This window comes from Brevibacterium gallinarum, assembly GCF_014836885.1.
Classification (GTDB): Bacteria; Actinomycetota; Actinomycetes; order Actinomycetales; family Brevibacteriaceae; genus Brevibacterium; species Brevibacterium gallinarum.
Window position 1 is genome coordinate 57,672 of the sequence record NZ_JACSPY010000002.1, and the last position, 55,809, is coordinate 113,480.

General features: G+C 68.4%; 57 protein-coding genes (2 of these 57 running past the window's edge). 30 read left to right on the plus strand and 27 right to left on the minus strand.

Annotation, left to right across the window (positions count from 1 at the left end; translation table 11 throughout):
- Positions 1-268, minus strand: the 5' portion of a protein-coding gene (locus H9634_RS02510; RefSeq protein WP_191725236.1) for a hypothetical protein. The gene continues 77 nt to the left of window position 1, outside the view; 268 of the gene's 345 nt are visible here — the first part of the coding sequence; it begins with the start codon at positions 266-268; its stop codon lies beyond the left edge, outside the window.
- Positions 269-484: 216 nt separating this feature from the next.
- Here H9634_RS02510 and H9634_RS02515 point away from each other — a divergent pair, with 216 nt between their 5' ends.
- The 3 genes from H9634_RS02515 to H9634_RS02525 all read left to right on the plus strand — a co-directional run bounded on the left by H9634_RS02515 (position 485) and on the right by H9634_RS02525 (position 4,176).
- Positions 485-1,804: a YjiH family protein gene (locus H9634_RS02515; protein WP_191725237.1), complete on the plus strand. Its 1,320-nt coding sequence runs from the start codon at positions 485-487 to the stop codon at positions 1,802-1,804.
- 22 nt (positions 1,805-1,826) lie between these two features.
- On the plus strand, positions 1,827-2,336 hold the full coding sequence (locus tag H9634_RS02520; protein ID WP_191725238.1) for a GNAT family N-acetyltransferase: 510 nt from the start codon (positions 1,827-1,829) through the stop codon (positions 2,334-2,336).
- A gap of 109 nt (positions 2,337-2,445) precedes the next feature.
- The gene (locus H9634_RS02525) at positions 2,446-4,176 is read left to right on the plus strand and encodes an ABC transporter ATP-binding protein (protein ID WP_191725239.1); all 1,731 of its coding nucleotides are present in this window, start codon (positions 2,446-2,448) and stop codon (positions 4,174-4,176) included.
- A gap of 95 nt (positions 4,177-4,271) precedes the next feature.
- Here H9634_RS02525 and H9634_RS02530 read toward each other — a convergent pair whose 3' ends face one another.
- A complete protein-coding gene (locus H9634_RS02530) occupies positions 4,272-4,997 on the minus strand; it encodes a M23 family metallopeptidase (RefSeq protein WP_191725240.1) in 726 nt (241 codons plus the stop codon).
- A gap of 285 nt (positions 4,998-5,282) precedes the next feature.
- Between H9634_RS02530 and H9634_RS02535 the strand changes: the two genes are divergently transcribed.
- Positions 5,283-6,047 carry a hypothetical protein gene (locus H9634_RS02535; RefSeq protein WP_191725501.1) on the plus strand — a complete coding sequence of 255 codons (765 nt, stop codon included), beginning with the start codon at positions 5,283-5,285 and terminating at the stop codon, positions 6,045-6,047.
- 92 nt (positions 6,048-6,139) lie between these two features.
- Entirely contained in the window at positions 6,140-7,003 is an 864-nt protein-coding gene (locus tag H9634_RS02540) for a trimeric intracellular cation channel family protein (protein WP_191725241.1), read from the plus strand.
- A gap of 1 nt (position 7,004) precedes the next feature.
- Here H9634_RS02540 and H9634_RS02545 read toward each other — a convergent pair whose 3' ends face one another.
- Both H9634_RS02545 and H9634_RS02550 read right to left on the minus strand, forming a co-directional pair.
- Complete coding sequence (locus H9634_RS02545; RefSeq protein ID WP_191725242.1) at positions 7,005-7,196, minus strand: hypothetical protein; 192 nt, start codon at positions 7,194-7,196, stop codon at positions 7,005-7,007.
- Positions 7,193-8,143 (minus strand): DMT family transporter, encoded by a 951-nt coding sequence (locus tag H9634_RS02550; RefSeq protein ID WP_225210518.1) that lies wholly within the window; start codon positions 8,141-8,143, stop codon positions 7,193-7,195. Before H9634_RS02550 ends, H9634_RS02545 begins: the two co-directional genes overlap by 4 nt.
- Positions 8,144-8,171: 28 nt before the next feature.
- Here H9634_RS02550 and H9634_RS02555 point away from each other — a divergent pair, with 28 nt between their 5' ends.
- Entirely contained in the window at positions 8,172-9,581 is a 1,410-nt protein-coding gene (locus H9634_RS02555) for an aminotransferase-like domain-containing protein (RefSeq protein WP_191725243.1), read from the plus strand.
- A gap of 34 nt (positions 9,582-9,615) precedes the next feature.
- On the opposite strand, the gene H9634_RS02560 is transcribed toward H9634_RS02555, so the two are convergent.
- Positions 9,616-10,905, minus strand: coding sequence for an aspartate aminotransferase family protein (locus tag H9634_RS02560; protein WP_225210519.1), 1,290 nt, complete (start codon positions 10,903-10,905; stop codon positions 9,616-9,618).
- 70 nt (positions 10,906-10,975) lie between these two features.
- On the opposite strand from H9634_RS02560, the gene H9634_RS02565 reads away from it, so the two are divergent.
- From H9634_RS02565 to H9634_RS02575, 3 genes are read left to right on the plus strand one after another with little or no spacing between them, the layout of a single operon-like run.
- On the plus strand, positions 10,976-12,058 hold the full coding sequence (locus H9634_RS02565) for a phosphotransferase (RefSeq protein WP_191725244.1): 1,083 nt from the start codon (positions 10,976-10,978) through the stop codon (positions 12,056-12,058).
- Entirely contained in the window at positions 12,055-12,705 is a 651-nt protein-coding gene (locus H9634_RS02570) for a DUF421 domain-containing protein (RefSeq protein ID WP_191725245.1), read from the plus strand. Before H9634_RS02565 ends, H9634_RS02570 begins: the two co-directional genes overlap by 4 nt.
- Complete coding sequence (locus tag H9634_RS02575) at positions 12,702-13,121, plus strand: QcrA and Rieske domain-containing protein (RefSeq protein WP_225210520.1); 420 nt, start codon at positions 12,702-12,704, stop codon at positions 13,119-13,121. Before H9634_RS02570 ends, H9634_RS02575 begins: the two co-directional genes overlap by 4 nt.
- 4 nt (positions 13,122-13,125) lie before the next feature.
- On the opposite strand, the gene H9634_RS02580 is transcribed toward H9634_RS02575, so the two are convergent.
- From H9634_RS02580 to H9634_RS02605, 6 genes are read right to left on the minus strand one after another with little or no spacing between them, the layout of a single operon-like run.
- Positions 13,126-13,320 (minus strand): hypothetical protein, encoded by a 195-nt coding sequence (locus H9634_RS02580; protein ID WP_191725246.1) that lies wholly within the window; start codon positions 13,318-13,320, stop codon positions 13,126-13,128.
- 16 nt (positions 13,321-13,336) lie between these two features.
- Positions 13,337-13,570 (minus strand): hypothetical protein, encoded by a 234-nt coding sequence (locus tag H9634_RS02585; protein ID WP_191725247.1) that lies wholly within the window; start codon positions 13,568-13,570, stop codon positions 13,337-13,339.
- A 35-nt stretch (positions 13,571-13,605) separates the two neighbouring features.
- Positions 13,606-14,061, minus strand: a complete 456-nt coding sequence (locus H9634_RS02590) for a hypothetical protein (protein WP_191725248.1) — start codon at positions 14,059-14,061, stop codon at positions 13,606-13,608.
- A complete protein-coding gene (locus H9634_RS02595) occupies positions 14,058-15,170 on the minus strand; it encodes a serine hydrolase domain-containing protein (protein WP_191725249.1) in 1,113 nt (370 codons plus the stop codon). Before H9634_RS02595 ends, H9634_RS02590 begins: the two co-directional genes overlap by 4 nt.
- 17 nt (positions 15,171-15,187) lie before the next feature.
- Complete coding sequence (locus H9634_RS02600) at positions 15,188-15,751, minus strand: ArsR/SmtB family transcription factor (RefSeq protein WP_102162467.1); 564 nt, start codon at positions 15,749-15,751, stop codon at positions 15,188-15,190.
- A gap of 55 nt (positions 15,752-15,806) precedes the next feature.
- Entirely contained in the window at positions 15,807-15,998 is a 192-nt protein-coding gene (locus H9634_RS02605) for a FeoB-associated Cys-rich membrane protein (protein ID WP_146004383.1), read from the minus strand.
- 100 nt (positions 15,999-16,098) lie between these two features.
- Here H9634_RS02605 and H9634_RS02610 point away from each other — a divergent pair, with 100 nt between their 5' ends.
- From H9634_RS02610 to H9634_RS14835, 5 genes are all read left to right on the plus strand, one after another.
- Positions 16,099-16,776, plus strand: coding sequence for a hypothetical protein (locus H9634_RS02610; RefSeq protein ID WP_191725250.1), 678 nt, complete (start codon positions 16,099-16,101; stop codon positions 16,774-16,776).
- A gap of 132 nt (positions 16,777-16,908) precedes the next feature.
- Complete coding sequence (locus tag H9634_RS02615) at positions 16,909-17,316, plus strand: acyl-CoA thioesterase (RefSeq protein ID WP_191725504.1); 408 nt, start codon at positions 16,909-16,911, stop codon at positions 17,314-17,316.
- Positions 17,317-17,436: 120 nt separating this feature from the next.
- Positions 17,437-20,211, plus strand: coding sequence for a trehalose-phosphatase (otsB, locus tag H9634_RS02620; protein WP_191725251.1), 2,775 nt, complete (start codon positions 17,437-17,439; stop codon positions 20,209-20,211).
- Positions 20,212-20,369: 158 nt separating this feature from the next.
- Complete coding sequence (gene erm / locus H9634_RS02625; RefSeq protein ID WP_191725252.1) at positions 20,370-21,251, plus strand: 23S ribosomal RNA methyltransferase Erm; 882 nt, start codon at positions 20,370-20,372, stop codon at positions 21,249-21,251.
- A 309-nt stretch (positions 21,252-21,560) separates the two neighbouring features.
- On the plus strand, positions 21,561-23,042 hold the full coding sequence (locus tag H9634_RS14835; protein ID WP_191725253.1) for an HNH endonuclease: 1,482 nt from the start codon (positions 21,561-21,563) through the stop codon (positions 23,040-23,042).
- Here the strand turns inward: H9634_RS14835 and H9634_RS14975 are convergent.
- The 4 genes from H9634_RS14975 to H9634_RS02650 all read right to left on the minus strand — a co-directional run bounded on the left by H9634_RS14975 (position 23,031) and on the right by H9634_RS02650 (position 26,419).
- Positions 23,031-23,594 (minus strand): GNAT family N-acetyltransferase, encoded by a 564-nt coding sequence (locus H9634_RS14975; protein WP_404801664.1) that lies wholly within the window; start codon positions 23,592-23,594, stop codon positions 23,031-23,033. The genes H9634_RS14835 and H9634_RS14975 overlap by 12 nt on opposite strands.
- Entirely contained in the window at positions 23,491-24,780 is a 1,290-nt protein-coding gene (locus tag H9634_RS02640; RefSeq protein ID WP_191725255.1) for a sensor histidine kinase, read from the minus strand. The genes H9634_RS14975 and H9634_RS02640 overlap by 104 nt, the downstream gene beginning before the upstream one ends.
- A gap of 8 nt (positions 24,781-24,788) precedes the next feature.
- Positions 24,789-25,703 carry a response regulator transcription factor gene (locus tag H9634_RS02645; protein WP_175293573.1) on the minus strand — a complete coding sequence of 305 codons (915 nt, stop codon included), beginning with the start codon at positions 25,701-25,703 and terminating at the stop codon, positions 24,789-24,791.
- Positions 25,704-25,804: 101 nt separating this feature from the next.
- Positions 25,805-26,419 carry a hypothetical protein gene (locus tag H9634_RS02650; protein WP_191725256.1) on the minus strand — a complete coding sequence of 205 codons (615 nt, stop codon included), beginning with the start codon at positions 26,417-26,419 and terminating at the stop codon, positions 25,805-25,807.
- Between the two features lie 68 nt (positions 26,420-26,487).
- On the opposite strand from H9634_RS02650, the gene H9634_RS02655 reads away from it, so the two are divergent.
- Positions 26,488-26,763, plus strand: coding sequence for a DUF3021 family protein (locus H9634_RS02655; RefSeq protein ID WP_165883975.1), 276 nt, complete (start codon positions 26,488-26,490; stop codon positions 26,761-26,763).
- A 128-nt stretch (positions 26,764-26,891) separates the two neighbouring features.
- On the opposite strand, the gene H9634_RS02660 is transcribed toward H9634_RS02655, so the two are convergent.
- The 10 genes from H9634_RS02660 to purB all read right to left on the minus strand — a co-directional run bounded on the left by H9634_RS02660 (position 26,892) and on the right by purB (position 39,211).
- Positions 26,892-27,977 (minus strand): Fic family protein, encoded by a 1,086-nt coding sequence (locus tag H9634_RS02660; RefSeq protein WP_191725257.1) that lies wholly within the window; start codon positions 27,975-27,977, stop codon positions 26,892-26,894.
- Between the two features lie 88 nt (positions 27,978-28,065).
- On the minus strand, positions 28,066-30,276 hold the full coding sequence (locus H9634_RS02665) for a heavy metal translocating P-type ATPase (protein WP_191725258.1): 2,211 nt from the start codon (positions 30,274-30,276) through the stop codon (positions 28,066-28,068).
- Complete coding sequence (locus H9634_RS02670; RefSeq protein ID WP_165883973.1) at positions 30,276-30,488, minus strand: heavy-metal-associated domain-containing protein; 213 nt, start codon at positions 30,486-30,488, stop codon at positions 30,276-30,278. The genes H9634_RS02665 and H9634_RS02670 overlap by 1 nt, the downstream gene beginning before the upstream one ends.
- Before the next feature lie 14 nt (positions 30,489-30,502).
- A complete protein-coding gene (locus H9634_RS02675; RefSeq protein ID WP_191725259.1) occupies positions 30,503-30,853 on the minus strand; it encodes a metal-sensitive transcriptional regulator in 351 nt (116 codons plus the stop codon).
- Positions 30,854-30,885: 32 nt separating this feature from the next.
- Positions 30,886-32,703 carry a CocE/NonD family hydrolase gene (locus H9634_RS02680; protein ID WP_191725260.1) on the minus strand — a complete coding sequence of 606 codons (1,818 nt, stop codon included), beginning with the start codon at positions 32,701-32,703 and terminating at the stop codon, positions 30,886-30,888.
- A 2-nt stretch (positions 32,704-32,705) separates the two neighbouring features.
- Positions 32,706-34,106, minus strand: coding sequence for a YfcC family protein (locus tag H9634_RS02685; protein WP_191725261.1), 1,401 nt, complete (start codon positions 34,104-34,106; stop codon positions 32,706-32,708).
- Positions 34,099-34,842, minus strand: a complete 744-nt coding sequence (locus H9634_RS02690) for an IclR family transcriptional regulator (RefSeq protein WP_191725262.1) — start codon at positions 34,840-34,842, stop codon at positions 34,099-34,101. Before H9634_RS02690 ends, H9634_RS02685 begins: the two co-directional genes overlap by 8 nt.
- A 130-nt stretch (positions 34,843-34,972) precedes the next feature.
- Positions 34,973-36,580, minus strand: coding sequence for a succinic semialdehyde dehydrogenase (locus tag H9634_RS02695; RefSeq protein WP_191725263.1), 1,608 nt, complete (start codon positions 36,578-36,580; stop codon positions 34,973-34,975).
- Between the two features lie 172 nt (positions 36,581-36,752).
- Positions 36,753-37,784, minus strand: a complete 1,032-nt coding sequence (locus H9634_RS02700) for a proline racemase family protein (RefSeq protein ID WP_191725264.1) — start codon at positions 37,782-37,784, stop codon at positions 36,753-36,755.
- A gap of 5 nt (positions 37,785-37,789) precedes the next feature.
- Positions 37,790-39,211, minus strand: coding sequence for an adenylosuccinate lyase (purB, locus tag H9634_RS02705; RefSeq protein WP_191725265.1), 1,422 nt, complete (start codon positions 39,209-39,211; stop codon positions 37,790-37,792).
- A 217-nt stretch (positions 39,212-39,428) separates the two neighbouring features.
- Between purB and H9634_RS02710 the strand changes: the two genes are divergently transcribed.
- From H9634_RS02710 to H9634_RS02735, 6 genes are all read left to right on the plus strand, one after another.
- Positions 39,429-39,845, plus strand: coding sequence for a hypothetical protein (locus tag H9634_RS02710; RefSeq protein ID WP_191725266.1), 417 nt, complete (start codon positions 39,429-39,431; stop codon positions 39,843-39,845).
- Positions 39,842-40,513, plus strand: coding sequence for a hypothetical protein (locus H9634_RS02715; RefSeq protein WP_191725267.1), 672 nt, complete (start codon positions 39,842-39,844; stop codon positions 40,511-40,513). The genes H9634_RS02710 and H9634_RS02715 overlap by 4 nt, the downstream gene beginning before the upstream one ends.
- Positions 40,510-42,033 carry a hypothetical protein gene (locus H9634_RS02720; protein ID WP_191725268.1) on the plus strand — a complete coding sequence of 508 codons (1,524 nt, stop codon included), beginning with the start codon at positions 40,510-40,512 and terminating at the stop codon, positions 42,031-42,033. The genes H9634_RS02715 and H9634_RS02720 overlap by 4 nt, the downstream gene beginning before the upstream one ends.
- Positions 42,034-42,435: 402 nt before the next feature.
- Positions 42,436-43,536, plus strand: a complete 1,101-nt coding sequence (pdhA, locus tag H9634_RS02725) for a pyruvate dehydrogenase (acetyl-transferring) E1 component subunit alpha (protein ID WP_191725269.1) — start codon at positions 42,436-42,438, stop codon at positions 43,534-43,536.
- Positions 43,537-44,511, plus strand: coding sequence for an alpha-ketoacid dehydrogenase subunit beta (locus H9634_RS02730; protein ID WP_175293591.1), 975 nt, complete (start codon positions 43,537-43,539; stop codon positions 44,509-44,511). It abuts the gene before it with no gap.
- A gap of 8 nt (positions 44,512-44,519) precedes the next feature.
- Positions 44,520-45,926, plus strand: a complete 1,407-nt coding sequence (locus H9634_RS02735) for a dihydrolipoamide acetyltransferase family protein (RefSeq protein WP_191725270.1) — start codon at positions 44,520-44,522, stop codon at positions 45,924-45,926.
- 177 nt (positions 45,927-46,103) lie between these two features.
- Here the strand turns inward: H9634_RS02735 and H9634_RS02740 are convergent, their stop codons facing one another.
- Positions 46,104-47,264: a hypothetical protein gene (locus H9634_RS02740; RefSeq protein ID WP_191725271.1), complete on the minus strand. Its 1,161-nt coding sequence runs from the start codon at positions 47,262-47,264 to the stop codon at positions 46,104-46,106.
- A 473-nt stretch (positions 47,265-47,737) separates the two neighbouring features.
- On the opposite strand from H9634_RS02740, the gene rpmB reads away from it, so the two are divergent.
- From rpmB to mmsB, 9 genes are all read left to right on the plus strand, one after another.
- Positions 47,738-47,974, plus strand: a complete 237-nt coding sequence (gene rpmB / locus H9634_RS02745; protein ID WP_165883958.1) for a 50S ribosomal protein L28 — start codon at positions 47,738-47,740, stop codon at positions 47,972-47,974.
- Complete coding sequence (rpmG, locus tag H9634_RS02750) at positions 47,974-48,144, plus strand: 50S ribosomal protein L33 (RefSeq protein WP_102162444.1); 171 nt, start codon at positions 47,974-47,976, stop codon at positions 48,142-48,144. The genes rpmB and rpmG overlap by 1 nt, the downstream gene beginning before the upstream one ends.
- Before the next feature lie 9 nt (positions 48,145-48,153).
- Positions 48,154-48,459 (plus strand): 30S ribosomal protein S14, encoded by a 306-nt coding sequence (rpsN, locus tag H9634_RS02755; protein ID WP_102162443.1) that lies wholly within the window; start codon positions 48,154-48,156, stop codon positions 48,457-48,459.
- 60 nt (positions 48,460-48,519) lie between these two features.
- Positions 48,520-48,810, plus strand: coding sequence for an HU family DNA-binding protein (locus tag H9634_RS02760; RefSeq protein WP_102162442.1), 291 nt, complete (start codon positions 48,520-48,522; stop codon positions 48,808-48,810).
- 119 nt (positions 48,811-48,929) lie between these two features.
- The gene (locus tag H9634_RS02765; protein WP_191725272.1) at positions 48,930-49,787 is read left to right on the plus strand and encodes a nitrilase-related carbon-nitrogen hydrolase; all 858 of its coding nucleotides are present in this window, start codon (positions 48,930-48,932) and stop codon (positions 49,785-49,787) included.
- A gap of 16 nt (positions 49,788-49,803) precedes the next feature.
- Entirely contained in the window at positions 49,804-51,903 is a 2,100-nt protein-coding gene (locus tag H9634_RS02770; RefSeq protein WP_318244978.1) for a cytochrome c oxidase assembly protein, read from the plus strand.
- 155 nt (positions 51,904-52,058) lie between these two features.
- On the plus strand, positions 52,059-53,441 hold the full coding sequence (locus tag H9634_RS02775) for an MFS transporter (RefSeq protein ID WP_102162440.1): 1,383 nt from the start codon (positions 52,059-52,061) through the stop codon (positions 53,439-53,441).
- A gap of 9 nt (positions 53,442-53,450) precedes the next feature.
- Positions 53,451-54,224: a 3-hydroxybutyrate dehydrogenase gene (locus H9634_RS02780; protein WP_102162439.1), complete on the plus strand. Its 774-nt coding sequence runs from the start codon at positions 53,451-53,453 to the stop codon at positions 54,222-54,224.
- 44 nt (positions 54,225-54,268) lie between these two features.
- Entirely contained in the window at positions 54,269-55,177 is a 909-nt protein-coding gene (gene mmsB / locus H9634_RS02785) for a 3-hydroxyisobutyrate dehydrogenase (protein WP_175293595.1), read from the plus strand.
- A gap of 79 nt (positions 55,178-55,256) precedes the next feature.
- On the opposite strand, the gene H9634_RS02790 is transcribed toward mmsB, so the two are convergent.
- Positions 55,257-55,809, minus strand: partial view of a YggS family pyridoxal phosphate-dependent enzyme gene (locus H9634_RS02790; RefSeq protein ID WP_225210521.1) — the 3' portion only. It continues 212 nt past the right edge of the window; only the last 553 of its 765 coding nucleotides appear in the window; the start codon falls outside the window, past its right edge — the gene reads right to left on this strand; its stop codon occupies positions 55,257-55,259.

Consider the following 55,809-nt stretch of genomic DNA (forward strand, 5'->3'; position numbering starts at 1 on the left):
CGCGCGTCAGATGCGCGATGTCGGAATTGAGCTTCTCCTCCAGCAGCAGCCGTTCGGCAAGGAGTTCGGCATGGGATTCGCGGGCTTCGTCAGCGGCTTCGAGGAGGGCTTCGCGTTCCTCGCCGTCGAGGTTCGGATCACCGGCCGTGATGCGCAGGCACTGCTCGCAGCGGGCGACTTCGCGCCGGGACTGCTCAGCCGCGTCGGTGAGGTCGTTGAGGATGGATTGGTTGTCGAGACAGTCTTCCCATTGGATCTGCGGCGTCATGGCTTTCACCTTTCTCGCTCCCCTGACCTAAGCATAAACAACACCGCTGACATTCGAGCTGAGAATCGCTCATTCCCGCCTGTGAGTATCGGCCCGGCACACGAGCCGGGATTCCGCTATTTCAGACAGTGAGCCATGCCCCGCCGCGCATAGGAGAGGTGACGTGCCTTACAGTGAGCGGGAGAGGCCCACCTGAACGACCGCGGAGAACCGACCATGACGACACGCACCGAACCGAGCTCCCCGACCCGGCCGCGGGGCATCTGGCGCATCTTCGTCTTCTCCGCCATCGGCATCTTCATGTTCTTCGTGCCAATCACCATCGCCGGCACCAACACGATCCCACTCGACCACATCGTCACCGGCATCAAGACCTACGCCGCACCGGTCGTGCCCTTCATCGTGCTGGCTCTCATCCTGCTCGGCACCTTGCGCCCATTCCTCACCGGCAGCTGGCGCGACTCGCCGACCCGCACCGTGTTCTCCTTCCTCAACATCGCAGGCCTCATCGTCGCGATCCTCATCCTCACCTCACCGCCGGCCTGGCTGGCGGCTGAGGACATCGGGCCGTTCCTGTGGGAGAAGCTCGTCATCTCCGTCGGGCTCATCGTCCCGGTCGGGGCGATCTTCCTGGCGATGCTCGTCGGCTACGGGCTCATGGAGTTCATCGGCGTGCTCGTCCAGCCGATCATGCGCCCGGTCTGGCGCACCCCCGGCCGCTCGGCGATCGACGCAGTGGCCTCCTTTGTCGGCTCCTATTCCCTCGGACTGCTCATCACCAACCGCGTCTACCACCAGGGCAAATACACCGGCCGTGAGGCCGCGATCATCGCCACCGGCTTCTCGACGGTGTCTGCGACCTTCATGATCATCGTCGCCAGTGCGCTCGACCTCATGGACCACTGGCTGCTGTACTTCTTCACCACCCTGTTCGTCACGTTCCTCGTCACCGCGATCACCGTGCGCATCCCGCCGCTGTCGACGGTCCCGCACGACTACTGGCACGAAGCGACCCCGCAGCCGGAGGAGAAGCCTGCCGGATCCCGCCTGCGGGCAGCCTGGCAAGAGGCGCTCGAGGCCCTTGACCGGGCGCCGAGCTTCGGACGCAACATCTGGCTGAACTTCCGCGACGGCATCTACATGGCCGCCTCGATCCTGCCCTCGATCCTGTCGGTCGGGCTCATCGGCCTGCTGCTAGCCAAGTACACCCCGCTCTTCGAATGGTTCGGCTACCTGTTCTACCCGTTCACCTGGATCACCCGGATGAGCGAACCGCTGCTGACCGGCCAGGCGCTCTCGCTCGGCCTCGTCGAAATGTTCCTGCCCTCGACGCAGGTCGCCGATGTCGACTCGCTCGTCACCCGCTTCGTCGTCGGCATCATCTCGGTCTCAGGCATCATCTTCTTCTCCGCCATGGTGCCCTCGATCCTCGCCACCGACATCCCGATCAAGCTGTGGCACCTCGTCGTCATCTGGTTCGAACGCGTCGCCCTGTCGATCCTCATGGCCGCCCCGCTGGCCCACCTGCTGCTCTAGTCGGCTGTGCGACACTGATGTCATGCTCGAGCCGCTCACCCGCCTGACCACTCGCGACGGTGCGGAGTTCGCCGTCCGCCGCGCCACCGCAGGCGACCTTCCAGCGATCGTCGCGCTGCTTGCCGACGACCCGCTCGGCCAGTCACGCGAGTCCGCCACTGTCGATGACGCCTACCAGCAGGCCTTCGACGCCATCGACGCCGACCCCGGTCAGCTCCTCCTCGTCATCGAAACCGCTGGGCCCGCGCCCGAGGTGGTGGGCACCTGCCAGCTGACCTTCATTCCCGGCATCTCCCGGCACGGCACGTTGCGCGCCCAGATCGAAGCTGTTCGCATCCGTGCCGACCACAGCGGACAGGGCCTGGGCACGGCGCTCTTCACGTGGGCGATCTCCCACGCCCGCTCCCGCGGCTGTGGTCTCGTCCAGCTCACCACCGATCACTCCCGCGCTGACGCCCACCGCTTCTACGACCGCCTCGGCTTCACCGCCAGTCACACCGGCTACAAGCTGCTGCTGTCCGCCGACAGCTGAGCCGGGCTCCAGCCATGCGGCTCGTCCAACAGCGATAATACGATGAGACGGATAACAGCTGGACTTCTGCATACGTGAGGTTTCCGGCCTGATCGTCGGCGGAGGCATGATGAGCGCAGGTGCGCTATTGCGCGACACACTGAGATTTCACTGGCGACCCCTGAGCGCCGCTGCTGGGCTCTCAGTTGTCGGCGCACTCTTGAGCCTCGGGCAGCCGCTAGTGGTCAACCATCTCATCGAGTCGATCAGCGCCGGAACAGGCACAGCCTCCCTGACGACGTGGATCGCCGGGCTGGTCCTGCTCGTCATCGGGGCCGCTGTCGTCGACGCGGGTGCCCAGCTGCTAGTGACACGAACAGCAGAGTCGGCCATCCGTCGCCTGCGCAGCACGATTGTGCTGCGCGTGCTCCGACTGCCGATGCGCGTGCTTGACCGGCAGCGCTCCGGTGACCTCGTCACTCGCGTAGGATCCGACGCCACTCTGGTGCGAGAGATGTTCACCGGCGGTCTTGTCGACGTCTTCGGCGGCCTGCTGCTCTTCGTCGGCGCCATCGCCGCCATGGTGTGGATCGACCCGGTCATGCTCGCCATCGTCCTGGGCATCGGCGGTACGGCGGTCATCGTCGTCATCGCAGCATCGGCGAAGATCCAGACGCTGACCCTGCAGGCCCAGAATGCCGTCGGCGACCTGTCTGCGCAGTTGGACCGTGCGATCTCGGCGGTGCGTACGATCCGCGCGGCGAACGCTGAACAGCGGGTTGGCGCAGACATGGATGCAATGGCCGACCGCGCCTACTATCGGGGAGTGCGCATCGCCCGAATCGAAGCGATGCTCGGGCCGGTCAGTGGCCTGACTCTGCAGGTGGCTTTCCTCGCCGTGCTCGGCATCGGCGGCATGCGGGTGGCGACAGGGGCGATCAGTGTCGCGGACCTCGTCTCCTTCATCCTCTTCCTGTTCCTCATCGCCGCCCCGCTCGGCCAGGCATTCTCTGCGATCACCACCGTACGCGCAGCCCTTGGAGCTTTCGAGCGAATCCGCGCAACGGTGAGCCTGCCGCTCGAAGGCGAGCAGGATCCACCGCACCCAGCCGGCTGCACACACGAGCTCGGGCCGCGCAACGAGATCTCGGCACACGCTGTCGGATTCGCATACGAACCCGGCCGACCCGTGCTCACGGACGTCAGCTTCAGCATCGCCGACGGGTCCACAACTGCGATCGTCGGCCCTTCCGGGTCCGGGAAATCGACACTGCTGGCGCTGCTCGAGCGCTTCTACGATCCTGATTCAGGTGTGCTGTCGATCGACGGCACCGACATCACCTCGGTCTCTCGCCAGCAGCTGCGCACACGCATCGGCTATGTCGAGCAGCAGCCGCCGGCATTGGCCGGGACCGTGCGAGAGAACCTGCTCCTCGGCGCACCTGCCGCCACCGACGAAGAATGCGCCTCCGTCCTGGCCGCAGTGCGTCTGACCGATCGCTTCGACGCAGCCGAGGGGCTGGACACACAGCTCGGAGAGCGCGGCGTTAATCTCTCCGGCGGGCAGCGACAGCGCCTGGCGCTCGCTCGCACACTGCTGGCAGATCCCGGCATCCTGCTGCTCGACGAGCCGACCGCCAGTGTCGACTCGCTGACCGAAGAGGTCATCCAGGACGCCATTGCCCGGCACAGCCACAACCGCACCACCGTCATCGTCGCCCACCGTCTGTCCACGGTCACCGCCGCCGATCAGATCCTCGTCCTCGCCGACGGTCAGATCGAAGCTGCCGGCACGCATACCGAACTGCTGGAAACGAGCTCCCTCTATCGCGATCTCGCCGACCGTCAACTGCTCACCTGAACCCGGCCACCTCGCCTGCAGACACGACCGCGCCCGAGGCGGGTCCCACCTCGGTCGCGGATCTCACGCACGCAGCGTGCGCGGGTGCGAGCGGATCATGGGGTGACCGGCGCATCGGAGCCGGCGTTGACGCCCTTGCGCTTGAGCCAGTCGTGCGGATCGATGAACCCGGTGTTCGTCGCGGACGTCCACTTCGCGCCGTTCGGCTCATCGCTGTTGACCATGACACCGAAGTGCAGGTGCGGGCCGGTGCTGTTGCCGGTGTTGCCGGCCTTACCGACGACCGAACCGGCCTTGACCTTGTCACCGGGCTTGACGTCGACGGCGCTCAGGTGGCCGTAGTAGCTGTACATCTCATCGCCGCCGATCTCGCCGTGCTTGACGACAACACCGTTGCCGGTGTGGTGCTTGAGCGCTGAGCTCGGGCTCGTGTCGCCGACCGTCTTGCCGGTCTCGACGCGCAGCACCTCACCGTCGGTCACCGCGGTGATCGGGGTGCCGGTGGCCACCCCGTAGTCGGTGCCGAGGTGGAAGGAGTCCCCGCGCGGGCCGAACACGCTGGTCGGGGCGCCGGAGCCGGCCGGCACCGGTGAGCTGTAGGAACGTTCGGCTGACTGTTCGGCCGACTGCTCGGCGACCGTTCCCGAGGCGGCGGGCGCCTGGGCGGCGTGGGCGGCGGCAGGGGAGAGGCCGCCGGCGAGCAGGCCGATGCCTGCAGCGGTGCCGACTGCTGCGGTAAGCAGGGTGCGGCGGCGCCGGGTGGGTGCTGGCGTTGCGGTCGTGGGAGTCGTGGTCGAGGGGGTGGGGATTGCGGAGGACATGGATCCACCTTTCTGAAGATCTGGGATCTGTGCGTTCTCCGACCGGCCGTGGGTGACCGGCCATGTCCCACACAAGCAAGCGAAGCTGGAGTTTCCGTCAGCCGAAGCTCAGAGTTCGCTGGCCGGTCAGCCTTCCCAGTGTCTCTGGCCGGTCGTCAGGCAGCGGCCTAGACTCAGAGGCATGCGCATCTTCACCGACGCCGATATCCGCACCCACCTGACCCCGCGCCTGGCCGTCGACACGATGTGCGCCGCGCTCGCTGCCGATGGACGCGATGAGCTCGCCTGCCCGCCCCGGCTGCGCGCACCGCTGCAGTCGGCTGGCCTCGATGCCGGCACCCTCGTCATCACGGCCGGCGCGACGAGAACGCATCTGGGCTACCGGTCCTATGTGCGCGACCGGCAGCTGCCGGCAGACACCGTGGAGGATCAGCTCGTCACGGCCTTCAACCGGGAGACCGGCGCGCTCGAGGCGATCGCCGTGGGCTCCCTGCTCGGCAACCGCCGCACCGGCGCACTCGGCGGGGCGGCCGGCAGGCCGCCCAGCAGCTGTGGGCGCTGCGTGCAGTCGTCGGGATCGAGGACGTGCGCATCTATGCGCCGACGCTCAAACGCCGCGCTGAACTGGCCGAACACGCCGCCACCAGCTACGGGCTCACCGCCACGGCCGTGGAGACCGCTGAAGAGGCGGTGCGCGAGGCGAGCATCGTCATCCTCGCCACCACCTCCCAGACCCCGGTCATCGACACCAGCTGGCTTGCCGAAGACTGCCTCATCTCCACGCTTGGGCCGGCCACCGCCTCGGGCTCGGAGATCCCCGACGATCTGCTCACCGGCGCCTACGTCGTCACCGACGCCCGCGACCAGCACCTGGCCGACCCCGCGGCGCTGCTGCCGCCCGGCGGGGCCGAGGCGATCATCCCGCTCGGACAGATCGCCAACAACGAGGTCCGCCCGCGCACCGACGGCTGCCGCGTCTACCTCTCCCGCGGCTTAGCCGGAACCGAGGTCGCGCTCCTCACCGCGCTCGCCGACGCCGTCGACGGCTGAGCACCGCGCGCCGGCGCCTCCCGAAAACGTCCCCGCGGGGACGCGGGAGCAGCCGGTGCCTGCGCATGTGACGAGTGTCGTAGGCTGAGGCCGTGAACGTCTCAGTCGCACTGTTCGTCTTAGAACTCGTCGGCGTCTTCGCCTTCGCGATCTCGGGCAACCTGCTTGCCGCGCGCAAGGACTTCGACATCACCGGCGGAGTGGTGCTCGGTTACCTTGCCAGCCTGGGCGGCGGCATCATCCGCGATGTCGTCCTCGGTGAGGTGCCGACGTCCCTGCGCGAGCCGATCTACCTGCTCATCCCGCTGCTGGCCGCCCTCGTCGTCTACTTCATCGGCCGGCACACCGAACGCGCCCGCCTGCCGATCGTCATCTTCGACGCCGCCGGCCTGTCCCTGTTCTGCACCACCGGCACGATCATCGCCTTGGAGCACGGCATGAACGTCTACGGGTCGATCATGCTCGGCATCATCACCGCCGTCGGCGGCGGTCTCATGCGCGATGTCGTCGCCAACGAGATCCCGGCGGTGTTCTCCGGCTCGGAGCTCTACATCATCCCCGCCTTCTGCGGCGCCCTGCTGGCAGCACTCGGCCAGCAGACGAGCATCTGGAACGTATGGGTGACGATCGCCGCCGCCAGCGTCGTCTTCGCCTTCCGGCTCACCGCCTGGTTCCGGGGCTGGCGGGCCCCAGGCAGCATCCGCGGATGGACCTACCGCGGGGTGGGTGCGGGCATGAAGCGCACCGCCTCAGCCTTCCGCGCACCGGTGCGGCGTGCCAAGGAAACCGCCGAGGAGGCGGTCAAAGATGCCGCCGAGACCGTCGGCGAAGCCGCCCGCGAGGTCATCGACGAGGTCACCCCCGATGAGAACGGCGCCGCCGCCTCGGAAACGGATACCGCGCCCGAGGCGAGGGAGACTGGCGACGATCGCCGCCCACCCAGCCCGGGAAGGTGAGTCAGCCCCGGTGACGTGCGCTGCGGTCGAATCCGCGGCGGACCGTCGCAGCAATCGCGACTGCGGTCATTTCACTGAGCGCCAGGCGTTCGCGGGCCGGGCAGCTGAAGCGCCCGAGGGCGAAGTAGTAGCCGACGGCCGGGGCGAGAGCGAGGACGAGCAGTGCCTCACCGGCGAGGAGGCCGAGGATCATGGCCGCCTCCTGGTCTTGATCTGGACCGGTTTCAAGCGCATGCGCACGGTCGCAGCCGTGCAGGCGATGACGATGAGGCCGCCGAGCACGGTGAGAAGCGAGATGTGCTCGCCGAGCAGGAGGGCCGCCCAGATCAGTGAGATGACCGGTTGGATGAGCTGCACCTGGCTCACCGTCGTCATCGGCCCGATCGCCAGGCCGCGGTACCAGGCGAAGAAACCGAGGTACATGCTCACCGCGCACAGGTAGGCGAAGGCTGCCCAGCCAGTGAGGCTGACATTGGTGAGCTGGTTGCGCACGGCGGGTTCGGACAGGGTGAGCGCGGTGATGGCGAGGGTGACCGGGGCGCTGATGACGAGTGCCCAGGACACGACCTGCCAGGAGCCGAGGTCGCGGGAGAGGATCCCGCCTTCGGCATAGCCGAGGGCTGCGGTCACGACTGCCCCGAGGAGCAGCAGGTCAGGCCATGCCAGGGATCCAAGCGAGCCGCCGTGGACGGCGGCGAAGCCGAGCGCGGCGACAGCGCCGAGGCCAGCGAGGACCCAGAAGAGCACCGGTGGGCGCTCGCCGGTGCGCAGCACGCTGGCGACCGCGGTGGCCGCCGGGAGCACAGCGATGACGACGGCACCGTGGCTGGCCGGGGTGGTGGTCAGTGCCAGGGAGGTCAGCAGCGGGAAGCCGAGCACGATTCCGATCGCCACCACGCCGAGCTGCAGCCACTGCCGGCCGCGGGGCAGGCGCGGACGGACGATGAGTAAGACGATGCCGGCGATCGCGGCGGCGATGACCGACCGGCCGGCTCCGGCGATGAGGGCGGGGACGCCCTCGCCGACGGCGATGCGGGTGAGCGGGACCGTGAAGGAGAACGCCAGCACTCCGAGCGAGCCCCAGGCCAGTCCGGACCATGCGGCCGGGTGGTGCTCGCGGGTGGATATCGGTTGCTGCATCGTCGCAGTAGCGCTACTGTTGTATATCATGACTAACGATAGCACAGGGCGGATCGCGGAGGAGCTGCGCACCTGGATCGCAGGCGCCGCACCCGGGGCGCGGCTACCGTCATCCCGGTCGCTTGTCGCCGAGCACGGCGCGAGCGCCCTGACGGTGAACAAGGCGATCCGCTCCCTGGCACGTGAGGGTCTCGTCGAGACCCGGCCCGGCGTCGGCACCTTCGTGCGCGGCGTGCGCACCGCACGCGCCAGCGACCTGAGCTGGCAGACGGCCGCCCTGGGCCCGCGCCTGCTGCGGCCGACACCCCCGCGGGCGCTCGATGAGACGCACGCTGATGCCGCAGCCCTGCATGCCGGCTATCCGGCACCGGATCTGCTGCCTGAGCGCCTCGTGCGCGCAGCCCTCACCCGTGCCGCCCGCAGCGCCGCGGCGACCATGCGCTCACCCTCGGCCGGGGACCCGGAGCTGCGCGCCTGGTTCGCAGCCGAGCTCGCCGAGCTCACCCCGGCTGCGACCGTGCCGCCGCAGCCTAGTGATGTCATCGTCGTCCCCGGCAGCCAGAGCGGCCTCAACGCCGTGTTCCGCGCACTGGCCGGAGTCGGCGGGACGATCGTGATGGAGTCACCGACCTACTGGGGTGCGATCAATGCCGCCGGGCAGTCGGGGCTGACGATCGCCCCGGTGCCCAGCGGCCCGGCCGGCCCCGAAGTCGCGGACATCGAACGGGCGCTGATCACCTCCGGTGCGCGTGCGATGTACCTGCAGCCGGACTTCGCCAACCCGACGGGCGCGCAGTGGACGGTGGAGAAGAAGCAGCAGGTTCTCGCCCTGGCCCGGGAGCACGGGGTGTTCCTCATCGAGGACGACTGGGCGCATGACTTCGGCATCGGGGCTGAAGCCCACCCGCTCATCACCGGGGATGACACCGGACACGTCGTGTGCATCCGGTCGCTGACGAAATCCGTCTCCCCGGCCCTGCGGGTCGCCGCGGTCATCGCTCGCGGGCCTGCCCGCGAGCGCATCCTGGCCGATGTGCAGGCCGAGTCGATGTACACCTCGGCGATCCTGCAAAGGGCCGCACTCGACGTCGTCACCCATTCCGGCTGGCGGAGCCACCTGCGCGACCTGCGCCCGGCGCTCGCCGCGCGCCGGGATGCGCTGCTCGATGCGATCCGCACGCACCTTCCCGAGGCGGTGGTCGAGGCGGTGCCGCAGGGCGGGCTGCACCTGTGGGTGCGGATGCCGGACGGAACAGATCTCGCCCGGCTGGAGGCCGACTGCCAGCGCGACGGCGTGCTCATCGCCGGCGGTGACGCGTGGTTCCCGGCCGAACCGGCCGGCCCCTATCTGCGGATGAGCTTCGCCGGACCCGAACCCCACCGCTACGCGTCCGCGCTCGCCGTCGTCGCCGGGCATCTGCACGCCCAACACAGCTGAGACGTCCCCGCGGTGACGTCCCCGCGAGGACGTCTCAGCTCGGCTCGAGGTCCTCGAGTGTGTCGTCGAGGGCTGCGAAGAACACCTCGGCCTCGGCCTCATCGAAGACCAGCGGCGGGCGGATCTTGAGCACATCGGCGCCCGGCCCCGAGGCGGAGATGAGCACCCGGCGCTCCCGCAGCCCGTTGACGATGGCCGCCGCCGTGTCCGCACCCGGCGTGTCGACACCGACGAACAGGCCAGCCGCCCGCACATCCTGGAGCAGGGCGGTGTGCCCGGCACGAACGGCTAAGCCGTCGGCGAGCACCTGCCCGAGCTGCTCGGCGTGCCGGGGCAGCAGCGAGGCGGTGATGACATCGAGGACCCCCTGAGCTGCGGCGATGCACACCGGGGACCCACCGAAGGTGTTGAAGTAGCGCACACTCGCGCCGAACGCATCGGAGATCTCCCGCCGGCTGACGACCGCCGAGATCGGCATCCCATTGCCCATCGGCTTACCGAGCACCACGAGATCCGGCTCGACTCCGTGCCGGGAGAATCCCCACATCGTGCCGGTGCGCCCGAAACCGGGCTGCACCTCATCGGCGATGACGCACCCGCCGAAGGCCCGCGCGACATCGGCGGCAGCGGCTAAGCCGCCGACCGGATCCGGCAGCACTCCATCGGAGGAGAAGATCGAATCGAAGATCACCGCAGCCACCCCGTGCCCGCGCGCCTCAAGGTCGACAGCCGCCGACCGCACCTTAGCGGCCAGCGTCTCCACGTCCATTCCCGGACGCATGTCGACAGTCGCCACCGCCTCGGCGACGGAATTGTTCACCCCGAGACTCGGCGACAGGCTCGCCGCCAACGCGGTCGTGCCGTGGTAGGCGTGGGCGGAGATGATGATCCCCTCCCGTCCGGTGGCGAACCGGGCCATCCGTACCGCCAGGTCCACCGCCTCGGACCCGGAGCAGGCATAGGTGACCTGGTCGAGTGCGGCTGGGAAGGTCTCCAGGAGGGCCTCGGAGTAGTCGAGGATCCCCTCGGTGAGATAGCGGGTGTGCGTGTTCAGCCGACCCAGCTGCCGGGTCACCGCCTCGGTCACGGCCGGATGCGAGTGCCCGATCGCCGGGACGTTGTTGTACATGTCCAGGTGGGGCCGGCCGGCCGAGTCGTACAGCCACGCGCCCTCGGCGCGCACGACCTCGACCGGCTCGCGGTAGAACAGCCGGTAGCTGGCCGAGAGCACCGCCTCGCGGCGGGTGAGCAGCTCAGCAGTGCGAGCCGGCACCTCGGGAGCGGATTCGGGATCGAAGGCGTTGGCCATGTGCATCTGCGCCATGGCCCCAGCGTCCCACATCCGCGGCCCGGACGGTACAGATTCCTCGCGCCCAACCCGATACCCTGAACGTATGAAACGGCCGCTGCACACGCTCACCGCCGCGGAGCTCACCGAGATCTGCCGCACGCACTTCGGCCTCGACGCCGAGGTCGGCGACTTCCTGCCCGGCGAGATCGCCATCAACGTGCGCCTGCGCGCCGCCGGCCGCGACTACGTGCTCAAGGCCGAATACCCCACCCGCACGATGGGGCCCGGCCACATCGACTGGATCACCCGCGTGCAGGAGACCGCCGCCCGGGCCGGCCTGCCGGTCGCCGGCCAGGTTCCGGCCCGGGATTCCACCGTTCCCGAGGCGGTGGTCGCCGATGCAGGCGAGCGGCACCGCTCGTTCGTCGCCGCCGTCGACGTCCCCGCGGGGACGCAGCCGGCACTTGTGCGCATCCAGGAGTACCTGCCCGGCCGGGTCGCCGCCGGTGCCCACCTGCCTGAGGACTATCCCGCCCAGGTCGGCCGCACGGCAGCCGCGTTGGTCAACGCGCTGGCGGAGATGGGCGGGGAACCGGGCCCGATGCAGCACCCCTGGTCGTTCGAGACGACCGGTGCCAACGTGCTTTTCGCCTGCCAGCGCATCGGCAGCCTCGAAGCCGCCGGACAGGTCCCAGCCGAGGTCAGCGGAAAGCTGTCGGGCGACCTTGCGCTCGCCCGGGCGGCCGCTCAGCGCTTCGAGACCGAGATCGTCCCACAGCTGGCCGGTCTGGAGGAGCAGGTCGTCCACCAGGACCTCAACGACTTCAACCTGCTCGTGGCCGATGAGCAGATCACCGGGATCATCGACTTCGGCGATGCCCGGACCGCCCCGCGTGTGGCGGAGCTGGCGATCGCCGCGGCGTACACGATGCTCGGCACCGAACGGCCGCTGGCAGCCCTGCGCGAAACCGTGGCCGCCTATCAGGATGCTGCCGCCGGCACGCCCGCGGAGCTCAGCGACACGGAACTGGGCCTCATCGAGCATGCCGCCTTCACGCGGCTGTGCCTCAACGCCTGCATCTGGACCTCCCGGACCCTGACCGCCCGGCCCGATGACCATCGCGCAGCCTACGGACGGGAGCGGATGAAGCGCACCTGGCCGGTGCTGCGCGAGGTGCTCTCATGACGCCACCGGACGGCTGGCGGGCAGCGCTGGTCGAGACGCTGGGCATCGAGCTGTGGCGGATCCCGATCGTCATCGCCTCTGCGATCCTCATCTACTTCGTCTTCGTCATCCTGCTGCGGATCTTCGGCGCCCGCATCCTCTCCGGCATCACGAGCTTCGACGCCGTGGTCGTCATCATGATCGGTGCGGTCGCCGGCCGTGTCATCATCGGCCACCCGCCGACGGTGGCAGCCGGGGCGATCGGGCTGGTGACGCTCATGTGCCTGGAGGCGCTGTTCGGGTCGCTGCGCGGTCTGCTGCCGATGCACCGGGCGCTGAACAACCAGCCGATCCTCGTCGTCGCCCACGGCGCGATGCTCACCCGGGTCATGCGGCGCGTGCACGTCAGCCCCGATGACGTGCAGATCGCCATCCGCAAGGCAGGGCTGGGCCGGCTGCAGGATGCCCAATGTGTCATCCTGGAGCCGAGCGGAGCGCTCAGCGTCATCCCCGTCGGCACCCCGGTCGACCGGACGATGATGCAGGGAGTGGACGAGGCCAACGAGCTGCGCGGGAACTGGACGAGCCCCGGCGGGCGCAGCCGCCTCGTCGTCGAGGACACCGTCACCCCACAGGGGGAGAGCACGACAGGAGAAGGAAACGCATGAGCAACGAGATGAGCCGCAGGCGCATGGTGCAGCTGTCAGCCCTGGCCGGAGGAGCCGCCAGCATCGGCGGCACCGCAGCGCTGTCAGGCTGCTCGGGCACCGACGACGATGTCGTCGAGCCCTCGACAGTGGCCGCCGCCGAGGTGCCGGTCGGCTCAGGTGTCGTCGTCGACGACCGCTATGTCGTCGCCCAGCCGACGGAGGGCGATTTCCACGCCTTCAACGCGATCTGCCCGCACCAGGGCTGCTTGGTGCAGACGGTGACCGAAGAGGAGATCATCTGCCCGTGCCACAGCTCCCGGTTCGATCCGAAGACCGGCGAGCCGCTCTCCGGGCCGGCCGAAACCGGCTTAGCCGCCGCGCAGATCGAGCAGTCCGGTGACGAGCTGACGATCAGCATGACCGGAGACGCCTGATCGACTAGTACGAACCGCGGGTCTTCGAGGCGGTGGCGAGGGCGATCGCCGCGCTCAGCGGCAGCGCGAAGGCGATGCCGAGCGGGATGCTGAGATCCATGATGACCAGCGCGATGATGAGGCCGAAGACCAGGCCGACGACCGCGTTGACGGCGATCGCGAGGGAGGAAGAGCACTTCTTCTTCTGCGGGGCTGACATAGCGCACTCCTTCGTTCTACGGCGACAGGAAATCCTCGCTGGCGGAGGCCGGTTTCCTCGCACGGTGGACCAGCCAGCCGATTGCCAGGCCGATGACGGCACCTGCGATCATCCCGATGATGGCCCCGGCCACGAGATCCGCGCCCATGAGCTCTGCGATGACGATCCCGAGCACGATGCCGATGCCCTCGCCGATGGCAAACGCGACGAACGGGAACTGCTTCTGCGGTTTCTGCTGCGGTGCGGGCATGGACGACTCCCTTGCTGTGTGGTGACGGTGGGGTTTCAGCGCTGGGCCATGACGACCGAGGCGACCACGGCAGCGATGACGAGCAGCGTGAACGTCACTTCGGTCACGGCTGAGCCGATGTCAGAACGCCGGTGGCCGGGCCTGAGCCACGGCAGCTGCGGGCCGATGCGCGCGGCCTCGAACGCGGCGACCACGACGACCAGCGCCGCTGGAACCCAGACGATGAGCGCCCAGACCGGCATGCTGATGAGCAGCCACTGCATGATGAACACGGTGACCGCAGCGATGATACCGACGACGAGGCCGACCCGCGACACCGGCACCGCGGGAGCTTCCGGCACTAAGGCGCCCACCGCCTCGGGCCCGGTTGCTGCCCCTGTCTGGGAGACCGCCCGGGAGACTGCCCGGCGCGCCTGGAGCACCCGCCACAGGGCCGAACCGGCGTAGGCGACGATGAGGACGAGGAAGAAGACGACGGCGATCGGGTTCATGATGCGTCCTTCCCGCCGATGAGCGTGCTGAGCGCGTCGTCGACGTCGCGGGTGGTGTCGGAGAGGACGATGAGCCCATCGCCCTCGGGCGTGTAGCCGACGATCGCGCTGTATCCGCCGGTGCCGCCGTTGTGGTAGGTGACGTGGGGTTCGCTGCCCTCGGGCAGGCGCATCATCCAGCCGAAGCCGATCTCGCGGTCCTCCTCCAGCAGCGCCTGCCGGGTGGTGGCCAGTTCGCTGCCGGCCAGATCCGTGCCCATGACCGCCTGCACGTAGCGGGCCATATCGGCAGCCGTTGACCGGATGCCGCCGGCCGGGGCGCTGCCGTTGAGCGTCCACGCCGAGGCGGGCACGCCGCCTGCCGCGTATCCGTGCGGCGCGTCGTCGGCTAAGCCGTCGCGGGTGACGGGCAGATAGGTGTCATCCATGCCGAGCGGATCGAAGATCCGCTCCTCAAGAAGCGTCGCGTAGTCAGTGCCGGCGGCCTCGGCGAGGGCGATGCCGAGCAGCGCGACCCCGTAGTTCGAGTAGGAGGCATCGCCGGCCTCCGGGTCGACCGGGGTCGGGGTGTCGATGTCCCGCAGCCCGGCCAGCAGCTCGGACTCGGACTTGCGGTAGGGGTCGGTGTGCAGCACCCGGCTCACGAGTGAGTCGAGCAGCCCGCCGGGTTCGAGCCGCGGCAGCCCCGAGGTGTGTGTCGACAGCTGCATGAGCGTGACCTCGGTTGCCGCTCCGGCTGCGGAGTCGAACAGCTCCCCGAGTGTCGTCTCGGGTGCCACCTCACCCTTCTCGATCGCCTGGGCGAGCAGCACGCCGGTGAAGGTCTTCGTCACCGAGCCGATCTCGAACTCAGTGTGCTCATCGGCACCGAAACCGGCGAAGCGCGGCTCGGGATCGCCCGCGTTCAGCTGCGCGATCGCGACATGGTGGCGGTTGTGGGAGCCGAGCGCGTCGATGACGTCCTGGCCGAGGGCCGCATCACCGGTCGCGGCCCCGAGGCGCGGGAACAGCGGTGAGAACGCCGTGAGCACGAGCGCGGTCGCCAGCGCTGCTGCCGCCGGCCACAGCCAGCGGCGACACGGGGGAGAGGGGGTGGTCGAGTGAGCCATGGGGCCTCCGTTGCTGCTCAGCCGAGGGCGGCGAGGATGATCGTGAGGACGGGCACGAGTCGGTGGGCGGGGATCCGCCACTGCCCGCGGTGGGGTGATTCGAGCCAGCCGGCGCTCGCCAGCTGCTGCAGGTGGTGGTAGATCTGCCCGGTCGAGCCGAAGACGCCGAGTTCGGACAGCCCCGCGACCGAGGTGGTGCCGCGGTGGATCTCCTGCAGCAGTCCCAGCCGCACCGGGTGCCCGAGCGCGTCGAGACTGCCGGCAGCGGTGGTGAAGTCGAGGCTGTCGAAATGGGCGGCCGGCCGGCCGTACTGCCACGACACGGGACCGGCAGCCGTCTGCGGCAGGTCCCCGGCGAAGACGATCCCGCCACCGGCGCCGGCCTGCTCCTGCAGTCCCTTCAGCGCCCACATCGGGTCAGCGTTCGCAGAATCCTGCGGTGTGCGTGTGCCCTGAGGTACGTCTGCGGTCACCGCGCCCGAGGCGGTGGTCGCCTCTTCCTCGCTGGCCTGCTGGGCTTCGAGGGCGGCGATGCGGTCCTCGAGGGCGCGCAGCCGCTCATCAAGCGTGGGATCGTCCATACCCACAGTTATACAAGAAATACGGAATTATCAAAAGTCCAGAGTTTCGGGTGGTTCAGCGGCGGGTGCTGCGGCGCCACACCCACCACACGACAGCGGCGACGATGATGAGGATGCCGATGGTGGCGAACTGCGTCCACAGCGGCATCCCGCGCACATTCAGCAGCCCGGCCAGGAGCAGCGCACCGACGATGATGAGCACGATCGACCACACAGGGTTCGGGACAAAAGACGGACGGCGAGTCATGCCGCCAGACTAGGCCGACCGGGCTGGGGCCGATACCGGCACGAGATGAACACCTGGCCACATCTGCGCCTCGAGCGCAGGCGGCTACACTTGTGCGGTGATGTCTGATACCCCCGCAGGAACCCCCGAGCCCGACGAGACGGCCAGCACGGAAGCAACGCAGAGCCCCGCCGAGATCCGCGCCGGGCAGTCCGCCCGCGGCACGTGGATGTTCGCCCGCGGCGCAGCAGCGTTCCTCTTCGGCATCGTCACCGTCTTCTTCCCCCGCGAGCAGATCGGCGGTCCTGCCCAGCTCGCCCTGCGCGTCGACACCGCCGACTACCTGCTCATCGGCTACCTCATCGTCCAGGGCCTGCTCATCCTCGGCTTCGCCCGCGCCGTCACCACCTCCGCCCGCACGCCGGTGCTCGGTGAGGCGGTCATCGTCATCCCGGCGATCATCTTCCTGTTCCTCGCCGAACAGCCCGGCCAGCTGCGCGCCGCCGTCGCAGTGTGGGCGCTGCTGCACGCGGCCTGTGAGCTGTGGCTGTGGTCGCTCGTGCGCAGCCTGCCGAGCTCCTCGGACTTCCTCATCGTCGGCGGCATCCACGCACTCGTCGGCGTCATCATCGCCTTCGGCGACGACATGGGGGCACTGACCGTCATCGGCTTCACCGGCGCCGGCATGCTCGCCTCCGGGGTGCTCTACATGCTCGGCGGCTACTCCCGGCGCTCCCTGGCCCGCAAGTCAGCCGAAGATCCAGCGGCCGACGGCCCAGGTGAGGCGCGCACCGACTGAACCACCGCCTCGGGCGCGGCCACCCGCAGATGCGGGACCTGACCTGCCTAGACTTGGGGTATGAGTGAAGACCTGAGACCGCAGATCGGCACCGACGAATCGACCGCCCGCGACGAGGCCGGCCGCCCGGCGATGAACTTCCACACCCGCAAATGGGTGCGGCCCGAGGATCTCAACGCCAACGGCACCCTGTTCGGCGGTTCGCTGCTGCGTTGGATCGACGACGAGGCCGTCGTCTACGCGATGATCCAGCTGGGCAACAAGCGGATCGTGACGAAGTTCATCTCCGAGATCAACTTCCTCGCCTCCGCCACCCAGGGCGACATCATCGAGATCGGCCTGGTGGCGGTGAAGTTCGGGCGCACCTCGCTGACGATGCGCTGCAAGGTCCGCAACATCATCACCGGCGAGATCATCCTCTCGATCGACAAGATCGTCTTCGTCGGCCTCGACGAGGACGGCAACCCCGTCGAACACGGCTACGATGCCGTCACCTACGAACGCGACCGGTTCCCCGACCATATGCTCGGCAGGCGCTGAGGCATCGAGGCGCTGAGCCACCGGCGGCAGGCGGGCGTTCGCCTGCCGCCGGGCAAGCCACTACACTGAATGCGCTTTGCCCGCCGGGCGCCCCTGCACCACCTGCACCACGAGGACACCATGACCGCATCTCTCGACCTGCTCGACTCCTGGGATCCCGCAGCCCCCACCTCGGGGCCGCTCGGCGACCTCGCCGAGGCCGCCCGCACCCTCGATGCCGAGCTGTTCGCAGAGATCGTCCGACTGGCCCGGACTCCCAAGCTGCTCATCGCCACCGACTACGACGGCACCATCGCCCCGATCGTCGAGAAGCCCACCCACGCCTACCCGCTGCCCATCAGCCTCATCAGCATGCGTGCGCTCGCCGCCCTGCCCGACACCAACGCTGCCGTCATCTCCGGCCGGTCCCTGCGCGACCTCGCAGCGATGTCGCGGCTGCCGCGCGAGGTCCACCTCGTCGGCTCCCACGGCTCCGAGACCGACATCGACGCGATCGACGCCCTCGACGCTGAGGCCACCGCAGCGCTGAAGGATCTGCAGCAGTCGGTGGCCTCCCTGGCGCGGATGGTGCCCGAGGCGCAGTTCGAGCTCAAACCGACCGGGGTGGCTGTGCACCTGCGCGGCCTCGATACCGATGCCCGCGCCGTCGTCGAAGCTGGCATCGCGCAGATGGCCCGGCACGTCGCCGTGTCCGTCGTCCGCGGCAAGGAGGTCGCCGACCTCACCGTCGTCGAATCCACCAAGGGCGAGGCGCTCGACGGGCTGCGCGAACGCCTCGGGGCGGCCGCGGTCGTCTACATCGGCGACGACACCTCCGATGAGCGCGCCCTGGAGACCCTGACGAGCACCGACCTGGGCATCACAGTCGCCCCGCTCGACTGCCGCACGGCCGTCTCCGGCCGGCCGTGTGTCGACACCGCCGCGAGCTTCCAGCTCGCCGACCCCGATACCGTCTCGCTCGTGCTCTCGAGCATCTTCGAGCTGCGCCGCTCCTGGCTGTTCGGCCAGACCGCCGTGCCGATCGAACGGCACTCGATGCTCGCCAACGGGCAGTCGACCGCGCTCATCGACCCCGGCGGCCGGATCTGCTGGATGCCGCACCCGCTGCCCCACTCCGCCTCCCTGTTCTCCGAGATCCTCGGCTCACCAGCCGCCGGTTACTACTCGGTCGCCCCAGCCACCGCCTCGGGCGCGGCCGAACGCAAGCAGAAGTCGCTGACCCAGCGCTACCAGCGCGACACCACCATCGTCGAGACCCGGTGGGCCGGGCTCACCGCCCGCGACTACCTCGCCCCGGTGCCCGAGGACAGCCTCGACACTGTGCTCGTGCGCGTGCTCACCGGCGACGCCGAGGCCGAGATCCGGTTCGCCCCGCGCCCGGACTTCGGCTCGTACCCGATCCGTCTGGAGAAGGTCGGCGACGGTGTGCGGGTGCTCGGCACCTCGGAGCCGGTGATGCTCCACGCTCCCGGCGTCGACTTCGACATCATCAGCGAAGACGGCTCCGACACCGCCGTCGCCCGCGTCGTGCCGACCACGCCGGAGCGCGCCAAGCTCGTGCTCGTGCTCGTGTGCGGCGGGTCGTTCGCCGACACCGACTACCTGCTCGCCGGCGGAGAGTCCTTCGTGCGCCGGCGCGCGGCCGGCTACTGGCGCAACTGGGTCACCGGCCTCACCCTGCCCGAACTCAAGACCGACGAGGTCACCCGCTCGGCGATCACCCTGCGCGCCCTGTGCCACGTGCCCACCGGCGGCGTGCTCGCCGCCGCGACGTCCTCCCTGCCTGAGGGGATCGGCGGCATCCGCAACTGGGACTACCGCTACTGCTGGCTGCGCGACGGCTCGATGACCGTGCGCACCCTGCTGAGCCTGGGCTCCACCGCCGAGGCGGAGGGCTTCCTGGCATGGCTGGCCGGGATCCTGGAGATGACGGTCGGGCCAGAGCAGCTGCATCCCCTCTACGCCGTCGACGGCTCAGCCCTCACGACCGAGGCGGTGCTGGAGCATCTGCCCGGCTATGCCGGCTCCCGGCCGGTGCGGGTCGGCAACGCCGCTGAGCATCAGGTGCAGCTCGACGTGTTCGGCCCGGTCACCGAGCTGCTCGACGACTTCACCGCTGCCGTCGGCACGCTGTCGGAGGAGAACTGGAAGCTCACCTGCGATATGGTCACCGCCGTTGACCGCCGCTGGCACGAACCCGACCACGGCATCTGGGAGGCCCGGCGGGCCCCGAAGCACAACGTATACACGAAGGTGATGTGCTGGGTGACCGTCGACCGCGCGATCCGGATCGCCGAGCGGTTCGGCCGCACGATGCCCGGGGCGTGGCGGCGGCTGCGCGAAACCATCGCCGAGGACGTCATCACCCGTGGCTGGAACGAGAAGGTCGGCGCCTACACGGTGGCCTACGGCGAGGACGACCTCGACGCGGCCTGCCTGTTCGTCGGGCTCTCCGGCCTGCTGCCGGCTGACGATGAGCGGTTCATCGCCACCGTCGACGCGATCGAACGCGACCTGCGGGTCGGGCCGACGGTGTTCCGCTACTACTACGATGACGGGCTGCCCGGGCTCGAGGGCGGCTTCCACATCTGCACCACCTGGCTCATCGAGGCCTTCATCAAGGTCGGGCGGATCGCCGATGCCCGCGACCTGTTCCGGCGGCTCGACAACCTCATGGGGCCCACCGGCCTGTTCCCCGAGGAGTACGAGCCGATCGCCGAACAGCACCTGGGCAACCACCCGCAAGCGTACTCGCACCTGGGCTACATCCGTGTTGCCCAGCAGCTCGACGAGCTGCTCGATGTGGCCTCCGATGCCGAACTCGACGACGACGGCCTCGACGAGGTCGACATCGACACCACCGCCTCGGGACCGGTATCATCAGTGTCATCATGATGTCAGCAACTGAGGCTATCGTTTGGGGCCGTCTCCGCTTCTGAGCGGCGGACCCTTCTTCGAATTCCCCATTCCCAGGTTTCGCCGCTCCGCTGTGACCAGCCGGGCGGAGACATTGAGCTGCCCGGACGCCAGACTTCTTCGGAGCGTCCCACATCATGCCCACGTATCGTGGCGGCCGTCATGAGCACGGCCAGAACTACCTCATCGACTCACACACCATCACCACCCTCATCGGCGCCGTCGCCGAATCCCGCGGACCGATCATCGAGATCGGGCCCGGGCGCGGCGCCCTGACCCACCGGCTCGCCGCGCTCGGCCGGCCTCTCACTGCCGTGGAGATCGACCCGCGCAACGCCGCCGCGCTGCGCCGCGAGCTCACCGCACCCAGCGGCGGGCCGTCGGTCGAGATCGTCACCGCCGACTTCCTGCGCTGGCATCTGCCGGCTGGCAGATGCGTCATCGTCGGCAATCTGCCGTACCACCTGACGACGGCGATGCTGCGCCACATACTGCCGATCCCGCACTGGCAGGAGGCGGTGCTGCTCGTGCAGTGGGAGGTCGCCCGGCGCCGGGCAGGAGTGGGCGGTGCCTCGATGATGACTGCCCAGTGGTGGCCGTGGATCGATTTCACGCTGCTCGGCCGGGTGCCGCGCAGTGCCTTCCGGCCGATGCCGAGCGTCGACGGCGGGATGCTGCGGATGACCCGGCGCGCTGCGCCCCTGCTCGCCGAAAGCGACCGGCGGGCCTACCGCGGGTTCGTCCATGCGGTGTTCACCGGCCGCGGGCGCGGGCTGCCGGAGATCCTCAGCCGGATCGTCGGGCAGCGCGCCCGTCAGGCGGTCAAGGGCTGGCTGGCTCGCGAGGGCCTCGGCGCGAGCACCCTGCCCAAGGACCTGTCGGCCGAGCAGTGGGCTGCGCTTTACGCGCTGGTCGCTGGCTGCGGCTGGTCACCGCGTGGCGGCATCGGTTCCCGAGGCGACCGTTCTCGAGGTGGCCGTTCTCGAGGTGGCCGTTCCCGAGGTGGTGGCCGCCGCTGATCTGACTGGCCGGCGGGTTCCCCGCTCGCCATCATCGCCCCAGGTCAGCGCACGACGTCAGTGCCGGAGTCTAGCGTGGATGTACGTATCGAATGGGCGGGTGACCGCCCGGTGACAGGGGATCGTGATGGCGATGACGGATATGACCGAGACGGACGAGACCGATACCGTGACCGGCAGCGCAACCGGGGCCGATGAGCTCGGCGCACGGCTGAGCACGATCGAGGGCTTTCCCTCCCTGGGGGTGGCCGGTGAGGATCCGGATGCCCTCGTGCTCGCCGTCAAACAGGCGATTGCGCACGTCTCGCAGTGTCAGGCCACGCTGCTGGCGCTGCTCGACGAGGTCGAGCGCAGCCGCATCTGGGAAGGCGGATCGGCATCCGCAGCCTGGCGCACTGGGTGTCATTCGTGTGCGAAGTGCAAGTGCACACCGCACGTGAATATCTGCGCGTCATGCGCGCGCTGCGCAAGCTGCCCGAGGTGGCCTCGCTGTTCGCCGTCGGACGGGTCTCGTATTCGAAGGTCCGGACGATCACCCGGGTCGCCGATCGCATCGACGGCAGGCCAGCGGCCGAGATCGTCGTCCTCGCCACCGCCGAGCAGCTGTCGAAGATGGTGAGCACGTACTCACTGCTCGTCAAGCACGACGAGCGGCAGGAGCTCATCAGCGGGGACAAGGACCGGTTCACCGTCCTGCCGAACGGGCAGGGGCGGGCACGGATCCTCATCGACGTGCCCGAGACCGAGGCCGCGGAGATCCTCGCTGCGGTCAACGCCGCCCATGACCGACTCGTCCGCGAGCAGGCCGAAGCCGCCACGGAAGCAGCCGCTGCCGGGGAACCGGAGGTGCCGGAGAACCCCAGCAACGTCCACGCCGACGGCTTCCCCACCCAAGCCGAGGCGCTGATGGAGCTCGTGCGCTGCGGCGTCGATGCAGCCAGCGGCTCGCGCACCGATGCAGCCCGCGCGACGATGGTCGTCCACGTCTCCCCCGACACCTTCGCGCAGGCCCAGGCACAGGCGCAGGTGCAGACGCAGGCCCAGGCCCAGGCGCGGCCAGTACCCGACGGTCCCGGAGGCGTCCCCGCGGGGACGCCTGCGGCAGAGCAGAAGAGCTATGTCGACGGGTACGGGGCGATCTCTGCGGAGTCGTCAGCCCGGCTGGCCTGCACCTCGGCGATCATCGGTGCCGCACTCGACCGGTTCGGTGACGTGCTGGTGCTCGGGCGGACGAAGCGGCTGGCGAGCTCTCGGCAGCGCCTGGCCCTCAGCGTTCGGGACCTGGGACTGTGCCAGTTCCCCGGCTGCGGCAGACGTCGCCGGTTGGAGGCGCACCACCGTCAGCCCTGGTCGGAAGGAGGGCCGACTGACCTCGACAACCTCATCCTGCTGTGCCGCTCCCACCACATCGCGGTGCATGAACACCACCTGCGCATCGACCGCACCGATGCACCGCACTCCGGAGCCCGGCAGGGAAGCACCGGGTTCGTCTTCCTCACCGCAGACGGCCGGGATGTCGGCAAGTTCGAAACCCACCTGCTCCTGGCACCCCCAGGACACACGCAGGACACCATCGACTGGACGCCGCTGGAGCACCCGCCCGACGACCTCGACGAGGTCTCCGAGGTCATGTCGGAGCCGCTGAATCTCACGGCCTGCCCGTTCGAGCAGCTCTACGGCCCTGATCGCATCAGCACCTTCGGCGGCGGTTACGGCTTCAATCTCGCCGAGTGCGTCTCCTGGCTCTTCGACGTGGAGAAACCGCAGGATGACCTCGGCTTAGCCGCCTAGCCAGGACGCTCTCCCACCACGCCTGCCCTCAGGCTGCGCGTCGTAGGCGACCCAGTTCGTCTGAACGGCCAACTGGTCGTACAGCGTCCGGGCGGTTGAGATGTCCTCGGCGGTGATCCACCAGACGACCGAGCAGCCCTGAGCGCGCGCTTCGGCGCGGATCCGGTCGATGAGCGCGCTGCTGGCGCCGAGCCCGCGCGCCTCGCAAGCGGTGAAGAGATCATCGAACCACAACCCGACCGAGCCCGTCGAAGGGCGGGCTAACCGGCGGAAATGCGCGATCCCCACAATCGACTCACCTCGTCGGCCCGATCTGCTGTCATGCTCATGGTGCCTCCTCTGTGCCGTCCAGGCGAGATGCCCCGCGCACGTCCCCGCGCACACGTCCCCGCGGGGACGTCCCGACCCACCTCGGGCACGGCGCTTCGCCCACCTTGGGCCCGGCGCTTCAGCCCACCTCGGGCAGCGCGCCGGTATGGGTTTTGACGATCTCCTCCTCAACCCGCGCCTCGGGGAAGACCACCTCGGTGACCGCCCCGCCGTCTGGAGCATTGCGGAACAGCAGGTGCATGCCCAGCAGCTTCGCCTGGCCCTGGGCGATGACGAGTCCCAGGCCCATGCCGCCGCCGCCGGAGGAGACGAACCGGGTCGGGCCCGAGGCGAGCATATCGGCCGGATACCCGGATCCGGCATCGCTGACGATGACCGAGCTCTGGGTCGTCCGCACCACGATCGGCGCCTTGCCGTGGCGCACGGAGTTGACGATGAGGTTGGAGATGATGCGTTCGAAGCGCCGCTGATCGGTCATCACCGTCCGCCCGTCGGAATCGCAGACCACCTCGATCTCCTGGCCGGTCAGAGCACCGGAGCCCTGCAGCGTCGAGACGAGCGAGCGAATGGAGTTGTCGACGTTCATCGGCGCAATCGACGGGGTCGCCCGCCCCGCATCCAAGCGCGAGACCTCCAGGAGGTCCTCGACGAGCACCTGCAGCCGGCTCACCCGCTCCTTGACGAGTTCAGCAGGACGGGAATCCTCCTCCAGCAGGTTCGCCGCATTCACCAGACCGGTGAGCGGCGTGCGCATCTCATGTGCGAGGTCAGCGGTGAATCGCTGTTCTGAATCCAGCCGTTCGACCAGCCGTGACACGGCGGTGTCGGCAGCTTCGGCGAACGCGGCGACCTCATCGTCACCGGCCTCGATGACGTCCGAGATCCGCACCGAGGTGTCCCCGCCGGCGATCTTGCGGGCCGCCTGCGCGCCGAGCGTCAGGCGCCTGGAGATCTGCCCGGCAGCCAGCGAACCGATGCCGCCGATGACGACGGCTGCGCCGATCATCCCGAGCAGGATCGCCCGGTCGATCTCGTTGAGCAGGTTCTGTGACTCCTCCGTCGAGTTGCGCACGGATATGACCGCGGTGTGCGATCCGACCTGGATCGGTGCGGCCGCCCACATCGTCTCCTGCCAGTCGACCGTCGAGCGGATCGTGACGCTTTCGCCCTTGCGGGCGGCAGTCTGCGCCTCATCGGGAAGCTCGGGGTCGTCGACGGTGGTGTTGAGGGTCAGCACACCGGTGTCGGAGTAGATCGAGATCGCGTCTTCGAGCTGGTCGGAGACCCGCTGGCGCATCCGGTCGTCCTCGGCAGCCGCCGCGGACTGCCGCACGATGACACCGCAGGACAGCACCGCGATGATGACGGAGACGACGATGAGGAGGACGATCTTCCACCTGAGGGACACGCGCGCCCCTACCCGGCGAACCTGTAGCCGAAGCCGCGCACCGTCTCGATCATCCGCGCGCCGATCTTCTTGCGCAGCCGCTGGATGTGGACATCCACAACCCGAGAATCACCGGCCCACTCGTATCCCCACACGGTGTAGGCGATCTTCTCCCGCGAGTACACATGCCCCGGCTCCTCGGTCAGCAGGAGCAGCACCCGCAGCTCGGTCGGCGTCAGATGCACCTCTTTGTCATCGACGAGCACGGTCAGCCGTGCGCTGTCGAGCACCAGCGAACCCAGCCGCGTGCGGTAGTGCCCGCGGTCAGCGGCATCCGTGCCCGAGGCGGGGGTCGCCTGGCCGGTGCGGGACCCGGCGGCAGCGGCCGGGGCGGCAGGTGCGGTGACGGACGCGGGGGAGGATTCGGCAGCTGCGGTGTGCGAACCCGGGTTCGACAGTCCCGGTGAGGGACCGAGCACCTCGGGAATCCCGTCGAGGCCGACGGTCGTGCCGACATCGCTGCCGGCCTTCTCAGCCGGCGGGCCGATCTCGTCGGGGGAGAAGCCCATCGGCTCGTTGCCGGCGGTGATGAACCGGCGCACCACGGCGCGGATGCGGGCGTTGAGGACCTGCATGTCGAAAGGCTTGATGAGGTAGTCATCGGCGCCGGCCTCAAGAGACTGGACGATATCGATCGGCTCAGAGCGGGCGGAGATGATGATGATCGGCACGGTCGACTTCTCGCGGATCGCCCGGCAGATCGACGCGCCGTTCATCGTCGGCAGCATGAGGTCGAGCAGCACCACGTCAGCGCCGTGGGAGGCGACGAACTCGTAGCCGTCGCGGCCGTCTTCGAACGCGCTGACGGTGTAGCCGAAGCGCTCCAGAGAGATCTGTGTGGTCTCCCGGATGACCTCATCGTCTTCGACCAGCACGATATGCATGAGGGACCTCGTTTCGCTGCATATGAATCGCGGTACTGAAGGGGTGTGACATACAGCTTAACGGGGCGCGCTCCCGACTGCGGCTCTTCCGCGGGGATGAGTCATTCCCCGCCGTCGCGGCTGATCCGCTGCCCGGCCTCGAACCGGCCGTCATGATACCGGTACACGCGCACCGACCAGCCTGAGGGACAGCAGCGCTTGTCGCCATCGCGATACAGCGACTCCTGGGCCACGAGCGTGCCGCCCTGCCCGGGGGTGAGCGTCAGGTCCGTACCCGAGACGACGAGCTTGACCGCAGGCTGGCCGTCGTCATCCCCGACCACGAGACCAGCGAATCGCTGTTCGTCGCGCGGGGTGGTCACCTGGGCGATCTGGTACTTCGTGTCGCCGACCATGAGCGGTTCGCCCAGGGTCAGGCAGTCGGTGCAGTACAGCAGGGTCTCGAGCACCTGGGCATGGGCGGCATCGGCGGCCAGTGCGGCGTCATCGACGGCGGCCTCCCGGATCTCGTCGGCGGAGAACGGCTCGTCGACAGGCAGGTTCTCCGACGGCCGGCTGGCGCTGGGCACCGGCTGGCCCTCGGGGCTCTCGATGCGCAGCCCGTCGTCGGGGCTGCAGCCGGTGAGCAGGAAGATCCCTGCGCTCAGCACCGCGGCTGCGCGCACGCCGCGGCTGCGCATCCGGTCTGCGGGGCTGGTCGATGATCGTCCTGTCATACCACCAGTGTGCCAGGCTGCGCCCGGCCTCGCCCGCGGCAGCGGTACGGAGTAGAATGGTGGGCACTATGGCCCATCAACAGGACTCCCACTCCCCGGCATACCCGTCGAACACGACCGTGAGCTATAAGGACTCATTCATGTTCGGTGTCGTCGCCGCCGGCATCGTCCTCATCTCGACGATCTTCTTCACCGCCGCGTGGTCCAGCCTCAAGGCGATCGGCCTCGTCGGCCTCTACACCGTCATCACCTTCCTCGTCGTCTTCGGCGTGACCGCGCTGCTCAACTGGATCAGCACCCGCAAGGACGACCGCGACCAGAAGTCCTTCCCGGTTCTGAAGTAGCGCGTGTGCGCACACATCAGGCGCCCACCGGCCCCGAGGCGGTGGGCGCCTTTTGCATATGCGCTGACCTGGGACGTTTAAAGAATTCGGCAGAATCTTTCACTATCCCAGAAACGTTGCAAGTGGTTTTACATATCGCCGGTGAGAGCCGTGAGAAGCGAAGTGTTGCGAAACAGGACGTCTCGGCCGGAGCGCTCTTCGTCGAGGACTCCGACTTCCGCCAGAGCGCGGAGCCAGCTTGCCGCCGTAGGACGTGAGACAGAGCAAGCCTCCATGATGGTGCCGATGCGGCAGTACGGGTTCTCGAACAGTGCATCGGCGAACCGCGCATGCGGTCCTGCCGGGGTCACGTCGTTGATGACGGCCAGGGTGTCCTTCTGCAGCTGCTGGATCCGTTCGACGAGGCGTAGCGTTGCTGAGGCTGTTTCCTCCACCCCGGCCAGAACGAAGAGGATCCATTCCTCCCAGTTCTGATCGGTGGTGACGTTCAGCAGCAAGCGATAGTACTCGTCCTTGTGCTCGATGATGTACGGCGAGAGATACAGCACTGGGTGGGACAGCAATCCGGCATCGACGACGAGCAACACGTTGAGGATTCGTCCGGTTCGGCCATTCCCATCGGCAAAGGGGTGAATCGCCTCGAACTGGTAGTGTGCGGCTGCCATCGCGATGAGCGGGTCGAGGTCGCCAGGTTCGTTGACGAATCTCTCCCAGTCAGCGAGCAGGGCGGTGATGCGCTCGAATCCCTCAGGCGGCGAGTAGATCACGGCCTCAGTCTGCGGATTGGCGATCCGGGTGCCTGGCAGCGTTCGGACCGGCATCTGTCTCTGGTGGATCGTCGTGCAGATCTGCTCGGCAAGCGCGGCGGAAACCGGTCGATCGCGGATCCATTCGACACCGTCGAAGAGCGCCCGGCTGTAGCGGTACGCCTCTTTCGTCGCAGGGCTGGCTCGGACATCAGCGACCTGGGAGAAGCGCAGGAGCTCATCGGTCGTCGTCACGATGTTTTCAATCTCCGAGCTGGCCTGTGCTTCGATGTAGGGAAGGGAGTTGACGAGCACTGCCGGGTTCGGAATGCGTTTGCAAGCCTGATCGAGTCCAGCAAGCGCAGCCCGCGCCTCGATAGCAGATTTCAGCGTCCGTCGGGTCTCGAGAACGTCTGCCGACGGAACCGAAGGCAGCTCGTCATACGGAATCTCAGGGTTCCAGGCCATGCCCCGAGTCTATGAGCGAGATTGCGATATTGAAAGAATTCGGCAAAATCTTTCACTATCCCAGAAACGTTGCAAACGGTTTTCCATATCACCGGAACCGCAGCAGCCGCAGGCTGTTGAGCACGACGAACACGGAGCTCAGGGCCATCGCGGCACCGGCGATCATCGGGTTGAGCAGTCCGAGGGCTGCGACCGGGATCGCTGCGGTGTTGTAGGCGAAAGCCCAGAACAGGTTGCCGCGGATGATCGCCAGCGTCCGGCGCGAGAGCCGGATCGCCTGCGGGATCTGGGCCAGGTCATCGCGCACGAGCGTGATGTCCGAGGCCGCGATCGCGGTGTCGGTGCCCGAGCCCATCGCCAGGCCGATGTCGGCCTGGGTCAGTGCCGCAGCGTCGTTGACGCCGTCGCCGACCATCGCCACCGATCGGCCCTCGCCCTGCAGCGCGGTGATGACCTCGACCTTCCCGTCCGGGCGGACATCGGCGTGCACGCGCTCGATGCCGGCCTCGGCGGCGACCGCCTCGGCGACGGGGGCGTTGTCACCGGTCAGCAGGATCGGCTCGAGCCCGAGCTCGCGCAGCTCGCCGATCGCGGCGGCCGCGGACTCCTTGAGCGTGTCGGCCACGGCGATGCAGCCGGCGAACCGGCCGTCGATGCCGACGGCCACGATCGTGGCCGGCAGATCCGGCACCGCCTCTGCCGGCACGTCGATGCCGTGTTCGCGGAGCAGGTCCGGGCGGCCGATGAGCACCTCGTGCGCCGTTCCCGAGGCGGTGCTCGCGTTGGCGCGCACGCCGCCGCCGGGGATGTTGGCGAAGTCGCTGATCTCAACTGCACCCCTCTGTTCGGCTGGCACTGCGGCTGCCACGGCCTGTGCGATCGGGTGCTCCGAATGTCCCTCGACTGCCGCTGCGATCGCGAGGTCGTCGTCGGACAGCCGGGATTCGGTCACCTGCATGCGGCCTTCGGTGACCGTGCCGGTCTTGTCGAGCACGATGGTGTCGAGGCGCCGGGTCGATTCCATCACCTCGGGCCCGGAGACCAGGATCCCGAGCTGGGAGCCGCGCCCGGAGGACACGGCGACCGCTGTCGGGGTGGCCAGGCCGAGCGCGCACGGGCAGGCGATGATGAGCACGGTCGTGGCGGCGATGAGCCCGCCGGACCACGAGCCCGCCGCCAGTCCCCAGATGAGCAGGGTGGCTGCGGCGATGACGAAGACGACCGGCACGAAGACTGCCGAGATGCGGTCGGCCAGCCTTTGGACCGGCGGTTTGCCGGTCTGGGCGCGGGTGACGAGCTCGGCCATCTGCGCCAGCGTCGTCTCGGCGCCGACGCGGGTGGCGCGCACGGTCAGCGACCCGGAGGTGTTGATCGTCGCGCCGGTGACGGTGTCACCGGGGCCGACCTCGACGGGCACGGACTCGCCGGTGAGCATCGACTCATCGACCGCCGAATGCCCGCTGACGACCTCACCGTCGGTGGCGACTTTCTCACCAGGGCGGACGCGGAACACCTCGCCGGCGGCGAGGTTCTCGATCGGCACCTCGACCTCACCGTCGTCGCGGATGACGCGCACCTCGGTGGCTCCGAGGCTCAGCAGTTCGCGCAGCGCCTCGGTCGCCCGGCCCTTGGCGCGTTCCTCGATGAGGCGGCCGGTGAGCAGGAAGACGATGATCGCCACGGCGGCTTCGAACCAGACGTGGTAGTTGTGCGGGATGTGCCACAGGTGCCCGGCCGCCGCCGCCCGGGCGAGTGCGGTGAGGGAGACGACGGTGGCGATGATGACACCGACGCTGACCAGCGTGTCCATCGTCGTCGACCGGCCGCGGGCGGCCTTGTAGGCGGCAGTGTAGAACGGCCACGCGCCCCAGGTGACGACCGGCAGGCTGAGAGCTGCGACGAGCCACTGCCAGCCGGGGATTCCCAGCCCCATGCCCATCGAGATGACGACGACGGGCAGGCCGAGGATCGCTGAGCCGATGAGCCGGGGGCGCAGGTGCCTGAGGTCGTAGTCGACGACCTCGGGCCCGCGGCCTGGGGCCATGGGCGCGCGCACGGTCGCCGAATAGCCGGCCTTCTCAACAGCAGCGGTCAGCTGCTCATCGGTCACCCCCGGCCCGGCGCTCACGCGCGCGGAGTTGAGCGGCAGGTTGACGGTCGCCTCGACGCCGTCGAGGCGGTTGAGCTTCTTCTCGATCCGCGCCGAACACGACGCGCACGTCATCCCGGTGATGTCGAGATCGACGCTGCGCGACTGCTCGGCAGGATGGGCGCGATCCGCTTCGGGGCCGGCGCTCATCAGCGGACCTCGTATCCGGCCTCATCGACGGCGGCTTCGATGGCGACTGCGGAGAGCTCGGCATCGGATTCGATGCGCACGGTCGAGTCGCCGCCGGCGACGAGGTCGACCTCGACACTGCGGACGCCGTCGAGCTCGCTGAGCTCCTCCTTCACGGCGCGCTCGCAGTGCTCGCAGGTCATGCCGGAAACGGTGATGGTGGTGGTGTGCATGGGGTTCTCCCTTCTCAGCTCTTGATGAGCCGGCGGATGGCGGCAGTGGCCTCATCGACCTTGGCGGCCGCCGCCTCCGGGGACTCCTGGGCAGCAGAGACGACGCAGTGGCCCATGTGCTCGCGCAGCAGCTCGACCGACACCGAGTGCAGTGCGGCGGTGGCCGCCGAGATCTGCGTGAGGATGTCGATGCAGTAGGTGTCCTCTTCGATCATCCGGCCGATCCCGCGCACCTGTCCTTCGATGCGCTTGACCCGGTTGCGGAAGGCCTGCTTGTCCTCCAGGTAGCCCGGAGGGCCGGCGGGCGCCGGTGCGGTCTCCGTTCCCGAGGCGGTGGTCGCGGGGTCTGGGTGCGTCTCTGTCATGCCGCCACTGTATACCCTGCAGGGGTATATCTTCAAGGGGTGGGCAGGACCGAGATCTCCAGCTGCGAGGGCCTGGCATCGTCGGTGAAGATCTCCGTGTGCGCCACCCGCCCCGGGCCCGGCACGCCCTCGGCCGCGCCGGTGTTGGGGTTGACGTCGAAGTGGGGGAACCGGCTGCCGGCCAGGTCGAGGCGCAGCCGGTGACCGGCACGCAGCAATGCCGCAGTCGGGAACACCTCGACGGTCACCTCGGCGATCTCGCCGTCCTCCAGCAGTCGCGGGTAGGTGAAGGACTCGCGGTAGCGCACCCGGGTGATGCCGTGGCACAGATTGAGCGCAAACCCCTCCGGCCAGTCCGCACTCGGCGGATGCTCATCGATGAGGGTGGCGGCGATATCGCAGTCCGGTCCGTCGCTGCGCACCCACACCCGCAGCCGCACCGGGCCGATGAGCGTGAGATCCTCCTCCAGCGGTGCCGTGCGGAAGGTGAGCACATCCTCGCGGTCGGCCAGCGAACGACCCGAACCGTCGGAGCCGAAGAAACCGGCCTGCTCGCGCTGGTCGAAGACCCCGCCGAAGAAAATCGGCTGCCCGCTCGTGAGCGCGCCGCCGATCGTGGGCACCGGGCGGGCCGGGTCGGCCACGAGCACCGGAGCGCTCGCCTCGCCGTCCTGCGGTTCGCCAGCGGTGGTGAGGGTGCCGCCGGCCCCGAGGCGGAGGCTGAGTTCCCGTGCTTCGGGCACCGGCCAGCTGGGGAAGGTCTGCCAGGTGCCACCGGCATCGATGCGGCCATCAGAGGTGCGCGCACCGGTGCCGGCGCCCATGACGAAGATGTCCGCCCGCGTCTTCCCGGCGGTACCGGTTTCGAGCAGGTGCTCGGCGAACCAGTCGATGCGGCAGTCGAGCCAGGAGCTGGCGATGCTGCCGTCGAACACGGCCTCTTGACCGAAATCGGCATCCCCGGCATGCGGGATCGTGCGGTCGCCGTGCAGCCACGGGCCCATGATGAGCCGCTGCGGCGCGGTCCTGCCGCCACCGCTCATGGCGGCGAAGTTCTGCACCGTCGAGGGTGCGTAGACGTCGTACCAGCTCGACATCCACAGCATCGGGATGTCCGGGATCGCCTCATACCGGGTCTCGGCGCACAGACCGGGCTGGTCCCAGTGCTCATCGAAGGTCCCGTGCTCCCACTGCTCGAAGAGGTACTCCTCGTATTCGGGGTGGTCGGAAAGCGGCGAATCCCCCCGAGCCCAGGGCATGCGAGCGAACCATGCCCGCAGGTCGTCCGCCTCGGAGGCGGTGAGCGCACCGGAGCGGCCGCGCGCCAGGCGCGCCTGCCGGTAGGCCCACGTCGCCTGCTTGAGTTCGAACGCCCCGCCCTGCCGGATCCCGCACCGGTAGGCGTTGGCGAACCCGCCGGAGTCGAGGACCATCGTCTGCAGCCCAGGCGGGTTGAGGCAGGCGAGCGCGAGCTGGGTGTGGGCGGCATAGGACAGGCCCATCGTGCCGACGCGGCCATTGCACCACGGTTGGGCGAGTAGCCACGCCATCGTCGCAGCCCCGTCCTCGGCCTCATTGACGTACTTCGTGAACACACCTTCGGAGCCGTGCCGGCCCCGGCAGTCCTGGAAGACGACGCCGATGCCGTGGGCGGTGAAGTGCGCGGCCATCTCAGCGCGGCTGATCTCCCGGCCGCTGGCATCGACCTCCGAACGCGACTGCAGCGTCTTGCCGTACGGCGTGCGCTCCATGACGATCGGGTGCGGGCCGGCGGTGTCGGGCAGCCACACATCGGTGGCCAGCCGGACTCCGTCGGGCATGGGGACCATGACATCGGACAGCATCTGCATACTCAGTACCCCACCGCCACGGCGATCGACAGCAGGGCAGCGGCGACGACGATGAGGATCGCGACGAGCGGCCACACGAACTTCGCCCAGCGCACCCAGCCGACCTCGGCTGTGGCGAGGAAGATGAGCAGACCCGAGGAGGTCGGGGTGATGATGTTCGTCAGGCCGTTGCCCATGAGGAAGGCGAAGACCGTCGCCTGGGAGCTGACACCGGCCAGCTGGCCGACCGGGCCGAGGATCGGCATCGAGACTGCCGCCTGTCCCGAGGTGCTGGGGATCGCGAGGTCGAGGCCGAGCTGGGAGATGAGCATGCCGTAGGCCGAGACGTAGGGGCCGTGCTGGCCGATTGTGGCGACCATGCCGGCGACGATCGAGTCGAGCACCTGGCCCTGTTTGAGCACCAGTGCGACCGCTGTTGCCATGCCGATGAGCACGGCGGCGATCATCACCTTCTTCATGCCGGTGACGAACGACTCAGCCATGAGGCTGGGGCCGAGCTTCGCTTCGGCGGCGAAGACGATGGCAAGGAACAGGTAGTAGGCCGACAGGTGGGTCGTCGACCAGTCCCAGTGCTGGGAGCCGAAGACCATGAAGGCGATTCCGGCGGCCAGGGTGATCAGGATGAGCGTGTGCCGCTGCGAGAGCGGGGTGACGTCGAACTCGTAGTCGGCTGGCGGCTGGCCGGCGCGTTCGCGGCGGATCTTCCACAGAACGAAGGCGATGCCGATGGCCATCATGACGATGTAGGTGACCACGCGCAGCCACATGCCGCTGAAGATCGGGACGCCGACGAGCGGCTGGGCGACGGAGAGGGCGTAGGGGTTGGTGATCGAGGCGAGGTAGCCGACCTTGACCGGGATCGCGACGATCGCCAGGCCCGCCACACGGGAGATGCCGAGCCGGTCGGTCATGGCGACGACCATCGGGATGACGAGGAGGTACTCCTTGGCCATGCCGAGGAACGTCGAGCCGAAGGAGAACACGATCATGAGCACCGGTGCCAGCAGCATGATGTTGCCGCGGGTCAGGCTCAGGGCGCGCTCGAGGCCTGCTTCGATGGCACCGGAGCGCTGCAGGACGCCGAACATGCCGCCGATGAACAGGACCATGAAGATGAGGTCGGCCTGCTCGACGATCCCTTCCGGGATCGCGGCGAGGAGCTGGACGAGGCTGACCGGGGCGGCGGCGGTCTCGGAGCCGGTGCCGGTGAAGATGTCCCAGAAGCCGAAGCTCTTGGGCACCTGCTCATAGCTGCCGGGGACGACGAGGTCGCCGTCGCGGGCGAAGCGGCCGGCGGGCAGGACGTAGGTGAGGAAGCCCGCGATGGCGACGATGATCGTCATGACCACCGCCGGATTCAGGGGCTTGCGGGTGGTCTGTGTCTTCTCGATGGTTTCAGCCATGAGAGGTGTCTCCTGTCGTCTGCTGCTGCTCGCCCAGGACACGTGCCAGTCGCTCAGCGACATCGGTGAGGGCTGCGGTGAGGGCGAGTGCATAGTCTTCGGTGAGCCGGACCAGCGGAACGCTGGCGCTCAGACAGGCCGAACAGCGGCCGCGGGAGTCGATGATCGGCACGGCGACCGCGCCGACTCCCGGGGTGAGTTCACCTCGGGAGTTGCTCACACGTGTTTCGCGGATCCCAGCGAGGGTCTCGGAATCCAGCAGGGGCGCGGCCGGTCCGGCCAGCACCTCGTCGATGATGTCCTGCGGGGCGTAGGCGAGCAGGAGCCGGCCGGATGCGCCGACGCCGAGCGGCCGGCGGTTGCCGGCAGCGCTCTCAACCCGGAGCACCTGGGTGCAGGTGCGCGAGTAGATCTGCACGAACTCGCGGCCGTCGCGGATGCGCAGCTGGATGTTCTCATCGAACTCCTCTGCCAGGTCGGCGACAGCCGTATCGAGGGCGGCGACGATGTCGAACTGCCGGCGGGCGGCCTGGCCGAGGATGAGCGCCTGGTAACCGAGGCGGTAGCCGCCGTCGGCGCCCTGGTGCACGTATCCGGCCTCGACGAGTGTCGTGAGGATGCGGTACACCCGCGACTTGTTGATCTCAGAGCGCCGCGCGAGCTCGCTGAGCCCGTGGCCGGGGTGGTCTGCGACGAGACGCAGAACATCGAGGGCGACGTTGACGCTGGAGATCATGAACCCACCTTTTGGTTTGCCTAGTGAACCGTCAGTTCTCTGTATGAACCAGGCGACTATGACACAGATCTCACCGGCTGACAACCGTCAGCCGGTGAGCGGGTCTTTCAGTGGGTGGGCTGGCTGCGCCTCAGCGCATCCGCAGGGCCCGCAGCGCGGCCAGTGCAGTCGTCATCGTCTGCTGGAAGCGCTCGGCCGGCAACCGGTTGCTCGGGGCCAGCGGGTGGAGGGACTGGCGGGCGATCGTGCGGGTGCGGGTGAAGGCGAGCAGCGCCTCGGTCCCGTGCCGGTGCCCGAGCCCGGAGTCCTTGATGCCCCCAGACGGAGCCGCGATCGAACCCCACACCGCGGCGAAGGCCTCGTTGATATTCACCATCCCGGCCTCGACCTGGCGGGCGACCTCCCAGCCGTGGGACGCCGAGGCGGAGATGACGCTGGCATTGAGCCCGACGTCGAGGCTGTTGGCCGCAGCGATCGCCTCAGCATCGCTGTCGACCGGGTAGACGCTCACGACCGGGCCGAAGGTCTCGGAGGCGAACAGGTCGGCCTCAGCGGTGACGTCGGTGAGCACGGTCGGGGCGTACATCCACGGGCCGGCCGCCGTGCGCAGGTAACCCCCGCAGCGCACCGTGGCGCCGCTCGCGCGGGCCTGCTCGACGTGCTCGTGGACCTTCTTGACCTGTGCCGTCGAGGTCAGCGACCCGAGGCCACGCGAATAGTCGAACGCCGCACCCTGCTCCAGAGACTCAGCCGCGGCGACGAAACGGTCGACGAACTCCTCATAGCGCTCGCCGACGACATAGATCCGCTCGATCGACAGGCACAGCTGCCCGGCAGAGGAGAACGCCCCGCGCACCGCGCAGTCGATCGCGGTGTCCATATCGGCATCGGCGCAGACGATCATCGCGTTCTTGCCCCCGAGCTCGAGGACCAGCGGCTTCAGGCGCCCGGCCACCGCCTCGGCGATGGACCGGCCAGCCGCCGTCGACCCGGTGAACGACAGCCCATCGACCCCGGCCAGCAGCGGTTCGGAGACCTCCTCCACCGGGCCGGGCACCAGCTGCCACAGATCGCGCGGCAGGCCCGCCTCGATCGCCAGCCGGCGCATGAGCACCGCTGAGAGCACCGTCTGCGAATCGGGCTTGTGCACCACCGCGTTGCCGGCGATGAGGGAGGCGATGAGGTCGTTGGCGCCCAGGGACAGCGGATAGTTCCACGGCGAGATGAACCCGATGACCCCGAGCGGCGCGTGATCGACCGCCGTGCGGGTCAGCCCGGGCACAGCACCGCGCCGGCGCGTCGTGCGCAGTGTGCGCGGGGCGGCCAGGGCGGTGAATCGGCAGACGTTGTAGGAGTCGAGCACCTCGTCGTAGGCGTGCTGGCGGGCCTTGCCGGTCTCAGCCTGGACGACGTCGAGGAGCAGCTCCTCGTTCCGACGCACCAGATCATGCAGGGTGAGGAACACCGCCGCACGCTCACGCACACTGCGGGCAGCCCATGCCGTCTGCGCGCGTGAGGCGCGGGCGATCGCCGCCTCGACATCAGCCGCGCTCGCCCCGGCGAAGGCCGTCAGCGGCTCACCGGTGAACGGCAGGTGCGCGGAGATCTGCGCGCCGGTCCCGGCGACATCGCGCTGCAGGTTGTCCAGCAGGAACTCGCGCAGCCGGGCCGGCAGCGCACACGGCTGCGCGGCCCGGGTGTCGGTCAGCGGGGCGGTCTCAACGGTGCCTGTGCTCATGTGTCCAGTGTCTCATCCACCCCGGCTGAGGCGGCTAGACTGCGACCATGGTCACACCGGAGCTGCGCCGTGCCGTCGCCCACTTAGGCGCGCCCTTCGGCGTCATCGACCGCGACGCCTTCGACGCCAACGCCGCAGCCATGACCGAACGCGCCGGCGGACTGCCGGTGACTCACCGCAGCACGAAGCCGGGCACGAGCGGATCACGCGGATCGACGGTGAAGCTGTGCGTGCCGGTGCGGTGGGCGGTGCCGGTGATCACCGGCAGCACCCCGGGCAGCGCAGGCCGGCCGGGCAGTCCCACCGGGACCGAGGCGGTGTGCCGGTAGGAGGCGGTGAACCGTGAGCCGACGATCGAGTCGTGGGTGAGCGTCTGCCCGGCCGTCAGCCGGCCCGCGGCCGCCAGCACCGCCACCCGTGAGGCGGTGCCCGAACCGCACGGGGAGCGGTCGACCTGCCCGTCGGCGAAGATCGTGACATTGCGCTGGTGCACGCCTGCGCCGGTGGCGCCGATCTCGTCGTAGAAGATCACCCCGTAGATTCCGGCCAGCCGGTCATCGGCGGGGAAGGCCGCCGCCGAGGTGCCGGTCAGGAGCGCTTTGATCTCGCGTCCCAGCGCGATGAGCTCAGGCAGGTGGGCGGCGTCGACGGCCAGCCCGAGGTCGCTGGCGCGCACATGGGCGTACAGCGCCCCGCCGAAGCCGATGTCGACGCTGCTGCGCCCCCGGCTGGTGGCCAGCTCGACACCTGTGTGCATGCGGCAGGAGGCGACATTGGCGAAGTCGACGCCGGTGACCGTCCCACTCGCCTCGGTGTGGACGAGCGCCCGCACCCGGCCGGAGGGCACATCGATGACGACTTCGGTCGGGCCTTCAGCGCAGCGCTGCACCCGCCCGGTCTCGATCGCCCACGCTCCCAGGGCCATCATGCCGTGCCCGCAGGCGGTGGAGAACCCGTCGGCGTGCCAGAACAGCACCCCCAGGTGGGCGCCCTCATCATCGGGTGGGACGAGGAACCCGCCGTACATGTCGGCATGCCCGCGCGGCTCGCTCACGAGCAGGCGGCGCAGCTCATCGGGCGGGCTGCCGGGCACCTGCGCGTGCATCCGCCGCTCGGCGGCCGTGGCACCGGGCAGGGCGACCGGCGGGGCGGGCACGATCCGGAACGGCTCCCTGCCGGTGTGGTAGTCGACGGTGTCGATCACGGCGATCAGCGCGTGGCTGCGCGCCAGGCGGCCACCGCCTCGGCTGCGATCTCGGCGGCCAGGCCGGTGTAGGTCGCCGGGCTGAGTGCGGCGAGCCGGTCCGCGTCCTCCTGCGGCAGCCCGAGGCTGTGGACGAAGGACTGCAGCTCAGCCTGGTCGACGCGGTGCCCGCGGGTGAGGTCCTTGAGCTTCTCGTACGGGTTGTCCATCCCCGGCACTCCGGTCAGGTAGGCCGCGCGCATGACCGACTGGATCGCCTCGGCGAGCACCTCCCAGTTGCTCTCGAGGTCCGCATTGAGGGCGTCGGTGTCGATCGCGAGCTTCTCCAGGCCCTTGACGAGGTTGCCCAGCGCGAGCACCGAATGCCCGAGTGCCACGCCGATGTTGCGCTGACTGGTCGAATCGGTCAGGTCGCGCTGCATCCGCGAGGTCACGAGCGTCTCGGCGAGCGTGTCGAGCAGCGAGCAGGAGATCTCGAGGTTCGCCTCGGCGTTTTCGAACCGGATCGGGTTGACCTTGTGCGGCATCGTCGACGAGCCGGTCGCGCCTTCGACGGGGATCTGCTTGAAGTAGTGGATCGAGATGTAGGTCCACATGTCGGTGGCGAGGTTGTGGGCGATCCGGTTGAACCGGGCGATGTCGGCGAACAGCTCCGCCTGCCAGTCATGCGACTCGATCTGCGTGGTGACCGGGTTGAAGGTCAGCCCGAGCTTCTCGACGAACGCACGGGCAAGGGCAGGCCAGTCCGCCTCGGGGACGGTGACCGTGTGCGCCGAGTAGGTGCCGGTCGCGCCGTTGATCTTGCCGAGGAACTCGGTGTCGCGGATCCGCTCGTACTGGCGGCGCAGCCGGTGGACGAACACGCCGAGCTCCTTGCCCATCGTCGACGGGGTCGCCGGCTGGCCGTGGGTGTGGGAGAGCATAGGCACTTCGGCCAGCTCCTCGGCCATCGAGGCGAGCTGGTCGATGAGCGCGGCTGCCCGCGGCAGCCAGATGTCCTCGATTGCGCCCTTGATGCCGACACCGTAGGAGAGGTTGTTGATGTCCTCGGACGTGCAGCAGAAGTGGACGAGCTCCGAGAGGTCATCGGCGCCGATCGACGACAGTGCTTCCTTGATCGTGTATTCGACGGCCTTGACGTCGTGGACGGTGACGGCTTCGAAGGTCGTCAGCTGCTCGATGGTCTCCTGGCCGTAGTTCTCGACGATCCCGCGCAGCTGCGCCTTCTCGTCATCGAGCAGCTCGCGCGTGCCGGGGACGACGCGGTTGTCGGCGAGGTGGATGAACCATTCGACCTCGACATGGATGCGGTTGCGGTTGAGCGCGGCCTCCGACAGGTAGTCCAGCAGCGGGGCGGCGTCGGCGCGGTAGCGGCCGTCGAGGGGTCCAAGGGCTAGGTCAAGCGAAGAGAGCGATGCGCGAGTCATGGCCCCTATCATCTCATGCGGCGCGCCCGGGCGGGACTGACGGGTTCAGCCGCACGCGTCCGCTCCGAGCTGCAGGACAACCTCGCACAGTCATCGTTCGCGTGGGATGAGCAGCGGGGCTGACGCCGGTCCGACGGCACATGTGGACGCGGGGCGATCATCCACACCCCGCGCCCGAGGCGGTGCCCACCGTGACCGCGCCGGTGAGACTTCCGGCATGGGTGGACACACAGGGTACGTCTGGCCGGTGGCCAAGCCGATCGTCGACAAGGCGGTCGGCAGGACCATCGAGGTCGGCAGGGCCGGCAGGGAGTGGGCAGAAGACCAGGTCGAAGAGCACATCATCGAACCGCATCTCATGCCAGCACTCGAAGGCCTGCTGGCCGATGTCGAGCAGTCGCAGGCAGCGTGGATGAGGGTGGCCGAGGAATGCGCCAGAGCCGAGGCGGTGTGCCGGCAATCGGGTTCCGTCGGCTGGGTCTCATCCGCCGCCGAGGTGTTCCGCGCGCGGATCGACGAGCACGCCCGTGAGGTCGGCTCGCTGGCCGCTGAGGCCCAATCCGTCGTCGAAGCCTACGACCACTACCTGTCTGAGCTGCGCAGCTCACCGGTCGGACAGGCGCTGGGCCTATGAGCACGCATGCGCCCGACCACCGCGCTTGGCTGCCGATCGCCGCAGCAGCTCTCACCCACCTGGACGCCGCTGACCTGGCACACTGGCCACCGGCCTTCGTCCCCGAGCGGCGAACGCGCACGACACCGCTCGATGATGCCGCGGCAGCCGCTGCCGGCGCGCAGCTGCCGAGCGCAGATGAGATGGAGGACTGGGTCCGGCAGGCCAGCGCCGTGCTGGCCGCCGGACGCCTGCGATGGAGCGTGAGCATCACCCTCGACGAACGCGAGCTCTTCATCGTCGCAGCCCTCCTCGGCCACACCTGCGTGCTGCTGTGCCGTCATCACACCCCTGATCAACCCACACCAGCCGGGTTCATCGGCACCACCTGCGCCCCAGCGGAGATCGGCGATGTCATCACAGCTCTCATTCCAGACGACGGGCAGCGCACCGTCACCTGCCTCTTAAGCGACCGCATCGACCCGGTCCGGGCCCGCCGGTGGGTCATCCACGACTGCCCTGACTGTCCGCACGGAGTGAGCGCGCTGCTCGGTGCCGACGTATGGGAGCAGATGCACGCAGAACTGGACGGCACCGGATTCCAGCAGTGGATCCGCATCCGCATGGCAGGCGACCTCATCGCCGCCACCGCAGCACTGGCGATCGAAGAGGAGGAGATCCGGCGATGAGCGGCATCCAGGTCAGCGGCGGTGCCGGCGGCATCCACGCCCACCTCAACGACTTCGACCACACCGCTGATGTCCTCATCTCCACGGCAGGCGACCTCGGCACTGTGCTGCGCGGGGCAGCGGCATCGGACGCCACGATCTCCCGGCTCGTCATCAGCCCGCTGGCCATGCCCGCGGCCCTCCAGCTGCAGGGCCGCATCAACGACTTCCTGCTGCGCAGCGGATCGACTGCCGGCTCGCTGCTGCTGACAGCCGGAGTGCTAAGCAACAGCGCTGCCGCCTACCGGGCCAGCGAACAGGCAGCAGAGGAGATCTTCTCCCGCGCGGCCACCGCTGCCGGCGTCGCACTCGGCCACATGGCCCGCACCGCCGTTGTCGCCGGGGCCGGGATCGGGCTTGTCGTCGGTGCTGCCGTGCTGGCCAACCCCATCACACTCATCGTCGCCGGTGGTACCGCGCTGCACCTCATCACGACGGGAAAGCACACGGTCCTCGCCGATTCCGCCAGCCGGGAGCTGGAGAAGATCGGCACCGCGCTCGCCCACCACCCCGAGTTCGCCCAGCCGCTCATCGAACACGTCCTGCCCGGCTTCATCGGCGGGTTCCTCGGCCTGCCCGGCCCGCTCGGCACCGTCACCGGCCCGCAGTCGACAGAGGACCTCGCCGGGATCATCCTCATCGCCGGCCGACAGTTCGGGCTGTTCGACTCCACTGACGTCACCGTCACCGGCGGCAAGCACCGGCAACCAAACCCGCAGCGGGCCACCGCACCGAAGGACGCCACCGAACTGCTCGAACGCACCCTGGACTCCCACCGCGGCAAGGACAACGGAGATGTGCAGATCGAGAAGATCGTCGACGCAGACGGCAACACCCGCTGGATCATCTACGTCCCAGCCACCACCGACTGGAGCGCGGACCCCAGCCGCAACGGCACCGATATGACGACGAACGTCGAAACCGCAGCCGGATACGACAGCGTCATGCGCGAAACCGTCAGGCAGGCGATCGAGGACGCCGGCATCCCTCCCGGTGACGAGGTGATGATCACCGGGTTCTCCCAAGGCGGCATGACCGCCGCGAGCCTCGCGGCCGACCCGGAGTTCCGCAAGCGCGTCAACGTCACCGCCGTCATGACCACCGGTAGCCCGGTCGGCGACTTCGACATCCCCGACGGCATCGAAGTGCTCTCGCTCGAACACGCCCAGGACATCGTGCCGACCCTCGATGGCACCGACAATCCGGCAGGACAGGACCGGACGACCGCCCGGGTCGAACTCGACTACGAGGCGCTGCGGGAGCACCCGATGTTCGACGGCAAGACCGATGCTGAGATCGACGCCGCACTCGCCAGCCCTGGCTTCGCCCACAACGGGACCCTGTACGCCGAGAGCATGGCCAAACTGCTCGCCTCTGGAGACCCGAGTGTCGACGCGTGGGCCACCGGCAGCGCTGCCGGATTCTTCGCCGGCACGACGACCGCCCGATACTCCTACAAGGGCACGCGAAAGCAGCAGTGACGCACATAACAGAGGGGCTTCTCAGAAGGTTCCCAGCCGACATTTGGTCGGGTGTCCAAGCAATTGTTCGACAACGCCAAAACCCTGCCCCCACCTCGGCGGCGGCCTACCAGCGATGCGGTGGTGACCCTACGCTGGAAGCAGGTCGGTGCACGGCCGCACCACCGCTTCGGAGCACCCATTCGAGGCAGCCCGTCAGCTTGGCACACACTGTGCAAATCCGTTAGTGTGTGACCACATTGTGAAATGTCTCACTGCCGGGGCTGGGTGCACAACCGCGCCGACCCCACTGGTTCGGACCGCTTCACCGACGAACTCGGTCAGCGGCCACGACGTTAGGAGAACGCCATGACATCGAATATTGCGCAGGGCGCCAGCCCTGATATTGGGTCAGGCCCGCGAATGATTCAGATGCTGACTCCCGAAGGCGAGCGAGTCAGCTCGGGAGAATACGACGCTTTCGCTGCAGAACTCACCGACGAGGATCTGCGTGGTTTCTACAAGGACATGGTGCTCGTGCGCCGCGTCGACGCTGAGGGCAACGCCCTGCAGCGCCAGGGCCAGCTCGGCCTGTGGGCCCCGCTGCTCGGCCAGGAGGCCGCCCAGATCGGCATGGGCCGCGCCAGTCGCCCCCAGGACTTCGTCTTCCCGACCTACCGCGAACACGGCCTCGCCTGGTGCCGTGGCGTTCCGCCGGAGACCCTGCTGGGCATGTTCCGCGGCCAGAACCACTCCGGCTGGGACCCGCAGGCACTGCGCTTCCACACCTACACGATCGTCATCGGCTCCCAGACCCTGCACGCCACCGGCTACGCCATGGGCATCCAGATGGACGGCGACGTCGGGACCGGCGACCTGGAGCGCGATGCCGTGTCGATCGCCTGCTTCGGCGACGGTGCGACCAGCCAGGGCGACGTGTCCGAGGCGCTGACCTTCGCCGGCGCCTTCAACGCACCGGTGCTCTTCTTCTGCCAGAACAACCAGTGGGCCATCTCCGAGCCGACCAGCGTGCAGACCCCGGCCCCGCTCTACACCCGCGGTCAGGGCTTCGGTGTGCCCGGCGTGCGCGTCGACGGCAACGACCCGATCGCCATGTACGCCGTCTCCCGCGCCTCGCTCGACTCGGTGCGCGCCGGCCACGGCCCGATGCTCATCGAGGCCTACACCTACCGGATGGGCGCTCACACCACGGCTGACGACCCGACGAAGTACCGCGACGACGCGGTCACCGAGGAGTGGAAGGCCAAGGATCCGATCAAGCGCCTGCGCATCTACCTGGAGAACGAGACCGACACCGGCGAGGACTTCTTCACCTCGGTCGACGAAGAAGCCGACGCCCTGGCCGCCCGCATCCGCGAGGCCTGCGTGTCGATGGTCGAGCCGGACGTCTCGGAGATCTTCGACAACGTCTTCGAAGACCCGCACCCGCTGATCGAAGAGGAGAAGGCCGCCTACCTCGACTACCTCGACTCGTTCGCCGACACAGCTGAAGGAGCGCGGTAAATGACGACTCTGGCGCTGTCCAAAGCGATCACCGCAGGCCTGCGCAAGGCGATGGAGGACGACCCGAAGGTCGTCCTCATCGGTGAGGACATCGGAAAGCTCGGCGGCGTCTTCCGCGTCACCGAGGGACTGCAGAAGGACTTCGGCGAGCATCGGGTCATCGACTCGCCGCTGGCCGAGTCCGGCATCGTCGGCACCTCGATCGGCATGGCCGTGCGCGGCTACCGCCCGGTCGTCGAGATCCAGTTCGATGCCTTCATCTTCCCGGCCTACGATCAGATCGTCACCCAGCTGGCGAAGCTGCACAACCGGACCCTGGGCCAGGAGAACGTCCCGGTCGTCATCCGCGTGCCCTACGGCGGCGGCATCGGCTCCCCGGAGCACCACTCCGAAAGCCCCGAGGCCGTCTTCGCCCACCATGCCGGACTGCGGATCATCTCGCCGTCGACCCCGCACGATGCCTACTGGATGATCCAGGAGGCCATCAAGAGCCCGGACCCGGTCATGTACTTCGAACCCAAGCGCCGCTACTGGATGCGCGGGGACGTCGACATGGACAACCGCGGTCTCGACGTGCACTCCGCCCAGGTGGTCACCGAGGGCACCGACGTCACGCTCGTCTCCTACGGCCCGCTCATGCCGCCTGCCGCCGATGCGGTGGCCGCCGCAGCCGAGGAGGGCACGAGCATCGAGCTCATCGACCTGCGCTCGCTCAACCCGATCGACTTCGACACCATCGAAGCCTCGGTGAAGAAGACCGGCCGGCTCGTCATCGCGCACGAGGCCCCGGTGTTCCTGGGCCTGGGCTCGGAGATCGCAGCCCGGATCACCGAACGCTGCTTCTTCCACCTCGAAGCGCCGGTGCTGCGGGTCGGCGGATTCCACACCCCGTACCCGGGTTCGAAGCTCGAGCACCACTACCTGCCTGACCTCGATCGCATCCTCGACGGTGTCGATCGCGCCCTCGCCTACTAAGGACCTGCATGTCGAACCTCTTCAACCTCCCCGACGTCGGCGAAGGTCTGACCGAAGCCGATATCGTCTCGTGGAAGGTGGCAGTCGGCGACGCTGTCACCGTCAACCAGATCCTCGTGGAGATCGAGACCGCCAAGTCGCTTGTCGAACTGCCCAGCCCGCAGGCCGGGACCATCTCCGCGATCCTCGTCGAGGAAGGCCAGACCGTCGAGGTCGGCACCCCGATCATCGAGTTCGACGGTGACGGCTCCGGCGACGGCGGCTCCGATGCCGGTGCAGCCGGCGAGCGGGCCGAGAGCGGCCAGGCTGAGAAGTCCTCCGGTGACGGCGCCGATGGCAGCGCCGGACCGAACCTGGTGGGCTACGGTGTGCGCGCCGACTCGTCGAAGCGCCGCCCGCGCAAGGCTCAGGCGGCCAAGCCCGCCCAGACCGAGGCGCCCGCCCGCGAGGTGCCCGAGGTGCAGGAAGAGCCGGGACAGCCGGCCGACGCCGCACCGCAGGAGCAGCCCGGCGGCACCGGCGTTGAGCGCCCGAAGGTGCTCGCCAAGCCGCCGGTGCGCAAGCTGGCCAAGACCAAGGGCATCGACCTGCTCGACGTCACCCCGACCGGTGCGCGCGGAGAAGTCACCCGCGAGGACCTGCTGGGCCACATCGAATCCGGCGGCTCGGCTGCCCAGCCGGCCGCCTCCTCGGCGCCGGCTGCCGGCCAGCAGGCGGCGACCGGAACCGAGGAGCGGATCCCGTTCAAGGGCGTCACGAAGTTCATGGCCCAGGCGATGGTCAACTCGGCCTTCTCCGCACCGCACGTCACCGAGTTCCTCGACGTCGACGTCACCGCGATGATGGAGCTGGTGGGGCGCCTGAAGACGAAGAAGCAGCTCGGCGAAGACGTGCGCGTCTCCCCGCTGCTCATCGTCGCCAAGGCCGTGTGCTGGGCTGCGCTGCGCAACCCGCGGATCAACTCGTGCTTCGACGGCGATGACATCGTCGTCAAACACTATGTCAACCTCGGCATCGCCGCGGCCACCCCGCGCGGACTCATCGTGCCCAACATCAAGGGCGCACACGCGATGGGACTGCGCGACCTGGCCCTCGAACTCGGCGAGCTGACCGCAACTGCGCGGGCCGGCAAGACGGCACCGGCCGATCAGGCCGGCGGCACGATCACCATCACCAACGTCGGCGTGTTCGGCGTCGACGCCGGCACCCCGATCATCAACCCGGGAGAGGCGGCGATCCTGGCCTTCGGCCAGGTCCGCAAGCGCCCCTGGGTCGTCGATGATGAGATCGTCGCCCGCGACATCACGACGCTGGCGGTCTCAGCCGATCACCGGCTCGTCGACGGCGAGGTCATCTCGAAGTTCCTCGCCGACGTCGGCCGTGCACTCGAGGACCCGGCGCTCATGCTCATGTGAGTGCGGTGACTCTGCACTGACACAGCGGGCTCGCTCCCCTTTCGGGGCGGGCCCGCTGTCGTGTGCAGGTGCCTGCCGGTCGTAGCCGGGGCAGAGGGGTCCAGGGTGCCGGGGCAGGAAGATCCAGGGTGCCGGGGACTGAGAAGCTCAGGGCTGCCGGGGGGGGGACAGGGAGGCTTACGGGTTCAGCTTCGTCGTGCCCTCGGGGCCTTCGGTGGAGGAGATCTTCTTGGCGAAGCAGTTGTCGCGGTCGATGCCGAGCTCCCGGCATTTGGCCAGTGCGGCTTCCGGGTCGTCATAGGGCTCGTTGAGAACGGTGATCCAGTAGTCCTTGAGCCGGAAGCTCGACCACTGCGAGCTGTTGAGCAGCAACGCCTCCGGGTGCTGGGCGCGCAGCGTCTCGAACTCCTCCAGGATCGCCTCATCGGTCCACGTCTGCTGCTCGGTCGTCAGGCCCACCTGCTTGGCGCTCAGCTGCGCCACCCAGTGCCCGTCGAGTTTCGAGGCGACGGTCGCGTGGTCATTCTGCGCCAGCTCCTTGAGCTGCTCGGCAGCCGGGACCGACGTCTCACCGCCGTCGGTGCCGCCGGTGTCTTCGGTACTGGGCTCCTCGGACGGTTTGAGGTCCTCATTCGGGCCGAGCAGTGGCAGACCGAGGAACACGGCGACGGCGACGAGCACGGTCGCAGCGATCGCTGCGACGACGGTCATGCCGGTTCTCCGGCGGCGCTGCGGTGCCGGTGGGCCGTTGGGATTGCGCGGGCCGGCTGGGCCGGGTGGGCCTGCCGGGGACCTGCCCTGCGTGATGCGCTGCTCGCCGGTGTGGGCGGCGATGTACTCGTAATAGGTCGAACGGTCATCGGCCGCTGAGGCCCCAGGTGCAGGATGGCCGGCCGCTGCGTCGGCGGACCCGGTCCCGGCCGGCGGTGCCGTGTGTGCGGCTGCGGCCGCCGCTGCCGCAGTGCCTGCCGGCTGCTGGGCCAGCAGCGCGGCCACCGGGTAGAACTTCCCATCCGAGGCCTGATAGTAGTCCTGGCCGTCAGCGGCCCGGTAGTACAGCTGCCCGGCCGGGCTTGACCAGTAGCCCTGCGGCAGGCCGGGATGTGCGCCGGCCGCCCCGCCGGGGGTGCCTGCCGCCGGTCCGGAGGCTGCCGCGCTGGCAGCCGGGCTCGGTTCGGGTTCGCGATCCCACTTCTCGCTCTGCGCCGGGCGGATGCGCGGGCGCGCCGGCTGGGGGGTGGGTTCAGCAGGGTCGGTGCGCGGCGCCTCGGGAGCGGGCGACGGAGGTGGGCTCTGGGGTGAGCCTTCGGGGCGTGGCGGGATGGCCGGCCCGGTCATCGCCGGCCCTTCGAATCACGCCTGCGTGCACCGGATGCAGCATCCTCGCACATGCGAACACTGTCCATGTCCATATACATTGGCAGAGGCTACTACCGAGTTCAACTGAATTTGCCTGCGACGCGCGCGCATCAGTAAGATGATCTCTTGTTGACTCGTCAGACAGCACCGCTGTCCTGATGATCGTGCTCATTGAGCGCTGCACGATAGCTTCGGCCCTCTCTCACAGGCCTCAACGGCTTCAGCGCTGGTGAGACATCACGTCGCACGATTGCGGCGTACACAAACCCTTCACCGGGGTTTCATTCACGCCACCGCAGTGTGTTCCACGGGTGTGCACCTGTCTGCCTGCGCAGACGGTGCATCTGGAATGCAGCACCGGTGACGACGATGTGTTGATGTCTTCGGCGAACCCGCCCCCGCGCCCGCACGGCGCAGCGGATTCCGCCGCTCAAGTGAACTGGAGGAGAGAAATGGCAGCAACCTGCCAGGTGACCGGAGCAGTTCCCGGTTTCGGACACAATGTGTCCCACTCGAACCGCCGCACCAAGCGCCGGTTCAACCCGAACATTCAGAAGAAGCGCTACTACGTGCCCTCGCTGCGCAAGACCGTGACCCTCACCGTGTCCGCCAAGGGCATGAAGGTCATCGACGCACGCGGCATCGACGCTGTGGTGACCGATCTCATCGCGAAGGGAGTGAAGCTCTGATGGCAGCAAAGACCAAGGACATCCGTCCGATCATCAAGCTCAAGTCCACTGCCGGCACGGGCTACACCTACGTCACCCGCAAGAACCGCCGCAACAACCCGGACCGCATCGTGCTGAAGAAGTACGATCCCGTCGTCCGCAAGCACGTAGATTTCCGAGAGGAGCGCTGAGCGCACACAATGGCTAAGAAGTCCAAGATCGCACGCAACAAGCAGCGCGCCGAGATCGTCGAGCGCTACGCCGAGCGCCGCGCAGAGCTCAAGCGCCAGCTTGTCCACCCCGATTCCACCGACGAGCAGCGCGAGGAGGCCCGCCTGGGTCTGCAGAAGCTCCCGCGCGACGCATCGCCGATCCGCCTGCGCAACCGCGACCAGGTCGACGGCCGTCCGCGCGGCTACCTCCGCAAGTTCGGACTGTCCCGTGTGCGCTTCCGTGAGATGGCACATCGCGGAGAACTGCCCGGAGTTACCAAGTCGAGCTGGTAATCTCTGGTAAGTTCGGTATCGGTGAATCAACCGACCTATGTCCTGAAGGAGGACAACCTTATGGCTAAGAACCGCAGTGAACTCGTTTCCGAGGTTGCCGAGAAGACCGATCTGACCCAGAAGCAGGTGTCGGACGTCCTCGACGGTGTGTTCGAGTCGTTTAGCGAGGTCGTCAAGAACGGCGACAAGCTGACCATCCCGGGCTGGCTGTCCGTCGAGCGCACCGAGCGTGCAGCTCGCAAGGGCCGCAACCCGCGCAGCGGCGAAGAGATCCAGATCCCCGCTGGCTACTCGGTGAAGCTCTCGGCCGGATCGAAGCTCAAGGCAGCTGCCGGTTCGCCCAAGAAGTGACCTCCTCTTCCGGATACGGAAATTCGGGAAGCGCCCGGGACCTCGACGGTCCCGGGCGCTTCTGCATTCACCCCGCCCCGGCTTTGGCCGCCCCGAACGGCGCGACTACCCTAGAAGGCATGCGAGTTTCTGCGATTCAGCTGGCCTACACCGACCGTGAGGACCAGTCTGCGCGCATCCGCCGGGCCGCCGCCTTGGCCGCCTCCCAGCACGAGACCGACCTCATCGTGCTGCCTGAACTCTGGTCCGCTGGCGCCTTCGACTACCGCGCCTGGGGCACCCGCGCCGAATCCGTCGCCACCGGCCCGACCATCGCCGCGCTGGCGGCGATCGCCCGCGAGACCGGCGCCTACATCCACGCCGGGTCGATCCTCGAAGCCACCGATGAAGCACAGGCCCGGCTCTCCGCCGCCGGCGGAGACATCACGGCTCTCGGGGAGATCCCCGAGGGGCAACGCGGCCTGTACAACACCTCCGTCCTCCTCGACCCCGCCGGCGATGTGGTCGCCGCCTACCGCAAGATCCACCGGTTCGGGTTCGGAGCAGGCGAGCCGACGCTGCTCGACGCCGGTGAGGACATCGTCACCTGCCCGATCACCGTCGACGGCCGCGAGGTCACCGTCGGCCTGGCGACCTGCTACGACCTGCGCTTCCCGGAGATGTTCCGCGCACTCGTCGACGCCGGGACCGAGGTGGTGGTCGTGCCTGCCGCATGGCCGGCCGCACGTGTCGACCACTGGAGCCTCTTCGCCCGCGCCCGAGCCGCAGAGGACTTCACCGCCCTCATCGCCTGCAACACCGCCGGCTACCACGCCCGCACCCAGATGGGCGGCCGCTCGGTCATCGTCGACGCCGCCGGCGTCGTCCTCGCCGAGGCCGGGCCGGACGCGACCATCCTGTCTGCCCACATCGACATCGACGCGATCGCCCAGCGCCGCGAGAGCTTCCCAGCGCTGGCCGACCGGCGGCTGAGCTGAAGGCCTGAGCACACACGTGACATCAACGTCTGCACCCTCAACCGGCCGCGCGCACTCCGGCTCCAGCCCGGCCCGCGGAGCCGGCCCCGACGTCACCGCAGCCCGCCGGCTGCGGCTGGCCGCGATCCCCGGCTTCATCCTCATCGCCGCCGTCTGCGGTGCCTTCGCCCTCGACTTCACCGGTGCGGCCGCACCGCTGCTGCTGAATGACTCCGGCCCGCTCGGCCGGTTCGGCCTGCCGATCGCCGAGTTCCTCTTCAACCTGTCGATGTCGGTCACCCTGGCCGCGCTGTTCCTGGCCACGCTCGTCTTCCCGCGCGACCACGGCGGGCGGATCCGCCACAAGGACCGCAAGACCCGCCGCGATATCCCGCTGGACCCACTGTGGGAGCGCACGCTCGGTGTCGCCCAGATCGCCTCGATCGTCTGGACGGTCGCCGCGGTCGCCGTGCTCATCTTCGCGTTCATCGACTCCGTCGGCGCACAGGCATTCGAGGGCGACTTCTCCCAGCAGCTCGGCGTCTACATCACCCAGATCCCCTACGGGCAGCTGCGCCTGGCGATCGTGCTCATGGCCGCGACGCTCTCCACGCTCGTCTTCGCCACCCGCTCGTTCATGGGCATCGGGCTCATCACCGTCCTCGGTGTGCTCTCACTCGTGCCGCTGGCCCTCATGGGCCACTCGGCTGAGGCCTACGGGCATATGCAGGCGGTCAACAGCATCGGCCTGCACCTGCTCGCCGTCGTCGCCTGGCTCGGCGGGATCCTCGTCATGGCCGTGCTCGCACCGCTGCTGACGAAGCGCGATGACCTGGCCGTGCTCGTCTCCCGGTTCTCGACGATGGCACTCATCGCCTTTGCCATCATGGTCTACTCCGGGTTCGTCAATGCGCTGCTGCGCGTGCGCACCCTCGACGACTGGCAGACCCCGTACGGGCTCGTCGTCATCGGCAAGGTCGTCCTCACCATCATCCTCGGGGTCATCGGCTACTGGCACCGCACCTTCGTCATCAACCGGCTCAAAAGCGCTGCTGCCGCCCGCAGCGAGTTCTGGCGGCTGCTCGGCATCGAAACGCTCATCTTCGGTGCGATCATGGCGCTGGGCGTCGTGCTCTCCCGCTCCCAGCCGCCGATCCCCGATGAACCGCCGCCGGCCCCGACCCCGGCGGAGATCCTCACCTCCGAACCGCTGCCGCCGGAGCCGACCTGGCTGTCGTACTTCACCGAATGGCGCGTCGACCCGCTGTGGACGGTCATCACCGTCGGCTTCGTCGTCGGCTACCTGCTGGCCGTGCGCGAGCTGCGCCGGCGCGGCGACACCTGGTCGACCGGCAGGACCATCAGCTGGGTCATCGGCATGGCCGGGCTGTTCTACATCACCTCCGGTGGCCCGATGGTCTACGGCCAGGTGCTGTTCTCCGGGCACATGATCCAGCACATGCTCCTCGTCATGGCCGTGCCCCTGCCGATGGTCCTCGGTGCGCCCATCACCCTGCTCATGCGTGCGACGAAGCCGCGCACCGACGGCTCCCGCGGCCCGCGCGAATGGATCCTCGGGGCAGTCCACTCCCGCTACCTGCGGTTCTGGGCCCACCCGATCGTCGCAGCGGTCAACTTCGCCGGCTCCATGGTGATCTTCTACTACAGCGGCATCATGTACCCGGCCCTGGAGACCCACCTCGGCCACGAGCTCATGATGGTCCACTTCCTGGCCGCCGGCTACCTCTTCGCCCAGTCGCTCATCGGCATCGATCCCGGCGTCAACCGGCTGCCCTACCCGATGCGGCTGCTCATGCTGCTGGTGACGATGACCTTCCATGCCTTCTTCGGCGTCTCGATCATCTCCTCCGAGGCGCTCATCGAACCCGACTGGTTCGGCAATATGGGCCACGGCTGGTTCCCGGCACTGGAGGACCAGGCGCTCGGCGGTGAGATCACCTGGGGCATCGGCGAGTTCCCGACGCTGGCCCTGGCGATCATCGTCGCCGTGCAGTGGTCGCGCTCCTCCGACCGTGAGGCCAAGCGCCGCGACCGCTCCGAGGACCGCAGCGGCGATGCCGAGCTCAAGGCCTACAACGAGATGCTCGCCAACCTGCAGCGCGGCCCGCGCAGCTGAATCGGACGCGCCAGGGCGCTCGCACGGCCGGCGCGGAGTCGACATGGTGCTTGACCAAATGTGAATCAGATCTCATGATTGGGTGAGTCTTAACCGCAGTGACGAACAGCCCACGCTGCTGTGGCGCCGTTCCTCCTCACGCAAGGAGCACCATCATGAGTGCAGCACCACCCCAGGACACACCGAGCGTGCGCCGCAACCTCCAGCGCGTCGTCGCCGCTTCGATGGCCGGCACGATCGTCGAATGGTACGAGTTCTTCCTCTACGCCTCAGCCGCCACCCTGGTCTTCAACGTCATCCTGTTCCCAGCCTCGGACAATCCGCTCGACGCGATCATCGCCGCGTTCGCCACGTATGCGATCGGCTTCATCTTCCGCCCGCTCGGCGGGGTCGTGTTCGGCCACTTCGGCGACAAGTACGGGCGCAAGAAGCTGCTGCAGCTCTCCATCATCCTCGTCGGCGTCTCGACCTTCCTCATGGGCTGCCTGCCGACGTTCGACCAGTGGGGCTACGCGGCCCCGATCATCCTCGTGCTGCTGCGCGCCGCCCAGGGATTTGCCGTCGGCGGCGAATGGGGCGGAGCCGTCCTCCTCGTCGCCGAGCATTCACCGAACCACTCCCGCGGCTTCTGGGCTTCCTGGCCGCAGGCCGCCGTTCCGCTGGGCAACCTGCTGGCCACTGCGGTGCTCTTCGCCCTCTCCACCGCGCTCAGCGATGAGGCCTTCATCTCGTGGGGCTGGCGCGTGGCCTTCTGGCTGTCGGCCGTCATCGTCTTCATCGGCTACTACATCCGCACTCGCGTCTCCGACGCCCCGATCTTCGAAGAGGCCCAGCAGGAGGTCCACGAAGAGGACGCCGGCTACGGCGTCATCGAGGTTTTCAAGCGCTACCCGCGCGGCGTCTTCACCGCCATGGGCCTGCGCTTCATCGAGAACGTCATGTACTACGTCGTCGTGACCTTCTCGATCACCTACCTCAGCCAGCAGGTCGGCATCGAACGCGGCGAGATCCTCGGACTGCTGCTCGGCGCCCACGTCATCCACGCGATCATCGTGCCGATGATCGGCCGGCTGTGCGACATCCTCGGCCGCAAGATCCCGTATCTGCTCGGCATCCTGGCCACCGCCACCTGGGGCTTCTTCGCGTTCCCGATGTTCGACACCGGAGAGGGGCTGCCGATCTTCATCGCGATCGTCGTCGGGCTCATCTTCCACGGCTTCATGTACGCCGGCCAACCGGCGCTCATGGCCGAGATGTTCCCCACCCGCATGCGCTACTCGGGTGTGTCGCTGGGCTATCAGGTGACCGCGATCGTCGCCGGCTCCTTCGCCCCGATCATCGCCACCGCCCTGCTGCGGGCCTTCGACTCCAGCATCCCGATCTCGATCTACCTCGCCATCGGAGCCGGCATCAGCCTCATCGCCTGGTTCTTCACCCGTGAGACCAACGGCATGGACCTGGCGGAGATCGACCGGATCGACAACGAGCGTCGTGCCACAGAGCGGGCCGCCCGTGCCGGCGCGGCCGGCCGGAAGTAGGCTGAGCGCATGGAACACGATCCGAAGCAGAACCCTCAGCAGGAACTCTCCGGTCGCCGCGCGCTCGTCACCGGCGGCGGCTCGGGCCTCGGCAGGGCGATCGCCGCCCGGTTCGCCCAGATGGGCGCCGAGGTGACCGTCGCCGACGTCTCAGCCGAAGCCGCCGAGTCCGTTGCCGCGGAGATCGGCGGGAAGGCCTGGGTCGTCGACCTGTCCGATACGCAGGCGCTCGACGGACAGCCGATCGACACCGACATCCTCGTCAACAACGCCGGCATCCAGCGCATCCACCCGATCGAGGAGTTCCCGCTCTCCGAATGGCAGCTCATCCAGAAGCTCATGCTCGAATCGCCCTTCGTGCTGACGAAAGCCGTGCTGCCGGGAATGTATGAGCGCGGCTGGGGCCGCATCATCAACATCTCGTCTGTCCACGGGCTGCGCGCCTCCGCATTCAAGAGCGCCTATGTCGCAGCCAAGCACGGCCTCATGGGCCTGACGAAGGCGACCGCGCTGGAGGCCGGCAGACACGGGGTGACCTGCAATGCGATCAATCCCGGCTATGTCATGACCCCGCTGGTCGAACAGCAGATCGCCGATCAGGCCGCCTCGCGCGGGATCTCCGAGGATGCCGTCCTCGACGAGGTGTTCCTCGCCCACTCGGCGCTGCCGCACCTCGCCCAGCCCGAGGACGTCGCCGCGATCGCCGCGCTGCTCGCCGGCGAGGGCGGCAAGGCGATCACCGGAGCCGCACACTCCGTCGACGGCGGCTGGTCCGCGGCCTGACCTGCACGTCCGCACCTGAGACGACACGAGAAGAAGGAGACCTCATGGCGACGATTGGATGGATCGGCCTGGGCAATATGGGCCTGCCGATGACGAAGAACCTCATCACAGCCGGGCACAGCGTGCGCGGATACGACCTGAGCGAAAGTGCCCGCAGTGCGGCCGAAGCCAACGGTGTGACCGCCTGCACCACCATCGCCGAGGCGGTGGCCGGTGCCGATGCCGTGTTCGGCATGCTGCCCAACGGGACGATCTCGAAGGAGGTGTTCTGCGGAGCCGGCGGCGTGCTCGAGTTCGCCGAACCCACCGCGCTGCTCATCGACTCCTCGACGATCGACGTCGCCTCGGCCCGGGAGATCCACGAGACGGCCCAGCAGGCCGGCTTCGCCTTCGTCGACGCCCCGGTCTCCGGCGGCATCTCCGGTGCCGCGGCGGCGACACTGACCTTCATGCTCGGCGGCGACCCAGCCGACACCGCCCGGGCGAAAGAGCTCGTCGAGCCGATGGCCGGCAACATCTTCGACTGCGGTGGGCCCGGCAACGGGCAGGCGGCGAAGATCGTCAACAACATGATGCTCACCGTCAGCCTGCAGGGCGCAGCCGAAGGTGCGGTGCTCGCCGACAAGCTCGGCCTCGACGCGCAGACGTTCTGGAACGTCGCCAGTGTCTCCTCCGGGGACTCGTGGCCGCTGCGCACCTGGTACCCGGTGCCCGGCATCGTCGAGACCGCCGCGTCCAACAACGGCTTCGAGGCGACCTTCTCCGCCGCGCTCGCCCACAAGGACGCAGGCCTGGCACAGGCGGCGGCCGCCGATGTCGGCGTCACGCTGCCGGGGGCGAAGGCGGCGTTCGAGAACCTGCAGAAGCTCATGGATGACGGCTACGCCGATATGGACTGCTCGCTCATCATCCGCAACATCGATCCGCAGGCACCCGGCGTCCCGCAGGAGTGAGCCTGCGCTCTTCGGCGCGTGTCCGTCAGGCCGGTGAACCGGTACATGCCGGTCAGGTCGGTGAACCGGTACGTGTCGGTCAGGTCGGTGAACTTGCAGGCGGTCGCGCGCCGAAGACGCTCGATCCGATCCGCACGATCGTCGCACCCTCTTCGATGGCGAGGGCGAAGTCAGCGCTCATGCCCATCGACAGCTCCGTCGCACCCTCAGGCAGGGTCCCGTCGTCGATGAGCCGGTCGCGCAGCTGACGCAGATCGGCGTAGCTGGGGCGGATGACCTCGTCGCTCTCCCCGGGCAGCCCGATCGTCATGAGCCCGCGGATCCGTAGCCGGTCGAAAGAGGCCAGTGACTCGATGAACTCAGCCGCGGCCTCGGGAGCAGTGCCGAACTTCGAATCCTCACGCGAAGTGTTGACCTGGACGAGGATGTCGATCGAACGGTCGAGGACCTCCAGGCGGTTGTGTAGCTTCTCCGCCAGCGGCAGGTTGTCGACCGACTCGACACACGTGCACGAGTCGACGCGCAGCGTGTGATTGACTTTGTTGCGCTGCAGCGGCCCGATGAGGTGCGTCTCGTGCTCCAGATCAGCTAAGCCGTCGGCCTTGCCGGTCAGCTCCTGTACGCGGTTCTCG

Excerpts from the sequence above, each read along its gene's own strand:
- H9634_RS02515 (WP_191725237.1), top strand. The coding sequence starts at position 485 with ATGACGACACGCACCGAACCGAGCTCCCCGACCCGGCCGCGGGGCATC.
- H9634_RS02520 (WP_191725238.1), top strand. The coding sequence starts at position 1,827 with ATGCTCGAGCCGCTCACCCGCCTGACCACTCGCGACGGTGCGGAGTTC.
- H9634_RS02525 (WP_191725239.1), top strand. The coding sequence starts at position 2,446 with ATGAGCGCAGGTGCGCTATTGCGCGACACACTGAGATTTCACTGGCGA.
- H9634_RS02530 (WP_191725240.1), bottom strand. The coding sequence starts at position 4,997 with ATGTCCTCCGCAATCCCCACCCCCTCGACCACGACTCCCACGACCGCA.
- H9634_RS02545 (WP_191725242.1), bottom strand. The coding sequence starts at position 7,196 with ATGATCCTCGGCCTCCTCGCCGGTGAGGCACTGCTCGTCCTCGCTCTC.
- H9634_RS02550 (WP_225210518.1), bottom strand. The coding sequence starts at position 8,143 with ATGCAGCAACCGATATCCACCCGCGAGCACCACCCGGCCGCATGGTCC.
- H9634_RS02555 (WP_191725243.1), top strand. The coding sequence starts at position 8,172 with ATGACTAACGATAGCACAGGGCGGATCGCGGAGGAGCTGCGCACCTGG.
- H9634_RS02560 (WP_225210519.1), bottom strand. The coding sequence starts at position 10,905 with ATGGCGCAGATGCACATGGCCAACGCCTTCGATCCCGAATCCGCTCCC.
- H9634_RS02565 (WP_191725244.1), top strand. The coding sequence starts at position 10,976 with ATGAAACGGCCGCTGCACACGCTCACCGCCGCGGAGCTCACCGAGATC.
- H9634_RS02570 (WP_191725245.1), top strand. The coding sequence starts at position 12,055 with ATGACGCCACCGGACGGCTGGCGGGCAGCGCTGGTCGAGACGCTGGGC.
- H9634_RS02575 (WP_225210520.1), top strand. The coding sequence starts at position 12,702 with ATGAGCAACGAGATGAGCCGCAGGCGCATGGTGCAGCTGTCAGCCCTG.
- H9634_RS02580 (WP_191725246.1), bottom strand. The coding sequence starts at position 13,320 with ATGTCAGCCCCGCAGAAGAAGAAGTGCTCTTCCTCCCTCGCGATCGCC.
- H9634_RS02585 (WP_191725247.1), bottom strand. The coding sequence starts at position 13,570 with ATGCCCGCACCGCAGCAGAAACCGCAGAAGCAGTTCCCGTTCGTCGCG.
- H9634_RS02590 (WP_191725248.1), bottom strand. The coding sequence starts at position 14,061 with ATGAACCCGATCGCCGTCGTCTTCTTCCTCGTCCTCATCGTCGCCTAC.
- H9634_RS02595 (WP_191725249.1), bottom strand. The coding sequence starts at position 15,170 with ATGGCTCACTCGACCACCCCCTCTCCCCCGTGTCGCCGCTGGCTGTGG.
- H9634_RS02600 (WP_102162467.1), bottom strand. The coding sequence starts at position 15,751 with ATGGACGATCCCACGCTTGATGAGCGGCTGCGCGCCCTCGAGGACCGC.
- H9634_RS02605 (WP_146004383.1), bottom strand. The coding sequence starts at position 15,998 with ATGACTCGCCGTCCGTCTTTTGTCCCGAACCCTGTGTGGTCGATCGTG.
- H9634_RS02610 (WP_191725250.1), top strand. The coding sequence starts at position 16,099 with ATGTCTGATACCCCCGCAGGAACCCCCGAGCCCGACGAGACGGCCAGC.
- H9634_RS02615 (WP_191725504.1), top strand. The coding sequence starts at position 16,909 with ATGAACTTCCACACCCGCAAATGGGTGCGGCCCGAGGATCTCAACGCC.
- otsB (WP_191725251.1), top strand. The coding sequence starts at position 17,437 with ATGACCGCATCTCTCGACCTGCTCGACTCCTGGGATCCCGCAGCCCCC.
- erm (WP_191725252.1), top strand. The coding sequence starts at position 20,370 with ATGCCCACGTATCGTGGCGGCCGTCATGAGCACGGCCAGAACTACCTC.
- H9634_RS14975 (WP_404801664.1), bottom strand. The coding sequence starts at position 23,594 with ATGCTCCAGACGGCGGGGCGGTCACCGAGGTGGTCTTCCCCGAGGCGC.
- H9634_RS02645 (WP_175293573.1), bottom strand. The coding sequence starts at position 25,703 with ATGCATATCGTGCTGGTCGAAGACGATGAGGTCATCCGGGAGACCACA.
- H9634_RS02650 (WP_191725256.1), bottom strand. The coding sequence starts at position 26,419 with ATGACAGGACGATCATCGACCAGCCCCGCAGACCGGATGCGCAGCCGC.
- H9634_RS02655 (WP_165883975.1), top strand. The coding sequence starts at position 26,488 with ATGGCCCATCAACAGGACTCCCACTCCCCGGCATACCCGTCGAACACG.
- H9634_RS02660 (WP_191725257.1), bottom strand. The coding sequence starts at position 27,977 with ATGGCCTGGAACCCTGAGATTCCGTATGACGAGCTGCCTTCGGTTCCG.
- H9634_RS02665 (WP_191725258.1), bottom strand. The coding sequence starts at position 30,276 with ATGAGCGCCGGCCCCGAAGCGGATCGCGCCCATCCTGCCGAGCAGTCG.
- H9634_RS02670 (WP_165883973.1), bottom strand. The coding sequence starts at position 30,488 with ATGCACACCACCACCATCACCGTTTCCGGCATGACCTGCGAGCACTGC.
- H9634_RS02675 (WP_191725259.1), bottom strand. The coding sequence starts at position 30,853 with ATGACAGAGACGCACCCAGACCCCGCGACCACCGCCTCGGGAACGGAG.
- H9634_RS02680 (WP_191725260.1), bottom strand. The coding sequence starts at position 32,703 with ATGCAGATGCTGTCCGATGTCATGGTCCCCATGCCCGACGGAGTCCGG.
- H9634_RS02685 (WP_191725261.1), bottom strand. The coding sequence starts at position 34,106 with ATGGCTGAAACCATCGAGAAGACACAGACCACCCGCAAGCCCCTGAAT.
- H9634_RS02690 (WP_191725262.1), bottom strand. The coding sequence starts at position 34,842 with ATGATCTCCAGCGTCAACGTCGCCCTCGATGTTCTGCGTCTCGTCGCA.
- H9634_RS02695 (WP_191725263.1), bottom strand. The coding sequence starts at position 36,580 with ATGAGCACAGGCACCGTTGAGACCGCCCCGCTGACCGACACCCGGGCC.
- purB (WP_191725265.1), bottom strand. The coding sequence starts at position 39,211 with ATGACTCGCGCATCGCTCTCTTCGCTTGACCTAGCCCTTGGACCCCTC.
- H9634_RS02710 (WP_191725266.1), top strand. The coding sequence starts at position 39,429 with ATGGGTGGACACACAGGGTACGTCTGGCCGGTGGCCAAGCCGATCGTC.
- H9634_RS02715 (WP_191725267.1), top strand. The coding sequence starts at position 39,842 with ATGAGCACGCATGCGCCCGACCACCGCGCTTGGCTGCCGATCGCCGCA.
- H9634_RS02720 (WP_191725268.1), top strand. The coding sequence starts at position 40,510 with ATGAGCGGCATCCAGGTCAGCGGCGGTGCCGGCGGCATCCACGCCCAC.
- pdhA (WP_191725269.1), top strand. The coding sequence starts at position 42,436 with ATGATTCAGATGCTGACTCCCGAAGGCGAGCGAGTCAGCTCGGGAGAA.
- H9634_RS02730 (WP_175293591.1), top strand. The coding sequence starts at position 43,537 with ATGACGACTCTGGCGCTGTCCAAAGCGATCACCGCAGGCCTGCGCAAG.
- H9634_RS02735 (WP_191725270.1), top strand. The coding sequence starts at position 44,520 with ATGTCGAACCTCTTCAACCTCCCCGACGTCGGCGAAGGTCTGACCGAA.
- H9634_RS02740 (WP_191725271.1), bottom strand. The coding sequence starts at position 47,264 with ATGACCGGGCCGGCCATCCCGCCACGCCCCGAAGGCTCACCCCAGAGC.
- rpmB (WP_165883958.1), top strand. The coding sequence starts at position 47,738 with ATGGCAGCAACCTGCCAGGTGACCGGAGCAGTTCCCGGTTTCGGACAC.
- rpmG (WP_102162444.1), top strand. The coding sequence starts at position 47,974 with ATGGCAGCAAAGACCAAGGACATCCGTCCGATCATCAAGCTCAAGTCC.
- rpsN (WP_102162443.1), top strand. The coding sequence starts at position 48,154 with ATGGCTAAGAAGTCCAAGATCGCACGCAACAAGCAGCGCGCCGAGATC.
- H9634_RS02760 (WP_102162442.1), top strand. The coding sequence starts at position 48,520 with ATGGCTAAGAACCGCAGTGAACTCGTTTCCGAGGTTGCCGAGAAGACC.
- H9634_RS02765 (WP_191725272.1), top strand. The coding sequence starts at position 48,930 with ATGCGAGTTTCTGCGATTCAGCTGGCCTACACCGACCGTGAGGACCAG.
- H9634_RS02775 (WP_102162440.1), top strand. The coding sequence starts at position 52,059 with ATGAGTGCAGCACCACCCCAGGACACACCGAGCGTGCGCCGCAACCTC.
- H9634_RS02780 (WP_102162439.1), top strand. The coding sequence starts at position 53,451 with ATGGAACACGATCCGAAGCAGAACCCTCAGCAGGAACTCTCCGGTCGC.
- mmsB (WP_175293595.1), top strand. The coding sequence starts at position 54,269 with ATGGCGACGATTGGATGGATCGGCCTGGGCAATATGGGCCTGCCGATG.